The 56,800-nt window shown below is 70.4% G+C and carries 51 protein-coding genes, 1 tRNA gene and 1 riboswitch (2 of these 53 running past the window's edge); of the genes, 31 read left to right on the top strand and 21 right to left on the bottom strand.

Translation table 11 applies throughout. The annotated features are described in order from the left end of the window. From AC4D2E_RS11450 to AC4D2E_RS11440, 3 genes are all read right to left on the bottom strand, one after another. Nucleotides 1–431, bottom strand: partial view of a hypothetical protein gene (locus AC4D2E_RS11450; protein ID WP_104168849.1) — the 5' portion only. It extends 22 nt beyond the left edge of the window; the window shows 431 of its 453 coding nt (coding positions 1–431); its start codon is at nt 429–431; its stop codon lies beyond the left edge, outside the window. A gap of 117 nt (nt 432–548) precedes the next feature. Then, nucleotides 549–1,394: an NAD-dependent epimerase/dehydratase family protein gene (locus AC4D2E_RS11445; protein WP_104168848.1), complete on the bottom strand. Its 846-nt coding sequence runs from the start codon at nt 1,392–1,394 to the stop codon at nt 549–551. Nucleotides 1,395–1,414: 20 nt separating this feature from the next. Beyond that, on the bottom strand, nt 1,415–2,419 hold the full coding sequence (locus AC4D2E_RS11440) for an aldo/keto reductase family protein (protein WP_490911072.1): 1,005 nt from the start codon (nt 2,417–2,419) through the stop codon (nt 1,415–1,417). A 146-nt stretch (nt 2,420–2,565) separates the two neighbouring features. Here AC4D2E_RS11440 and AC4D2E_RS11435 point away from each other — a divergent pair, with 146 nt between their 5' ends. Together AC4D2E_RS11435 and AC4D2E_RS11430 are read left to right on the top strand one after the other, a co-directional pair. Continuing rightward, nucleotides 2,566–3,639, top strand: coding sequence for a lipid II:glycine glycyltransferase FemX (locus AC4D2E_RS11435; RefSeq protein ID WP_490952695.1), 1,074 nt, complete (start codon nt 2,566–2,568; stop codon nt 3,637–3,639). Between the two features lie 46 nt (nt 3,640–3,685). Next, the gene (locus tag AC4D2E_RS11430) at nt 3,686–5,374 is read left to right on the top strand and encodes a threonine/serine exporter family protein (protein ID WP_490911071.1); all 1,689 of its coding nucleotides are present in this window, start codon (nt 3,686–3,688) and stop codon (nt 5,372–5,374) included. A 51-nt stretch (nt 5,375–5,425) separates the two neighbouring features. Here the strand turns inward: AC4D2E_RS11430 and AC4D2E_RS11425 are convergent, their stop codons facing one another. Then, the gene (locus AC4D2E_RS11425) at nt 5,426–6,241 is read right to left on the bottom strand and encodes a uracil-DNA glycosylase (protein ID WP_490952694.1); all 816 of its coding nucleotides are present in this window, start codon (nt 6,239–6,241) and stop codon (nt 5,426–5,428) included. 109 nt (nt 6,242–6,350) lie between these two features. Here AC4D2E_RS11425 and AC4D2E_RS11420 point away from each other — a divergent pair, with 109 nt between their 5' ends. The 3 genes from AC4D2E_RS11420 to groL all read left to right on the top strand — a co-directional run bounded on the left by AC4D2E_RS11420 (nt 6,351) and on the right by groL (nt 9,463). Further along, nucleotides 6,351–6,656: a DUF3263 domain-containing protein gene (locus AC4D2E_RS11420; RefSeq protein WP_104168759.1), complete on the top strand. Its 306-nt coding sequence runs from the start codon at nt 6,351–6,353 to the stop codon at nt 6,654–6,656. Nucleotides 6,657–6,698: 42 nt separating this feature from the next. Beyond that, nucleotides 6,699–7,310, top strand: coding sequence for a LytR C-terminal domain-containing protein (locus AC4D2E_RS11415; protein WP_490952693.1), 612 nt, complete (start codon nt 6,699–6,701; stop codon nt 7,308–7,310). A gap of 518 nt (nt 7,311–7,828) precedes the next feature. Next, nucleotides 7,829–9,463 carry a chaperonin GroEL gene (gene groL / locus AC4D2E_RS11410; RefSeq protein ID WP_104168757.1) on the top strand — a complete coding sequence of 545 codons (1,635 nt, stop codon included), beginning with the start codon at nt 7,829–7,831 and terminating at the stop codon, nt 9,461–9,463. A 97-nt stretch (nt 9,464–9,560) separates the two neighbouring features. Here the strand turns inward: groL and AC4D2E_RS11405 are convergent, their stop codons facing one another. The 6 genes from AC4D2E_RS11405 to AC4D2E_RS11380 form a co-directional block, all read right to left on the bottom strand. Continuing rightward, nucleotides 9,561–9,851 carry a WXG100 family type VII secretion target gene (locus tag AC4D2E_RS11405; RefSeq protein WP_104168756.1) on the bottom strand — a complete coding sequence of 97 codons (291 nt, stop codon included), beginning with the start codon at nt 9,849–9,851 and terminating at the stop codon, nt 9,561–9,563. A gap of 61 nt (nt 9,852–9,912) precedes the next feature. After that, nucleotides 9,913–11,514, bottom strand: a complete 1,602-nt coding sequence (locus tag AC4D2E_RS11400; RefSeq protein WP_490952692.1) for a sensor histidine kinase — start codon at nt 11,512–11,514, stop codon at nt 9,913–9,915. Nucleotides 11,515–11,524: 10 nt separating this feature from the next. Further along, the gene (locus AC4D2E_RS11395) at nt 11,525–12,235 is read right to left on the bottom strand and encodes a response regulator transcription factor (RefSeq protein ID WP_104168755.1); all 711 of its coding nucleotides are present in this window, start codon (nt 12,233–12,235) and stop codon (nt 11,525–11,527) included. Between the two features lie 59 nt (nt 12,236–12,294). Continuing rightward, nucleotides 12,295–13,950 (bottom strand): DNA repair helicase XPB, encoded by a 1,656-nt coding sequence (locus AC4D2E_RS11390; RefSeq protein WP_490952691.1) that lies wholly within the window; start codon nt 13,948–13,950, stop codon nt 12,295–12,297. Beyond that, on the bottom strand, nt 13,943–16,360 hold the full coding sequence (locus tag AC4D2E_RS11385) for a helicase-associated domain-containing protein (protein ID WP_490952690.1): 2,418 nt from the start codon (nt 16,358–16,360) through the stop codon (nt 13,943–13,945). Before AC4D2E_RS11385 ends, AC4D2E_RS11390 begins: the two co-directional genes overlap by 8 nt. 99 nt (nt 16,361–16,459) lie before the next feature. Continuing rightward, a complete protein-coding gene (locus tag AC4D2E_RS11380; RefSeq protein WP_490911064.1) occupies nt 16,460–16,750 on the bottom strand; it encodes a hypothetical protein in 291 nt (96 codons plus the stop codon). A 166-nt stretch (nt 16,751–16,916) separates the two neighbouring features. Between AC4D2E_RS11380 and AC4D2E_RS11375 the strand changes: the two genes are divergently transcribed. From AC4D2E_RS11375 to AC4D2E_RS11365, 3 genes are read left to right on the top strand one after another with little or no spacing between them, the layout of a single operon-like run. Beyond that, nucleotides 16,917–17,300 (top strand): cold-shock protein, encoded by a 384-nt coding sequence (locus tag AC4D2E_RS11375; protein WP_104168751.1) that lies wholly within the window; start codon nt 16,917–16,919, stop codon nt 17,298–17,300. A 9-nt stretch (nt 17,301–17,309) separates the two neighbouring features. After that, nucleotides 17,310–17,927, top strand: a complete 618-nt coding sequence (locus AC4D2E_RS11370) for a DUF3027 domain-containing protein (protein ID WP_490952689.1) — start codon at nt 17,310–17,312, stop codon at nt 17,925–17,927. 34 nt (nt 17,928–17,961) lie between these two features. Then, the gene (locus AC4D2E_RS11365) at nt 17,962–19,239 is read left to right on the top strand and encodes an MFS transporter (protein WP_490911062.1); all 1,278 of its coding nucleotides are present in this window, start codon (nt 17,962–17,964) and stop codon (nt 19,237–19,239) included. Nucleotides 19,240–19,308: 69 nt separating this feature from the next. Here the strand turns inward: AC4D2E_RS11365 and serC are convergent, their stop codons facing one another. After that, a complete protein-coding gene (gene serC, locus AC4D2E_RS11360; RefSeq protein ID WP_490952688.1) occupies nt 19,309–20,433 on the bottom strand; it encodes a phosphoserine transaminase in 1,125 nt (374 codons plus the stop codon). Between the two features lie 250 nt (nt 20,434–20,683). Between serC and AC4D2E_RS11355 the strand changes: the two genes are divergently transcribed. The 8 genes from AC4D2E_RS11355 (at nt 20,684) to fdhD (ending at nt 27,365) form a co-directional block, all read left to right on the top strand. After that, nucleotides 20,684–21,382 (top strand): iron-dependent transcriptional repressor DtxR, encoded by a 699-nt coding sequence (locus AC4D2E_RS11355; RefSeq protein WP_490911060.1) that lies wholly within the window; start codon nt 20,684–20,686, stop codon nt 21,380–21,382. 132 nt (nt 21,383–21,514) lie between these two features. After that, a riboswitch (cyclic di-AMP (ydaO/yuaA leader) is annotated at nt 21,515–21,682 on the top strand. A 4-nt stretch (nt 21,683–21,686) separates the two neighbouring features. After that, the gene (locus tag AC4D2E_RS11350) at nt 21,687–22,580 is read left to right on the top strand and encodes an NlpC/P60 family protein (RefSeq protein ID WP_490952687.1); all 894 of its coding nucleotides are present in this window, start codon (nt 21,687–21,689) and stop codon (nt 22,578–22,580) included. 26 nt (nt 22,581–22,606) lie between these two features. Further along, nucleotides 22,607–23,533 (top strand): NlpC/P60 family protein, encoded by a 927-nt coding sequence (locus AC4D2E_RS11345; RefSeq protein WP_490952686.1) that lies wholly within the window; start codon nt 22,607–22,609, stop codon nt 23,531–23,533. A gap of 220 nt (nt 23,534–23,753) precedes the next feature. Further along, nucleotides 23,754–24,251 carry an HNH endonuclease gene (locus AC4D2E_RS11340; protein WP_490911057.1) on the top strand — a complete coding sequence of 166 codons (498 nt, stop codon included), beginning with the start codon at nt 23,754–23,756 and terminating at the stop codon, nt 24,249–24,251. Then, complete coding sequence (mobA, locus tag AC4D2E_RS11335) at nt 24,248–24,868, top strand: molybdenum cofactor guanylyltransferase (protein WP_104168743.1); 621 nt, start codon at nt 24,248–24,250, stop codon at nt 24,866–24,868. Before AC4D2E_RS11340 ends, mobA begins: the two co-directional genes overlap by 4 nt. 17 nt (nt 24,869–24,885) lie before the next feature. Next, complete coding sequence (locus tag AC4D2E_RS11330; protein WP_104168742.1) at nt 24,886–25,170, top strand: DUF6457 domain-containing protein; 285 nt, start codon at nt 24,886–24,888, stop codon at nt 25,168–25,170. Then, entirely contained in the window at nt 25,167–26,444 is a 1,278-nt protein-coding gene (locus AC4D2E_RS11325; RefSeq protein WP_104168741.1) for a molybdopterin molybdotransferase MoeA, read from the top strand. Before AC4D2E_RS11330 ends, AC4D2E_RS11325 begins: the two co-directional genes overlap by 4 nt. Nucleotides 26,445–26,537: 93 nt before the next feature. Further along, nucleotides 26,538–27,365: a formate dehydrogenase accessory sulfurtransferase FdhD gene (fdhD, locus tag AC4D2E_RS11320; RefSeq protein ID WP_104168740.1), complete on the top strand. Its 828-nt coding sequence runs from the start codon at nt 26,538–26,540 to the stop codon at nt 27,363–27,365. 77 nt (nt 27,366–27,442) lie between these two features. Here fdhD and AC4D2E_RS11315 read toward each other — a convergent pair whose 3' ends face one another. Genes AC4D2E_RS11315 through AC4D2E_RS11305 form a run of 3 tightly spaced genes read right to left on the bottom strand, consistent with a single transcriptional unit; the run spans nt 27,443 to nt 29,745 of the window. Continuing rightward, entirely contained in the window at nt 27,443–28,234 is a 792-nt protein-coding gene (locus AC4D2E_RS11315; protein ID WP_490952685.1) for an amino acid ABC transporter ATP-binding protein, read from the bottom strand. Beyond that, complete coding sequence (locus AC4D2E_RS11310) at nt 28,221–28,880, bottom strand: amino acid ABC transporter permease (RefSeq protein WP_104168738.1); 660 nt, start codon at nt 28,878–28,880, stop codon at nt 28,221–28,223. Before AC4D2E_RS11310 ends, AC4D2E_RS11315 begins: the two co-directional genes overlap by 14 nt. Nucleotides 28,881–28,932: 52 nt before the next feature. Continuing rightward, a complete protein-coding gene (locus AC4D2E_RS11305; RefSeq protein ID WP_104168737.1) occupies nt 28,933–29,745 on the bottom strand; it encodes an amino acid ABC transporter substrate-binding protein in 813 nt (270 codons plus the stop codon). 220 nt (nt 29,746–29,965) lie between these two features. Here AC4D2E_RS11305 and AC4D2E_RS11300 point away from each other — a divergent pair, with 220 nt between their 5' ends. Both AC4D2E_RS11300 and AC4D2E_RS11295 read left to right on the top strand, forming a co-directional pair. Further along, the gene (locus AC4D2E_RS11300; protein ID WP_104168736.1) at nt 29,966–31,873 is read left to right on the top strand and encodes an ABC transporter ATP-binding protein; all 1,908 of its coding nucleotides are present in this window, start codon (nt 29,966–29,968) and stop codon (nt 31,871–31,873) included. Between the two features lie 98 nt (nt 31,874–31,971). Next, the gene (locus AC4D2E_RS11295) at nt 31,972–32,553 is read left to right on the top strand and encodes a dTMP kinase (RefSeq protein ID WP_490952684.1); all 582 of its coding nucleotides are present in this window, start codon (nt 31,972–31,974) and stop codon (nt 32,551–32,553) included. Nucleotides 32,554–32,596: 43 nt separating this feature from the next. Here the strand turns inward: AC4D2E_RS11295 and AC4D2E_RS11290 are convergent, their stop codons facing one another. The 3 genes from AC4D2E_RS11290 to AC4D2E_RS11280 form a co-directional block, all read right to left on the bottom strand. Next, the gene (locus AC4D2E_RS11290) at nt 32,597–33,034 is read right to left on the bottom strand and encodes an NUDIX hydrolase (protein WP_490952683.1); all 438 of its coding nucleotides are present in this window, start codon (nt 33,032–33,034) and stop codon (nt 32,597–32,599) included. Nucleotides 33,035–33,115: 81 nt separating this feature from the next. Next, nucleotides 33,116–33,192, bottom strand: a tRNA-Arg gene (locus AC4D2E_RS11285). 37 nt (nt 33,193–33,229) lie between these two features. Next, nucleotides 33,230–33,853 (bottom strand): hypothetical protein, encoded by a 624-nt coding sequence (locus tag AC4D2E_RS11280; protein ID WP_104168734.1) that lies wholly within the window; start codon nt 33,851–33,853, stop codon nt 33,230–33,232. Nucleotides 33,854–34,015: 162 nt separating this feature from the next. On the opposite strand from AC4D2E_RS11280, the gene AC4D2E_RS11275 reads away from it, so the two are divergent. From AC4D2E_RS11275 to AC4D2E_RS11245, 7 genes are all read left to right on the top strand, one after another. Then, a complete protein-coding gene (locus tag AC4D2E_RS11275; RefSeq protein WP_258069999.1) occupies nt 34,016–35,557 on the top strand; it encodes an alanine/glycine:cation symporter family protein in 1,542 nt (513 codons plus the stop codon). A gap of 107 nt (nt 35,558–35,664) precedes the next feature. Further along, complete coding sequence (pcrA, locus tag AC4D2E_RS11270) at nt 35,665–38,133, top strand: DNA helicase PcrA (protein WP_490952682.1); 2,469 nt, start codon at nt 35,665–35,667, stop codon at nt 38,131–38,133. Between the two features lie 176 nt (nt 38,134–38,309). Further along, on the top strand, nt 38,310–39,476 hold the full coding sequence (sucC, locus tag AC4D2E_RS11265) for an ADP-forming succinate--CoA ligase subunit beta (protein WP_104168731.1): 1,167 nt from the start codon (nt 38,310–38,312) through the stop codon (nt 39,474–39,476). Between the two features lie 12 nt (nt 39,477–39,488). Continuing rightward, nucleotides 39,489–40,391 (top strand): succinate--CoA ligase subunit alpha, encoded by a 903-nt coding sequence (sucD, locus tag AC4D2E_RS11260; protein WP_104168730.1) that lies wholly within the window; start codon nt 39,489–39,491, stop codon nt 40,389–40,391. Nucleotides 40,392–40,505: 114 nt separating this feature from the next. Further along, nucleotides 40,506–41,930 (top strand): sugar porter family MFS transporter, encoded by a 1,425-nt coding sequence (locus AC4D2E_RS11255; RefSeq protein ID WP_490952681.1) that lies wholly within the window; start codon nt 40,506–40,508, stop codon nt 41,928–41,930. Between the two features lie 75 nt (nt 41,931–42,005). After that, complete coding sequence (locus tag AC4D2E_RS11250) at nt 42,006–43,061, top strand: zinc-dependent alcohol dehydrogenase family protein (protein WP_490952680.1); 1,056 nt, start codon at nt 42,006–42,008, stop codon at nt 43,059–43,061. Nucleotides 43,062–43,164: 103 nt separating this feature from the next. After that, entirely contained in the window at nt 43,165–43,635 is a 471-nt protein-coding gene (locus tag AC4D2E_RS11245; protein ID WP_490952679.1) for an SRPBCC family protein, read from the top strand. Nucleotides 43,636–43,668: 33 nt separating this feature from the next. Here AC4D2E_RS11245 and AC4D2E_RS11240 read toward each other — a convergent pair whose 3' ends face one another. Both AC4D2E_RS11240 and AC4D2E_RS11235 read right to left on the bottom strand, forming a co-directional pair. Beyond that, nucleotides 43,669–44,592: a S1C family serine protease gene (locus AC4D2E_RS11240; protein WP_490911048.1), complete on the bottom strand. Its 924-nt coding sequence runs from the start codon at nt 44,590–44,592 to the stop codon at nt 43,669–43,671. A 157-nt stretch (nt 44,593–44,749) separates the two neighbouring features. After that, nucleotides 44,750–45,871 (bottom strand): VIT1/CCC1 transporter family protein, encoded by a 1,122-nt coding sequence (locus AC4D2E_RS11235; RefSeq protein ID WP_490911047.1) that lies wholly within the window; start codon nt 45,869–45,871, stop codon nt 44,750–44,752. Between the two features lie 313 nt (nt 45,872–46,184). On the opposite strand from AC4D2E_RS11235, the gene AC4D2E_RS11230 reads away from it, so the two are divergent. Together AC4D2E_RS11230 and AC4D2E_RS11225 are read left to right on the top strand one after the other, a co-directional pair. Then, the gene (locus AC4D2E_RS11230; protein ID WP_490952678.1) at nt 46,185–47,915 is read left to right on the top strand and encodes a long-chain-fatty-acid--CoA ligase; all 1,731 of its coding nucleotides are present in this window, start codon (nt 46,185–46,187) and stop codon (nt 47,913–47,915) included. Then, a complete protein-coding gene (locus AC4D2E_RS11225; protein ID WP_490952677.1) occupies nt 47,912–49,279 on the top strand; it encodes an AI-2E family transporter in 1,368 nt (455 codons plus the stop codon). Before AC4D2E_RS11230 ends, AC4D2E_RS11225 begins: the two co-directional genes overlap by 4 nt. A 68-nt stretch (nt 49,280–49,347) precedes the next feature. Here the strand turns inward: AC4D2E_RS11225 and AC4D2E_RS11220 are convergent, their stop codons facing one another. Next, nucleotides 49,348–50,862 carry a sodium:solute symporter family protein gene (locus tag AC4D2E_RS11220; RefSeq protein ID WP_490952676.1) on the bottom strand — a complete coding sequence of 505 codons (1,515 nt, stop codon included), beginning with the start codon at nt 50,860–50,862 and terminating at the stop codon, nt 49,348–49,350. Between the two features lie 169 nt (nt 50,863–51,031). Between AC4D2E_RS11220 and AC4D2E_RS11215 the strand changes: the two genes are divergently transcribed. After that, nucleotides 51,032–51,610, top strand: coding sequence for a helix-turn-helix domain-containing protein (locus AC4D2E_RS11215; RefSeq protein ID WP_104168722.1), 579 nt, complete (start codon nt 51,032–51,034; stop codon nt 51,608–51,610). Between the two features lie 22 nt (nt 51,611–51,632). On the opposite strand, the gene AC4D2E_RS11210 is transcribed toward AC4D2E_RS11215, so the two are convergent. Then, nucleotides 51,633–53,585, bottom strand: a complete 1,953-nt coding sequence (locus AC4D2E_RS11210) for an amino acid permease (RefSeq protein WP_490952675.1) — start codon at nt 53,583–53,585, stop codon at nt 51,633–51,635. Nucleotides 53,586–53,804: 219 nt separating this feature from the next. On the opposite strand from AC4D2E_RS11210, the gene AC4D2E_RS11205 reads away from it, so the two are divergent. The 3 genes from AC4D2E_RS11205 to AC4D2E_RS11195 form a co-directional block, all read left to right on the top strand. After that, a complete protein-coding gene (locus tag AC4D2E_RS11205) occupies nt 53,805–54,605 on the top strand; it encodes a hypothetical protein (RefSeq protein ID WP_490952674.1) in 801 nt (266 codons plus the stop codon). Between the two features lie 84 nt (nt 54,606–54,689). Then, nucleotides 54,690–55,685 (top strand): agmatinase, encoded by a 996-nt coding sequence (speB, locus tag AC4D2E_RS11200; RefSeq protein WP_490952717.1) that lies wholly within the window; start codon nt 54,690–54,692, stop codon nt 55,683–55,685. Then, a protein-coding gene (locus AC4D2E_RS11195) for a thiamine pyrophosphate-binding protein (protein ID WP_490952673.1) crosses the window boundary here: on the top strand, nt 55,686–56,800 show its 5' portion. It continues 577 nt past the right edge of the window; only the first 1,115 of its 1,692 coding nucleotides appear in the window; it begins with the start codon at nt 55,686–55,688; its stop codon lies beyond the right edge, outside the window.

Genomic DNA, 56,800 nt, shown 5'->3' with positions numbered 1-56,800 from the left:
ATCGCGCTCAGCGGCGACCCGCCGCGGTTGGCGGGATCGTCGCTCGCGTCGACCTCGTCGTCCTCCATCATGCCGAAGTCGACGTCGGCCGCGGCCTCGCCCAGCATCGGCTCCTCCGGCGGGTACTGCTCGTCGCCGTGCTCGTACCGGGCCTCGGCCGTCTCCGTCCGGAGGGTCTGGTCGCTGAGGACGCCTTCCTCGCCGACCACGGCGACACCGTTCTCGTCGGCGACGGTCCCGGCCACCCCGGGCTCGTCCTGCAGGAGGGGATCCTCCTGCCAGCGGTCCGGGTTGTCTTCCGCTGCGCCGTCGTAGCTGTCCGGCCGGCCCTCGAGGACCGGGTCGAAGGCCTCCGGAGCGAGCGCGTCGTTCGGCACGTCGGGCTCTTCGCCCACGATGGTCAGTTCCTCATCGGGAAGGTTCTCGGTCATCTTGTCTGCCTTTCGTCGGTGCTGCGCGTCGTCGATCATCAGCCTACTGATGAACCGCTCCGGGCGACAGCTCGTGCCGCCGCCCGGACCGTCGCGGACCTGGCCGGATGGAGTGCGCTAGACGTGGTCACGCCAGCTGTGCCGGGGCTCGTACCCCAGCACCCTGCGGGCCCTGTCGATGGAGAGGAGTGTCTCGTGCTCGCCCACCTCGCGCGTCAGCGCGACGCCCGGGAACACCTCGGCCGCCAGGTCCGCGCTGGCGCGGCTCATGACGGTGTCGGCGGCCGCGATGATGAAGCGGTCGAAGCCCGGCGCCGCGTTCTCGAGGGCCTTCGCCACCGCCTGGGCGCCGTCGCGCCCGTCGATGTACCCCCACAGGTTCCACTTCCGGGCGGTCGCGTCCGCGTCGAAGGACGGGAACTCGGCGTAGTCCTCCGGGTCCATGACGTTCGAGAAGCGCAGCGCCGTGATGCTCAGCTGCGGATCCCAGCGCGTCAGCTCGATCGCCAGCTGCTCCTCGAGGTGCTTGACGAGGGAGTAGGTGCTCTCGGGCCGGGCCGGGTATTCCTCGTCCACCGGGATGTACGGGGGCGGGGTGTCGAACGGGAGTCCGAGGACGGTCTCGCTGGACGCGTACACGACCCGCTTGATGCCGGCCCGCCGGCAGGCCTGGAAGACGTTGTAGGTGGCGGCCATGTTGTTGTGGAACGTCGCGGCGTCCGCCTGGAGGCCCGGAGCCGGGATGGCTCCGAGATGCACGACGGCGTCGAGGCCGGAGTGGCGGTCGTCCACGCCGAGGAGCGCGTCGACGACCTGCCCGTAGTCCCTCAGGTCGATACGGAGGAACGTCGGGGTGCGCTCGCCGTACTGGTCGAGCTCGAGGACGGTGTGCCCGGCCTCGCGCAGGCCGCGGACGACGCTCCGCCCCAGCTTCCCGTTGGAGCCCGTGACCGCGACGTTCAGCGGGCTGGTCGCAGCCGCCATCAGACCGGTCGCGTCTCGGGGGAGACGGTCTTGGCGACGTCCGTCTCGGCCAGGTCGCCGATCGCATCGTCGATCGCCCTCAGGACGTCGTCTTCGAGCTTCACGCCGGCAGCGGCGGCGTTCGACTCCACCTGCTCGGGCCGGGAGGCGCCGATGATCGCCGAGGCGACGTTCCTGTTCTGCAGCACCCAGGCGATGGCCAGCTGGGCCATGGTCAGGCCCACGCCGTCGGCGATCGGTGCGAGCTTCTGCACGCCCGTGAGCACCTCGTCGCTCATCCAGCGCTTGATCATGTCGGCGCCGCCCTTGTCGTCCGAGGCCCGCGTACCCTGCTCGGGCTGAGCACCCGGCGTGTACTTGCCGGTCAGCACGCCCTGCGCGACGGGTGACCAGACGATCTGCGACAGCCCGAGCTCCTCGGAGGTGGGGACGACGTCGCCCTCGATGACACGCCACAGCATCGAGTACTGGGGCTGGTTGGAGATGAGCTGGAAGCCGAGGTCCTTCGCGAGGGCGTGGCCGTCACGGATCTGCTGGGCCGTCCACTCACTGACGCCGATGTACAGGGCCTTGCCCTGGCGCACGATGTCCGCGAACGCCTGCATCGTCTCCTCGAGGGGCGTCTCGTAGTCGTACCTGTGTGCCTGGTAGAGGTCCACGTAGTCGGTCTGCAGGCGCTGCAGCGATCCGTCGATCGATTCCATGATGTGCTTGCGGGACAGCCCGACGTCGTTGTGTCCCTTGGGGCCGGTGGGGCCCCAGACCTTCGTGAAGATCTCGAGCGACTGGCGCCGCTCGCCCTTGAGTGCTTCGCCGAGGACCGTCTCCGCCGCGGTGTTCGCGTACACGTCCGCGGTGTCGAAGGTGGTGATGCCGACGTCGAGCGCTGCGCGCACGCACCGGGTGGCGACGTCGTTCTCCACCTGCGATCCGTGGGTGAGCCAGTTGCCGTAGGTGATTTCCGAGATCTTGAAGCCGCTGTTGCCGAGGTATCTGAAGTCCATATCGCCGATGCTAACCACCCGGACCCTGCGAGTACAGGAAGTCCGGTTCCTCAGGCAACCAATGCGTCACACGACGCGGAGGGGTGATGCGCAGCCGCTAGACTTGAGCCCGTCCTTCGGTTGCCACCACCAGTGAATGAGGAATCTTGGCCGACTTCAGCGCTCGTTTCGCCACCGGAACGGAGCAGCGGGACTGGGACTCCCTCGTGATGACGAACCCGGGCGGGGGCAACATCCTCTCCTCCTTCGCGTTCGCGGAGGTGAAGTCCCACCACGGCTGGCGGCCGCGATTCGTGGTCCTCGAAGGCCCCGGATACACCACGCACAATCTCGTCCTGGAGAAGAAGGTCCCCGTCATCGGGGCGCTGTGGTACCTGATCAAGGGCCCCGCGGTCACCGACGCCGCCCACGTGCCCGCTGCGGCGCGCGCCGTCGCCGACCTCGCCCGCAGGGAGGGGCACAACGTCTTCGCGATCAAGGTGGAACCGGACCTCGTGGACGGTCCGGAGGTGCGGGAGGCCTTGCAGTCGACGGGGCTCGTCAAGACCTTCAACCTGCAGCCCAACGACAGCACGGCGCTGCTGGACACCACCCCGGACGCGAACCAGCTGCTGCGGAACCTCCACTCACGCGGTCGCAACGCGATCCGCAGGGCCATCCGGGAGGGCGTCGAGGTCCGGCGCATGGAGCCGACGCAGGAGACCTTCGAGGCCATGTACTCGCTCATGGCGCACATCGAGGATCGCTCGACCGCCCGGATGCGCTCGTTCGAGTACTACAGCCGCTTCTGGCAGAACTTCGTCGACGCAGGGCAGGGCCGCTTCTACTTCGTGTACGAGGACGGGCAGCCCTCGGTCGGTGCCTTCGTGGTCAACTACGGCACCAAGGGCACCTACAAGGACGGCGGGTCCCGACCGGGGAGGACCCAGTACGGGGACTCGCATCTCGTGCAGTGGCGGGCCATCACCGATCTCAAGGACGAGTTCGGGATCGTCGAGTACGACTTCTGCGGCACCCCGCCGGGCGACCGGTTGAAGGACAAGGACCACCCGTTCCACGGCCTCGGGCTGTTCAAGACGAGTTTCACCAAGACGGTGACGGATTTCGCCGGTTGTTACGACCTCGTGGTCAGCGGCTGGAAATATCGTGTGTGGAACACGATCGCGGAGCGTGTGGCGCGCCAGATCCACTGGCGACGCACGCATCAGCCGTTCTACTGAGCAAGGGCCCGCAGAGGGCGCTGTGATCGACGCATGAAAGGCCGCTGTGACAGACGGTTCGACCCCGGCGGACGGGCTCCTGCCCCCTGATCCGTCGCCCGTGGCGGAGGCACTCCCGGTGATCCAACGCCCGTTCGACCCGTCCGACGACGAGAAGCGTCAGCTGGCGGCGGGCAAGGGAGGTGCCGTCAGGAAGGGCGCCAGGGCCGGGGCTCCACCGAAGCGCCCGGCGTCGGAACCGAGGGTCCCCCGGTCGTCCCGCCAGCGGCAGCCCGCCGCGAGCCCCACGGACGCGCTTCCGACGACACCGCGGAGCGTGCCGTCGTCGAGCCGGTCCAACGCAGCGGCTCGGAACGTGCTCCGCCGCCTCGTGCAGGGCGAAGCTCCACCCACCCAGGCGATGAGCATCGTGGAGCGGCTCGCCGGCAGCCCCTACGCGAACCCGATGATCCAGGTCGGGGGCCCCGACGCCGGTGCCCGCAAGGCCCTCGATTTCGCCCTGAACCTCGCCGAGACCATGTTCCGGTACGGCGCGGGCGCCCTGGAGGTGGAGACGAGCATCATCGCCGTCACCGCTGCGTTCGGCCTCGACCACATCGAGGTGGACATCACCAACCAGTCCGTGATCATCAACTACTCCGCGAAGGACCAGACGCCGACGACGGTGCTGCGGGTGGTCCGTTCGTGGACGAACAACTACGCAGGCCTCACGGCCATCCATCGGCTCGTCTCGGACATCGCCGACGGCGGGGTCTCCCGGACCGAGGCCGCCCAGCGACTCGACGAGATCACCCACCGGCCCAAGCCCTTCCCCCGCTGGATGGTGACCGCCGCCTTCGGCATCTTCTCCGCCGCCATCGTGGCCTTCGTCGGCGGGACCCTGCTCGGCTCGCTGGTCGGCTTCATCAGTTGCATCCTCGTCGACCTCGTCAGCCGCAAGCTGGGGGAGTGGCGCGTCCCGGAGTTCTTCTCCGTCGCCACCTCTGCCGCGCTGATCACCCTGATCGCGATGCTGTTCTGGTGGCTCGAGGTGCCCATCACGCCGGCGCTGGTGGTGGTGGGCGGCATCCTGCTGCTCCTGCCGACGGGTCGGCTCGTCTCGGCCACACAGGACGCCATCAACGGGTTCCCGGTCACGGCCGCAGGCAGGTACCTCTCCGCGATCCTCGTCTTCGCGGCGCTCGTGGCCGGGATCGCCGTCGCGCTCGTGGCCGGATCAGCGATCGGGATCCCCGAACTCGAGGTGTTCGAATCGTCCGGCAGCCAGTACCCGTGGCCGCTGGTCGCGGTGCTCGTCCTCATCGCCGTGGCCATGATCTGCATCGCCGAGCAGACCGACGTGAAGCTCGTGCTCCCCACGTCGCTCGTCGCCGTCGCCGGGTATCTCCTGATGATCAGTGCCGTCGCGGCGGGCGTCGGGTACCGGTTGGCGCCGGCCCTCGCCGCCGTCCTGATCGGTGGACTCTCGCGCGTCGTCGCCCTCCGCCTGGGTGCCCCCCAGCTCGTGGTCGCGGTTCCCGCGGTGCTGTTCCTCTACCCCGGGCTGTCCATCTTCCGCTCGATGTACATGCTCACCATCGAGTCGGAGATCGTCTCCGACGGCGCGCTCGGCCTCTTCAACGCCCTGACGGTCGTACTGGCGATCGCGGCGGGCGTGGTCCTCGGCGACAACCTGGCGCGGCCGTTCACGCGGAAGCTCAGCTCCGACGAGCGGCAGCGGAACCGGCGGCGATAGCCGCACACCTCGGGATGCCGCGCGGCGACGCCGTCGCCCCGCGGGGCCGCGTCAGCCGGTCCGGCCCGCCGTGTGCGTCCAGTCGATGGGGTCGGCGCCCTGCCGGGTCAGGAGTTCGTTGGCGCGGGTGAAGGGCCGGGAGCCGAAGAACCCGCGGGAGGCAGAGAGCGGGCTGGGGTGCACCGACTCGACCGTCGGCGTCGGGCCGAGCAGCGGCTTGAGGCGGAGTGCGTCCTTGCCCCACAGGATGGCCACGAGCGGCCCGCCCCGCGCCACGAGGGCGCGGATGGCGGCGTCGGTCACCTCCTCCCACCCCAACCCCCGGTGCGACGCCGCCTCGCCGGCGCGGACCGTCAGCACACGGTTGAGCAGGAGGACACCCTGCTCGGCCCAGCTGGACAGATCGCCCGATGCGGGCGGCTGCGCGCCCACGTCGGAGGCGAGTTCACGGTAGATGTTCGCCAGGCTGCGGGGGATCGGCCGGGTCCGCGGATCGACGGCGAAGCTGAGCCCGACGGCGTGCCCGACCGTGGGGTACGGGTCCTGCCCCACGAGAACCACCCGGACGCCGTCCAGCGGTGTGGTGAAGGCCCGGAGGATCCGGGTGGCATCGGGCAGGACCCGGCGTCCGCTGTCGAGGTCCTCCGCCAGGGACACCGCGAGGCGGTGGAGGACGGGCTCCACCGGCTTGAGCGCGGCCGCCCAGTCGGCGGGAACGAGGTCCTCGATCCGGGCCGGGGCGGCGAAGGGGAAGACCGAGGGGTTCGGGGCCGGGTGCCCGTCGGTCCGGGGTTCCGCGGTGCCGGTCCCGCGGCCGCCCGCAGGCGTGTCCGGCAGGTCGAACAGGGTGGGTTCGGCGGAGGTCATGACCCCATTCTCGCCCGGGCAGCCGGATCATATCGTCCGAATGACAGTGTTGTCATTCCCGATTATCATGGGATGACAGTTATGACCGCTGACGGAAGGCACAGAAGAGATGGCCGAGCCACAGCGGCATTCGGATGACGCGACGTCCGGGACGGACGACCGGCTGGCCCTGGGCGACCGCGAGCAGCGGATGCTCGCCCTCGAACGCGAATGGTGGAAGTACTCCGGCGCCAAGGAGCAGGCCATCCGGGATCTCTTCGGCCTGTCCGCCACGCACTACTACCAGGCGCTCAACGCCCTCATCGACACCGAAGCGGCCCTCGCCCACGATCCGATGCTCGTCAAGAGGCTGAGGCGCCTCCGGTCCACCCGGCAGAAGGCACGCTCGGCCCGCCGGCTCGGCGCGGACATCTAGCACGTCCCGCCATTCTCGACGAGCGAAGGACCACCCCCATCCATGACTGATCACCCACGGGACGAGTTCGACCGCGTCCCGGCATCGTCCGCGCGCCAGGGAGTCCACCGCGAGCGGATCATCACGGCACGGTCCAACGGCCTCGCCCTCAAGATCGCCGCGGGGGTCCTGGCGCTCCTGGTCGGTCTGGGGTCGTTCTTCCTTCTGCCCCGCCTCGGCTTCACGGGAGCGGCCGACGCCGGCGTGACGCCGAGGTCGAGCCCCGGGGCCTCCGCGACGTCGGAACCCTCGGGCACCGCATCTGCCGGAGCCACGAGCGGGCCGGGCGGGACCGCGACCGACGGCGCGTCCGCGGACGCCTCCGAGGGCGCGGATGCCGCGGACCGGGCCCAGACCGTCAACGTCCTCAACGGCACGGGGACGCCGGGCCTGGCGGCCGTGGCGGCCGGTCGGCTTGCTTCGGCCGGATGGACGTCCGCCCTCCCCGGGAACTGGGCCGGTGTCCCCGTGGACGCTTCCGTGGTCTTCTACAACGGCGAGGAGCAGCGTACCGACGCGGAAGCCGTGGCCGCGGACCTCGACATCGCGAATCTCGTCGAGAGCGTCGGTATCTCGCCGGCCATCTCGGTGGTCCTCGGCCCCGAGTTCCAGTAGCCGGCGGACCCTGCAGGGCGTCTGGGGCAGCGTCCGCCGGGCAGCACCGGAGGCCGGCCCGCCGACGACACCGTCGGGTCGGGGCACAGCGGTCGGGGCCGTTCGGCGCCCGACCTGCCGGCGCGTCGGTCCCTCCTGCGCGGCGGACTCCTCAGGGTCCGGACCGCCTGCTGACGACGACACTGTGCCTCCCCGGACACGTGGTCCGCTCGACCTGTGCCCTTGCGGATGTCCGCACCACGGCATCAGGACATCACCGGCCGGACGGCGTGACGACCCCCACCGGGTGGCCCAGGCGGGTTGCACTCATAGGGTGGGAGTGCTAATTATTGAGTTAGCACTCGCGCGCGCAGACTGCTAAGACTGTGCGTGGCGCGTGAAGCAGGCAAACCTCTGTGGTGGGGGTGGAGCAGGAACGTGAAAGAGATCGTTCCGGCTCCATCCGGCCGTCGCGGGCACCACACGCAGGCAAGCATTCACATGCTGAAATGCAACCGTCCCGAAAGGACCTAAGCCGTATGGCCAAGATCATTTCTTTTGATGAAGAGGCCCGCCGCGGCCTCGAGCGGGGCCTCAACATCCTCGCTGACGCCGTCAAGGTGACCCTCGGCCCTCGTGGCCGCAACGTCGTGCTCGAGAAGAAGTGGGGTGCCCCCACCATCACGAACGACGGCGTGTCCATCGCCAAGGAGATCGAACTCGACGACCCGTTCGAGAAGATCGGTGCCGAGCTCGTCAAGGAGGTCGCCAAGAAGACGGACGACGTCGCAGGCGACGGAACCACCACCGCCACCGTGCTCGCCCAGGCCCTGGTCAAGGAAGGCCTGCGCAACGTCGCAGCCGGCGCCGACCCCCTGAGCCTCAAGCGCGGCATCGAGAAGGCCGTCCAGGCCGTCACCGAGGAACTGCTCGCCTCCGCCAAGGAGATCGAGACCAAGGAGGAGATCGCTGCCACGGCCTCCATCTCCGCCGGTGACGACGAGATCGGCGCCCTCATCGCCGAAGCCCTGGACAAGGTGGGCAAGGAAGGCGTCATCACGGTCGAGGAGTCCAACACCTTCGGGTTGGAGCTCGAACTCACCGAGGGCATGCGCTTCGACAAGGGCTACATCTCGGGCTACTTCGTCACCGACGCAGAGCGCCAGGAGACGGTCCTCGAGGACCCCTACGTCCTGATCGTGAACTCGAAGATCAGCAACGTGAAGGATCTCGTCGCAGTCCTCGAGAAGGTCATGCAGTCGGGCAAGCCCCTGCTCATCATCGCCGAGGACATCGAAGGCGAAGCCCTCGCGACCCTCGTGGTCAACAAGATCCGCGGCACCTTCAAGTCCGTCGCCGTCAAGGCTCCGGGCTTCGGTGACCGTCGCAAGGCGCAGCTCGCCGACATCGCCATCCTCACCGGTGGCCAGGTCATCGCCGAGGAGGTCGGCCTCAAGCTCGAGACCGCTACCCTCGACCTGCTCGGTACCGCCCGCAAGGTCGTCGTGACCAAGGACGAGACCACCATCGTCGAGGGTGCCGGCGACGCCGACGCCATCGCCGGACGCGTGGCGCAGATCCGCGCCGAGATCGACAACTCCGACTCCGACTACGACCGCGAGAAGCTGCAGGAACGCCTGGCCAAGCTGGCCGGCGGCGTTGCAGTCATCAAGGCCGGCGCCGCAACGGAGGTCGAGCTCAAGGAGCGCAAGCACCGCATCGAGGACGCCGTCCGCAACGCGAAGGCTGCCGTCGAGGAAGGCATCGTCGCCGGTGGTGGCGTGGCCCTCATCCAGGCCGGCGCCAAGGCGTTCGCCAACCTCAAGCTCACGGGCGACGAGGCGACGGGCGCGAACATCGTCCGCGTCGCCATCGACGCACCGCTCAAGCAGATCGCCTTCAACGCCGGCCTCGAGCCCGGCGTCGTGGTCGACAAGGTCCGTGGCCTGCCTGCAGGCCACGGCCTGAACGCTGCTACCGGCGTGTACGAGGACCTCCTCGCCGCCGGGGTGAACGATCCCGTGAAGGTCACCCGCTCGGCCCTGCAGAACGCAGCGTCGATCGCAGGCCTGTTCCTCACAACCGAGGCCGTCGTGGCCGACAAGCCGGAGAAGGCAGCTCCTGCCGGCGGCGGCGACGACATGGGCGGCATGGGCGGCATGGGCGGCTTCTAGCCCCACCGCCTGCGCGGCTCCCGCGCACAGCACGCACGGAGGGCGGCACTCCCGGACAGGGGTGCCGCCCTTCGCATGCGCCCCGGCAGTGCCCGGCTCAGCTCATGAACATCCGCGCGTTGCTCTGCTCGGCATCGGCGTACTGCTGGGTGGCGACGTTCAGGGCTGCATTGATGCCGGTCAGCGACTCCTCGACCTGCTGCTGCGTGGCCCGCCACTGCAGGATGAGTTGCTGGAAATTGGTGGCCGCCTGCCCCGTCCAGAGTCCCTCCAGTTCGCGGAGCCCGGCCTGCATGGAGTTCACCTCCGCCTGCAGCCTCCCGATGGTGCCCTGTACCTGGCTGCTCTTGGCCGCCAGGCTGTCGGTGTCCACGTTGAAGAATGCCATTCCGTCCTCCTGTGCTCGCGCTTCCTTGACGCGCTCGACGCTAGGGCACGCACCGGGACGATCAGCGGGCGTCCCGGCGTTTGTGGACAACGGGCTTCGTAGGCGGGGCCTGGGGCGGGGTGAGGCCGTCCGGGACGGCCGGGTGCTGGTCCGAGCCCGGGTCCCGGGGCGCGTCCGTCACCGCCTCACCGGTCGCGGCGTCCTGCTCCGGCGCTCCCTCATCGGTGAGGTCCCCGTCGAGGGGGACGTGCGGAAGCCGGATCGACAGGGTAGCGCCCCCGCCCGGGGTCTCCTCGAGCCTGACCGTGCCGTCGTGCTGGGCCACCAGCGCGGCGACGATCGCGAGGCCGAGGCCCGTGCCCCCGGTCTCGCGGTGCCGGGAGGTGTCCGCGCGGTAGAAGCGCTCGAAGACCTTGGCGGCGTCGTCCTCCGAGATGCCGGGACCGTGGTCGCGCACCTCGAGGACGGAATCGCTGTGGCCGTGCAGGACGGGAGCGACGCCGACCGCGATCTCGATCGGCGAACCGGCGGGCGTGTACCGCAGCGCATTGGTCATGAGGTTCGCGACCACCTGGCGGAGCCGGGCCTCGTCCCCGCGGGTGGGGGCGGACCGGGGGCTGCCGCCGTCGAGCCCGATGACGGTGATGGTGCGATCCGGGGCGGTAGCCCGCGCGTCGAAGGCGGCGTCATGTCCGAGCACCGTGAGGTCCACGGGCTTCACGTCGGGCCGGCGCTGCTCGTCGATCCGCGCGAGCGTCAGCAGGTCCTCGACCAGCTGGCCCATGCGGATCGCCTCGCTCTCGATCCGGCCCATCGCGGCCGCGACGTCCTCGTCCTTCTGCAGGGCGCCGTGCCGGTACAGCTCCGAGTAGCCGCGGATGGTGACGAGCGGTGTCCTCAACTCGTGGGACGCGTCGGCGACGAACCGCCGCATCTTGGTCTCCGACGCGGTGCGGGCGGCGAAGGCCCGCTCGATGTGCGCGAGCATCGCGTTGAGGGACCGGGAGAGCCGCCCGATCTCCGACGCGGGGCGTTCGACGGCGACGCGGCGGGAGAGGTCGCCGGTGGCGATCGCCGCCGCCGTCCGCTCCACCCGGGCGAGTGGTGCGAACTGCCGCGTCACCGTCACGAAGGCGATGAGCGAGGCGAGGGCCGTCGTGACGAGGCCGGAGGTGAAGATGATCTCCTTCGCCTCCTGCACCGATTCGTTCACCGTGTTCAGGCGGGAGGCGATCGCGAGGTACCCGTCGGTGTTCGCGAACCTGAAGATCCGCACGCGCCACCCCTGGCTGTCGGCGTCGGTGCTGGGCACGTCGAAGCCGGCGCCGTCGAGGTCGATGATGCGTTCCTGCGTCATGCCCCCAAGGTCCGGTACGTCGAGGGCGTCGTCGGACTGGTTGGCCACCACCACGCCGCCGTCGCTGTCCAGCAGCGCGGCGTAGTACCTCAGCACGGCGCCGTCCGCCTGGGGCTCGGTGGAGTAGATGTCGTTCGCGACGGTCCTGGCGTTGTTCCACAGGTCCTGGTCGACGCGGTCCACCAGGCCGTCCCGCAGGAGGGAGACGGTGGCGAGGCCCGTGATGCCCACCGTGACGATCATCAGGAGCATGATGATCGCCACGAGCTGCGAGCGGAGCGACGCCGCGTTCCAACGCTTGACCAAGTCGCCGGTGCTACCGCTTGTCAGCGGTGCGCAGCAGATAGCCCACGCCCCGCTTGGTCTGGATCAGGGCGACGGCGTCGGGGTTCCTGTCGATCTTGCGCCGCAGGTAGGAGATGTAGGACTCGACGATCGACGCGTCGCCGTTGAAGTCGTACTCCCAGACGTGGTCGAGGATCTGGGCCTTGGACAGGACGCGGTTCGGGTTCATCATGAGGTACCGCAGGAGCTTGAACTCGGTGGGGGAGAGCTCGATGGTCTCCCCGTTGCGCCGGACCTCGTGGGCGTCGTCGTCGAGTTCCAGGTCGGCGACGCGGATCACGGCGTCGTCGTCCTCGAGCGGGTGCGTGCGGCGCAGGACGGCGCGGATGCGCGCGACGACCTCGTCGAGGCTGAACGGCTTCGTCACGTAGTCGTCCCCGCCGACCGTGAGGCCCGTGACCTTGTCGTCGGTGTCGTCCCGGGCCGTCAGGAAGACCACGGGGAAGTGGCGTCCCGCGGCGCGGAGCCGCCGCGTGACGGTGAAGCCGTCCATGTCGGGGAGCATGACGTCGAGCACGGCGAGATCGGGATTGTGCGTCTCGGCGGCGGCAAGGGCTTCCCGGCCGTTCGCGGCGGCGACGACGTCGAAACCGGCGAAGCGCAACGACGTCGAGAGGAGTTCACGGATGTTCGGTTCGTCGTCGACGACCAGGAGTTTCGCTTCGGGGACCGTTTTTTTCACCCTCCCAGTATCCGCACTCCGCCTGTGAGTTGGCTGGACTGCTCCTGTACGCCTGCTGGTCAGTCCCTGGGCTCCTTGTCCCCGATGGCCGCCGCATCGAGGATACGGTACGCATAGCCCTGTTCGGCCAGGAAGCGCTGGCGCTTCGCCGCGAAGTCCTGATCGAGGGTGTCACGGGCCACGACGGTGTAGAACCGGGCCGCCCGCCCGTCCGCCTTCGGGCGCAGCAGCCGTCCGAGGCGCTGGGCCTCCTCCTGGCGGGACCCGAACGAGCCGGACACCTGGACCGCGACGGACGCCTCCGGGAGGTCGATGGAGAAGTTCGCCACCTTCGACACCACGAGCACGGTGATCTCCCCGGCCCGGAAGGCGTCGAAAAGCCGCTGCCGCTCCTTCACGGGGGTCTCGCCCTTGATCACGGGGGCGTCGAGGCGCGCCGCGAGGTCGTCGAGCTGGTCGATGTACTGGCCGATGACGAGCAGCTGCTCGCCCCGGTGCGCCGCGACGAGCTTCTCCACCACGTCGGACTTGGTGTCCGACGTCGCGCACAGGCGGTACTTGTCGCCGTCGTCGGCCATCGCGTAGGCGACCCGCTCGTCCCGCGGCAGGTCGACGCGCACCTCCACGCAGTCCGCGGGGGCGATGTACCCCTGCGCCTCGATGTCCTTCCAGGGCGCGTCGTAGCGCTTCGGCCCGATGAGTGAGAAGACCTCGCCCTCGCGGCCGTCCTCCCGGACGAGCGTCGCGGTGAGGCCGAGCCGCCGGCGGGCCTGCAGGTCCGCGGTCATCTTGAAGATCGGCGCCGGGAGGAGGTGCACCTCGTCGTACACGATCAGGCCCCAGTCGTTGGCGTCGAGCAACTCGAGGTGCGGGTACAGGCCGCCGCGCTTCATCGTGAGGACCTGGTACGTCGCGATCGTCACCGGGCGGACCTGCTTCACCGCCCCGGAGTACTCCCCGATCTCGTCCTCCGTCAGGGATGTCCGCTTGAGCAGCTCGTCCTTCCACTGCCGCGCGGACACCGTGTTGGTGACGAGGATCAGTGTGGTGGTCTGGCTCGTGGCCATGGCGGCGGCGCCCACGAGGGTCTTCCCCGCGCCGCACGGCAGGACGACGACACCCGAGCCGCCCGACCAGAAGTTCTCGACCGCGAGCTTCTGGTACGGGCGCAGCGTCCAGCCGTCCTCGTCGAGCACGATCGGGTGCGGTGTCCCGTCCACATAGCCCGCGAAGTCCTCCGCCGGCCACCCGAGCTTCAGCAGCAGCTGCTTCAGCTGCCCGCGCTGGGAGGAGTGCACGACGACGGTCTCGTCGTCGATCCTGGGCCCGAGGAGGGGCTGGATCTTCTTCGCGTGCAGGACCTCCTCGAGGACGGGATAGTCCGTGGTGCGCAGCACGAGGCCGTGCTGCGGGTCCTTCTCGAGTCGGAGGCGCCCGTAGCGGGACATCGTGTCCTCGATGTCGATCAGGAGGGCATGCGGCACCGGGAAGCGGGAGTACGTCAGGAGGGTGTCGAGGACGTGCTCGGCGTCGAGTCCGGCGGCGCGGGCGTTCCACAGCCCGAGGGGCGTGAGCCGGTAGCTGTGCACGTGCTCGGGCGCACGTTCGAGTTCGGCGAACGCGGCGATCGCGTGGCGCGCCTCGGTGGCCTGCTCGTGGTCCACCTCGAGCAGGATGGTCTTGTCGCTCTGGACGATCAGCGGCCCGTCAACCATCGGCGGCGCTCCCTTCGAGGATCTCCACGTCCATGACGCGGTGTACGGACACGACTTTCTCCACCTGGTTCTCGGGATCGAACACCCGCAGGCGGCCTCCCGACACCGAGAGGGGAACAAGGACCTGGCGCACGTGATTCCCCTCGCTGTCCGCGGTGCCGAGGCGGATCCTGCTGCGTGACCGGATGGCCGCGCGGAGCGTCTCCAGCCCGAGCAGCGTCTCGCTGTCGGCGGCCCCCGCCGGATCGGCGGTCGCGGGGCCCGGGGTGCGGAGGGCGGCCAGCTGCGCCGTGATCTCCTCCTCGGCGACGGACCACGGGTTGAGCCGCGACCGGAGCTGGTCCGGCGCCCTGCCGGGTGAGGACGGTTCGACCGGCCCGGCGGGCGTGGGTCCGACGGCGGTCACGGGGTCCGACGCCGGGGCGAAACCGAGGTCGCGCAGGAGACCGGTCAGCTCCTGGGCGGAGGCGGGGGACACCAGCACGGTCGGTGCGATCTGCACGATGCCGAGCACCGCGGCGCGCGGGTCCGCCAGGACTGCGGCGGCGACGGCGTCGTCCTCCGTGCGCAGGTAGCTGCCGGCCCGGCCCACCCGGAGACCGCCGTACCGGGACGCGGTGTCCTCGACGAGATACGTCAGGGCCTGCGGGATCTCCGTCGCGGAGTGCGTGCGGAGGAAGTCGAGGATGGAGGGGGCGTCCTCCCCGGCGTCGAGCGCGGTACGGAGGGAGTCGGCGGAGAAACGGTAGGTCGTGGCCGGTCCCTGACCCTCGGGGGTGGACATGCGCAGGAGGCCGCGCGCGACCGCGGGCTGCAGGTACCCGGGGGCGACGGCGGTGAGATCGGCCTGCAGCACCACATGGGAGACAGGGGCCGGCAGGGCGTCCCGCACACCGAGGGCGGCGTCCCCGAAGCGGCCCTGGGCGACGAGCCTGCCGGGCCCGGAGAGCGCGCCGCCGCCCGTCAGCCCGAGCGCGGCGGCCTCCGTCAGCATGCCGGGGACGAGCCGGGAGAAGCGCCGGTGCAGGCGCGGCTGGTGCCAGGTGGCGAGCCCGACGACGGCCTGCTCGGTCAGGACGCGGACGGTGCCGGCCGCTCCGGACCCGACCGTGCCGGGCGCGTCCGCGGGGGTGTCCGACAGTTCGAGGGCGACGGACAGGAGCCGCCGGCGCACCATCGGGGCGTCGGGCCGGGACGCCTCCGCGGCGAGGGCGTTGACGGAGGTGCCGTCCGGCAGCTTCGATCCGACGAGCGCCGGGGCGCGGTCCACGGCGAGCCATCCCTCGACGAGCAGCTGCCACTGGGCGTCCCGGTCCAGCGTCTCCCAGGCATCGGGCTGGGCGGTCTTCCAGCGGGAGTCGTCCGGATCGAGGACGAGGAGTCCGACGGCGGCCGCGAGTTCGAGCAGCCAGGCGGCCTCGCCGTCGCTGCAGTGCACTGCCTCGCGGACGCGCCGGAGCTCGCGCACGCCCACGCCGCCGGAGCGGAGGGTGGAGACGGGGGAGCCGGCGACGACCGCGAGCAGGGATCCCACCTGTCGCAGGGTTTCCGCGATCGCGCCGAATGCCGCGTTGTCACGCAGCGTCGCCCGGGTGGTCCGCGCATCGGTGGACGGCGGGTCCCGATCGAGGGACGCGAAGACGGCGTGGCCGCGGACGGCCCTGCCGACGCCGCGGGGGAGCTCGACGTGGAGGGCGTCCAGCGGTGCCAGCAGGCAGCGGTCCAGGAGCCACTGCACGGCAGGCGGGGCACCGCCGGCACCTCCGGTCGCCGTCGAACCGACCGGGGTGTCACGGAGGCGGGCGAGCAGGGCCTCCACGCCGTCGGGGGCACCGGCCATGAGCCGGTCCCAGGCCTCCGGGTCCGCAGTCACCCCATCCAGCACCCGCGCGGCGGCGGCCGACGTTCCCGCCTCGTGCCCGGAGTCCGGGGCGAGGACCGCGGCGGCGCGGACGAGCGCGGGACCGAACCGCGGGATGGAGCGGGCGAGGGTCCGGAAGGAGCGGCCGAGGCCCGCCGGGTAGGGCGCCACGGCGTCGGCCATCGCTCCGACGGGCAGGAAGCCCTCCGCCGCGGACCCGACGACGAGGGCGCGCCGGGCGAGGTCGTCGAGGAACGCCTCGACGGCGTCGGTGCTTCCCTGCGACAGGGCGGCGGCGAGACGGGCGGACGGCACCGCGGCGCCGTCGTCCTCGGTGAGGACCACGAGGGCCTCGAGGACCTGGAGCTGGGGCCGCGTGATGTTGTCCAGTGCCCGCTGCAGGCTCGTGCGCGAGGACGCCCGGGCGGCGAGCGCGGCGAAGTCCGGCACCGGGGGAAGGATGAGGTCGGGCCGGACGGTGAGGAGGCGGCGCAGGTCGTCATCGCTCCGGAGGGCCAGCTGATCGGCCAGTGCTCGGATTGCGGACATCACCCCAAGATTACCCGGCGCCGCTGACACGGCGCGTGGTCAGGTGCGCGCCTTGTGACGCCCGTCGTACGGCGTGCAGCGCTCGGATCGGTCGTGGTCTCAGGAGTTCCGGCGGGAGATGACGGACCGGACGAGCAGCGAGACCATCAGGAGGAACGCGATCGGGAGGCAGAAGTAGCTGGCCAGCACGAAGCCGGGCCATACGTTGCCCTGCAGGAAGGCCGTCATCAGGATGGCCGCCAGGGACACCAGGCCGACGCCGGCGAAGGCCACCGCGAGGACCATCACCAGGAACCGGCTCCGCGACGACCGTCCGGGTGCACCGCCCGGCACCGCTGCGTCGCCGGGATGGTCGGAGGTGGGGTTCGTGGCCGGTTCGTCAGGGGTCATAGCCGTCCCAGACTACAAGAACCGCGGCGGGCCGCTCACGACGCTATACCCTAGGAGACACAGACTTCCCGGCGGCAGCAGTCCGCCTGGGTGCCAGGCGGCCTGCGTGGACCGGGCCAGGGCCGCCGGTGACACCGCCCGGTACAGCCAAGAAGAGGTAGACGACGTGCCCATCGGCAAAGTGAAGTGGTTCGACGCGGACAAGGGATTCGGATTCCTGGCCACGGACGACGGCAAGGAAGTGTTCCTGCACGCCTCGGCCCTGCCGGCGGGCGTGACCGAGGTCAAAGTGGGCACGAAGCTGGAGTTCGGCGTCGCCGACGGGCGTCGCGGCCCCCAGGCCCTCTCCGCGCGTATCCTCGAGCAGCCTCCCTCCGTCGCCAGGGCAACCCGGAAGAGCGCCGACGACATGGCCGTCATCACGGAGGATCTCATCAAGCTGCTCGACGGCGTCTCCAACGGTCTCCGCAAGGGGCGCTACCCGGAGAAGGCGCACGCGGCGAAGGTCGCGGCGGTCCTGCGCGCGGTTGCCGACGACCTCGACGCGTAGGCTTCGATCATGACCCCGAGCAACCTGGACGCCGTCGACGGCGCGCCGTCGACCGACATCGAAGCGACCGCCGAGGGCACCGACGTACCCGCCGTCGCCGAGGCCGCGCGCAAGCCCCGGGTGACCCGCCGCATCCCGAAGACCGACTCCGTACTCGAAGCCGCCGTGGAGCGGGCGCGTCAGGGAGTGCTGGAGATCGCCCCCGAGGCGCAGGTGGGACGCCATGTGTCGGCCGTGATCGAGGGAGAGCGCCTGGTCACCCACCGGTTCGAGGCCTTCGTGCCCGGATACGGCGGATGGCAGTGGTACGCGAGCGTGGCCCGCGTGGCGCGGAGCAAGGACGTGACGGTCTGCGAGGTGGGGCTGCTGCCCTCCCCGGCCTCCCTGCTGGCACCCGAGTGGCTGCCCTGGTCCCAGCGTGTGCGTCCCGAGGACTCGCCGCAGGACGAGGCGTCGCCGTCGGATGCTGCTGCAGGCTCCGGGGCGACCGACGGAACAGGTGCTGCCGACGGGTCCGGCACCGCCGATGCGGCCGGCACTGCCGTCACCGCCGATACGGGCGGGACCCCGGTGGCCGGCGAGGACGATCCGGAGGCCTCCGCCGCGGGACGGCCCGACGCCGAGTGATCCACGTGTGGTGCCGGAGCGGAAGGGGAGGGGCGTGAGCACCTTCCGGTCCCTCGGTATCCACAACTACAGGCTCTGGTTCATCGGGGCGCTGGTCTCCAACATCGGCACGTGGATGCAGCGGACCGCGCAGGACTGGCTGGTCTACGACATCCTGACCGAGCAGAACGCGTCGGCGCTCGGCATCGTCATGGCCCTGCAGCTGGGGCCCCAACTCGTCATCGCCCCGTGGGCGGGCCTCATCGCGGACACCGTCGACCGGCGGAAGCTCCTCGTCACCACGCAGGTGGCCATGGCGCTGCTGGGCGTCGGCCTCGGACTGATGGTCCTCCTGGACGTCGCCGCCCTCTGGCACGTCTACGCCTTCGCCCTCGCGCTCGGCGTCGTCTCGGCCTTCGACGCCCCCGCCCGGCAGGCGTTCGTGTCCGACCTCGTGCGCGACGACTACCTCCCCAACGCCGTGGCGCTCAATAGCGCCTCCTTCAACGGGGCACGCCTCGTCGGTCCCGCCATCGCAGGACTGCTGACCGCGGGCGTAGGGCCCGGCTGGGTGTTCATGATCAACGCGCTGACGTTCGGTGCGATGGTCTACGTGCTGCTGGCGATGCGCAGCTCGGAACTGAACGCGCAACCGCGGCCGGTGCCGGGCAAGGGGCGCATCAGGGCGGGCTTCCGCTACGTGCGGCACCGGCCGGACCTCATGATCGTGATGCTCGCGATCTTCATCGTCGGCACTTTCGGACTGAACTTCGCGGTGTTCATCGCCGCGATGGCGCGCACCGAGTTCGGCCAGGGCGCAGGGGTCTTCGGCGTGCTGTCCTCGGTGATGGCGGTGGGCTCCGTCGCGGGCGCGCTGCTCTCCGCGCGGCGCGACAGGCCGCGCCTGCGATTCATCTTCGGCGCCTCGGCGGCCTTCGGGATCGCGTGCGCGCTGGCCGCCCTGGCCCCCACCCTGTGGCTCTTCGGGCTGGCGCTCGTGCCCGTGGGCCTGTTCGCACTCACGCTCATGACCAGCGCCAACGCCTACGTGCAGACCACCACGGAGCCGGCCATGCGCGGGCGCGTCATGGCCCTGTACTTCGCCATCTTCCTCGGGGGGACGCCGCTCGGAGCGCCGGTGGTGGGGTGGGTCTCGGACATGTTCGGCCCGCGGTGGAGCCTCGGGGTCGCGGCGGCGTCCGGGCTGATCGCCGCCGGGGTGGGAATCTTCTGGGCATGGCGTTACCACGACGTGCGGCTGCGCTACGACCGCTCGGCGCCGAGGCGCCTGCGCATCGACCACGAGGCCGGAGCGTCCGACCCCACGCCGTAGGGGGGGCACCGCGGAGCAGGCCCGCCTGCGGGGGTCGGCGCGGCGGACCGGATCCCCGGATGTACGGACCTACAGGAGGTTCTCGACCACGTGGTCGATGCAGCCGATGAGGGCCGAGATGTCGTCGGGCTCGATGGCCACGAAGGTGGCCACGCGGAGCTGGTTGCGCCCCAGCTTCCGGTACGGCTCGACGTCGACGACCCCGTTGGCGCGCAGGATGGCGGCGATCCGGGCCGCGTCCACCGCCTCGTCGAAGTCCACCGTGACGATCACGTTCGAGCGGTCCTCGGGACGGGTCACGTAGGGGCGCGCCACGGGGGAGGCCTCCGCCCAGCGGTACAGCCGCCCCGCCGAGTCCGCAGTCCGGGCCGCCGCGAAGGGCAGGCCACCCTGCGCATTGAGCCACTGCACCTGGGCCTCCAGCGTCACGAGCGTCGAGAGCGACGGCGTGTTGTAGGTCTGGTTGAGGCGCGAGTTGTCGATAGCCGTCTGCAGGTCGAGGAAATCCGGGATCCAGCGGTCACCGGCGGCGATGCGCGCCGCGCGCTCCAGCGCGGCGGGGGAGAACAGGCCGAGCCACAGGCCGCCGTCCGAGGCGAAGTTCTTCTGCGGCGCGAAGTAGTAGACGTCCGCCTGGGAGACGTCGACGTCGAGCCCGCCCGCTGCGGAGGTGGCATCGACGACGACGAGGGCTCCGTCGTCGGCGCCCTCGACCCGCCGGACGGGTGCTGCAACGCCGGTGGAGGTCTCGTTCTGCGGCCAGGCATAGAAATCGACGCCGGCCTCCGCCGTCGCCTCCGGCCGGGTGCCCGGCTCACTCGTGAGGACGCTGGAGGCGTCGAGGAACGGTGCCTTGTTCGTGGCGGACGCGAACTTGGAACCGAACTCCCCGAAGGAGAGGTGCTGGGCCCTCCGGTCGACGAGCCCGAACGTGGCGACGTCCCAGAAGGCCGTCGAGCCGCCCACACCGAGGACCACCTCGTACCCGTCGGGGGCGGCGAAGAAGGCGCGGAGCCCTTCGCGGACGCGCCCCACGAGGTCGCGGACCGGGGCCTGGCGGTGGGAGGTCCCCAGGAGGGAGGTGCCGGCCGCGACGAGGGCGTCGACCTGACCGCTCCGGACCTTCGACGGACCTGCACCGAAGCGGCCGTCCGAGGGGAGGAGGTGTGCGGGGATGCGGGATGATTCGCTCAAGGGGGCTCCAACTCTGGGACGGGGGTGCAGACCTCAATTCTGCCCCAGCGGCCGATGGCCCTCCATTTGTTAACGCCCCCGGGGAGGACGCTTCGGCAGCCCGGGCACGGCCGGCCCCAGGATTGCCGGGCCCGTGATGCCATGCGTTAACCTTGGGAGGCGTGGGGCGGAACCGGGCCGATGGCCGCACCCCTCACCGGCGTGAGGCAGTCCAGCCGCGCACCCGCACCGCACCAAGGAGCTGAACCGCATGACGGACCTCATCGACACCACCGAGATGTACCTGCGGACCATCCTTGAGCTCGAGGAAGAGAACATCGTCGCGCTCCGTGCGCGCATCGCCGAGCGGCTGCGCCACTCCGGCCCCACCGTGTCCCAGACCATCGGCCGGATGGAACGCGACGGCCTCGTGGTCGTCTCCGGTGACAGGCACCTCGAGCTCACCGAGACCGGCCGGCGCCGCGCCACCGGCGTGATGAGGAAGCACCGTCTCGCGGAGCGCCTCCTGAGCGACGTGATCGGACTCGACTGGGCATACGTGCACGACGAGGCATGCCGCTGGGAGCACGTCATGAGCGAGCGCGTGGAGCGCCGACTGTACGAGCTCCTCGGCAAGCCCTCGGACTCTCCCTACGGCAACCCGATCCCCGGCCTGGCGGCCATCGGCGGCGTGGAATCGGAGCTGTTCACGGACGGCGTGGTCACGCTGCTGTCCGCGATGGCCACTTACACGCCCGGCAGCCTGGTCACGCTCGCGCGCCTCGCCGAACCCATCCAGGTGGACCCCGAACTCCTCACCCAGCTCGACGAGGGCGGGCTGCGCCCGGGCGCACGGCTCAGTCTCGAATCGGTGGGAGGGTACGTCTCCGTGCGCGTCCCCGGTGTCGAAGGTGCCCTCGAACTGCCGCCCGAGGTCGCCTCGCACGTCTTCGTCTCCGTCGGGGACTGACCGCCTCCCGAGACCTTCGTCACCAGAAACACACCGTTCCGTGATCGGAATGTGACATATCTCGTGGTGTGTTGTAGCGTTCGAAATGTGCCGGGCTCGCTCTGGATCCAGCACCCTCCTGCAAATCGCCTAGCTCTGCCATTGCCGGAGGTTCGTCCGCACCATCGCATGGCAGAGGCGGGGGAACCAATTCTGGGTCTCTGAGAAGAGATCCTTGGGGTTAAGTCGCTGTTCACGCAGCGGCCGGGTGACTCCCATCCGAATCCGACAGCTCACCTCGCAGGCGTTGGGAGAGGTCTCCAACGTGTCCATCAGCTCTTCGCCGGGCCGCCACCGCGCGCCCCGGAACATCAGTCCGCTGACCGGTCTGTCCGCCGCCGTCGCATCCAATGCCGGATCCGTCGGTCGCCAGGCCGCCGTCATCGTCGCAGCGTCAGGCCTCGTCCTCACCGCCGGTCTGCCGGCCCACGGGACCGCAGGGGCAGAGCGCGAGGTGCAGTCCTCCGCGACCCTGAGCATCGATCGTGTGGTGACGGCCGCGGTCACCGTGCCGGCCACGGCGACGGTGTCCTTCGACCGCGTCGCCGTCGAGGTGGAGGCCGCCCCGAAGCCCGTCGAGGCCCCGGCCATCGAGGAGGCTCCCGTGGAGGTTCCGCCGGTCGCCGTCCCGGCCCCGCCCGCTGCCGCCGTCGCCCCGGTCGAGGCTGCTCCCGTGGTGGCACCGACCGCCGCCGTCGCCCCCGTTGCCGTGGTCGCACCGGCCCCCGCTGCCCCGGCTGCCGTCGCTCCCGTCGTCGCAGCCCCCGCTGCCGTCGCTCCCGCTGCCGTGGGCGCGCCGGCCCCCGTCGCTGCGGTGCCCGCCGCCCGGAGGCCGGCTCCCGCCCCGTCCTCCGGCGTCGCCGCCGGCCTGGTCGGTTCGGCGTACTCGCAGATCGGCGTCGCGCAGGACTGCACCGCCATGGTCGAGAAGGCCCTGCGCTCGGTCGGCAAGTCCGTGGGCGACCTCGCTCCCGGCCAGTTCTTCCAGTTCGGCGCCGTCGTCGGATCGCCCGCTCCCGGTGACCTCGTGATCACGGGCGGCCATGTCGCGATCTACGTCGGGAACGGCCAGGTCGTCAGTGGCGGCCTCAACGGCATGAACACCGGCCTGCACAACCTCTCAGACCTTCCCGGCGCCGGCTTCGTCCGCGTCCGCTAGCCCCCCCACACTCGGAGAACACCCTCATGTCATCACTCATGTCCTTCCGCCCTGCCCCCGCCCGCCACCGCGACGACGCCGGCAACGCTGCGGCCTTCGCCGTCCTCGCACGGACCGTGTCCACCCAGGCGGGCGGGATGGGCCGACAGGCGGCCGTCTTCGCGGCGGCCTCCGGGCTCGTCCTGACCAGCGGGGTCGCTGCCAACGCGGCGGACCTCCAGCCCCAGCGTGAGGTCCGGGCGTCCACCGTGGCCCTGACCTCCTCCCGCGCGCCCGTCGTCGCCTCGGACAAGACCGTCGTGTCCTTCGCCATGACCCCGGTCAAGGTGAAGGCCAAGCCGGTCGTCGTCGAGAAGGCCCCCGTCGTCGAGAAGGCTCCTGTCGAGGCTCCCGTCGTCGAGGCTCCCGTCGTCGAGGCACCCGTCGCTGAGGCGCCGGTTGTCGAAGCCCCCGTGGCCGTGGCGCCTGCTGTCGCAGCACCTGCTGCAATCATGGCTCCCGCTGTGGCAGCCCCGATCGAAGCGCCGGCCGCGCCCGTCGCGGAGACACGCGCGGCGGCGGGTGCTCCGGCGCCCGCACCCGCACCGGCACCGGCACCGGCTCCGGCGCCCGCACCCTCCTCCGGTGTGGCAGCGACCATCGCCGCCGCGGCCAAGGGCCAGCTCGGCGTCATGCAGGACTGCACGCGCCTCGCAAGCAACTCCCTCGCCGCGGCCGGGATCAACTTCCACGGCTGGCCGGCCGGGTACCTGTCCCTCGGCCGCACGGTGAGTGCCGGCGAGGCCATCCCCGGTGACCTGATCTACTACGCCGACGGCGGCATGGGCAAGGCCCACATCGCGGTGTACATCGGCGGCGGCCAGGCCGTCCACGGCGGATTCAACGGCAACACCACGGTCATCGCTCCGGCCGAGCTCGGCTCCGGCGGCGTGTACATCCGCGTGGGCGGCTGACCCGAACGGCTGTGGATGCAGGAGGACCGGCACACGTGCCGGTCCTCCTGCCGTTCGGCTCCCACCGGAGGTAGCAGAAGCAGGAGCCCGCACATCGCCGGCCCGGCGTTCCGCGGACGGCCGGGTGCGGCTTACCCTTGCAGTGTCCATCCGAAGCACTTCTCCCGATGCCCGGGACAGCAACCGGTTGCGGGACCAGGTCAGCAATGGGGCAAGGCGCATGCGCACTCTCGTTCTGAATGCAGGATATGAACCGCTGGCGGTCGTCACCTTCCGCCGGGCGCTGGTCCTTGTCCTGACGGGGAAGGCGAGCGTCGTGGCAGAGGACGACGACCCGGTGGTCGGTCCTGCGGACGTCTTCGGAAGGCCCTCGGTGATCCTGCTCAACAGATACGTGAAGGTCCCCTATCGCCAGGACTTCGCGGCGACGAGGCGAGGAGTACTGCGCCGTGACAACCACCTGTGCGCCTACTGCGGGAAGGCGGCGTCCACCATCGACCACGTGATGCCGAGGTCGAGGGGCGGCGGCGACACCTGGGAGAACCTCGTGGCCTGCTGCCTGAGATGCAACAACGCCAAGGGGAACAAGACCCTCGCCAGCCTCGGCTGGACCCTGAGGGTCGTCCCGCGCCCGCCCCGCGGACCCCAGTGGCAGATCCGCGAACTGGAGAGGCCCGCGCCGCAGTGGAGCGAGTTCCTCACGGAGACCGCCGCGTGAGGACCGGAGGGGACCGCCCTCGGTTCGACGCCGTGATCCTCGCCGGGGGGCGGTCCTCCCGCCTCGGCGGTGTCCCGAAAGCCGGGCTGGTCGTGGAGGGAGTGACCCTGCTGGAGCGGACGTGCGCCGCGCTCGCCGACGCCGGGCAGATGGTGGTCGTGGGGCCCGACCCCCGGGCCGACGGCGGGCGCGCGATGCCGGGTGCGCCGTCGTTCGTGCGTGAGGAGCCGGCCTTCACCGGACCCGCAGCCGCCCTCGTGGCCGGGTTCCGGACGGGGGCGGGCCGCCGACGGGCGCCCTGGTGCGCCGTCGTCGCCTGTGACATGCCGCGCGTCGCCGAGCTCGTCGACGTGCTGCTCGCCGAGGCCGCCGCCGACGAGGACGCATCGCTCGTGGCCGTGGACGGGGGCCGCGCCCAGCCGCTCGCGGCGCTCTACCGGAGCGACGATCTGGCGGCCGCCGTGGACGCGATCCTCGCTACCGGGACAGCCGACAACCTGTCGATGCGCAGCCTCCTTGCTAGTGTGAGGACCAGACCTGTCCCGGTTCCGCCGGGCACAACGCACGACGTCGACACCTGGGCTGATGCGAGGGTACTGGGAGTCGACGTCCCCTAGAACCTCCCGGAGGGCTCATGGACGATCGCCAGAAGCTGCTGCACGAATGGACCGAACGGCTGCTCGCCGCCTTCGAGATCGACGGGACGGATGTGGACATCGACGCCGTCCTCGGCCTGGCCGGCAAGGCGGCCCACGGCGTGGTGCGCCCTGCCGCGCCCCTGACGACGTTCGTGGTGGGCTACGCCGCCGGTCTCGCCGTCGGCAGCGGGCAGGCCGACGAGGACGTGGCCATGCGCTCGGCCCTGGGGGTCGCCGACGCCCTGTGCGCGGAGGCCGCGGCGGAAGGCGGCACCGCATGATCGAGGGCGGCGCAGCAACGAATGTCGACTGGGCGACGGCCCGTACCCTGGCCTACGGTGCCGGGCGCCCCCTGCCGTTCCAGACCGTGCCCCTCGCCGACGCGCTCGGGCAGACCCTCGCGGAGCCGGTACACGCCCTGCAGTCCATCCCCCACTATGCGTCGTCCGCGATGGACGGCTGGGCGGTCAACGGCGAACCGCCGTGGACGCTCGTGAGCCGCCCCGAACCGGAGGACCACCCGCGGGGCAGGGCGACCCCGCACAGCGATTCCGGGGAGGTCTCGCTCGCGCCTGGCGAGGCGACCTTCATCCTCACGGGCGGTGTGGTGCCCCAAAACGCCGTCGGCATCCTCCGCACCGAGCACGGCGCGGTCCGCGGGGGCACGCTGAACCGCAACGGGTCCGCGCGCCCCGACGAGCCGTCGCCCGGCGAGCATGTCAGGCCCGCCGGTGAGGAGGCGGAGGAGGGCTCCCTGGCAATCCCCGCCGGCGTCGTCCTCAACCCCGCCCAGATCGCCCTCGCGGCGGTCTGTGGCCATGACACGCTCGCCGTCCTGCGGGCACCGCGCGTGTCGCTGCTGATGACCGGTGACGAGGTGATCGAGCACGGGCTGCCGCACGCGGGCCAGGTGCGTGACACCTTCGGTCCCCAGCTGCCCGGCTTCGTCGCGATGCTGGGCGGGCACGTCGACGTGTCGGGCCGTGCGAAGGACGACCTCGACGACGTCGTGGCGGCCATCAGCGCCGAACCCACCGACGAGTTCTCCCTCGCCCGGGCGTCCGGCGACGTACTCATCACGACGGGCGGGACCGGCAGCTCCATGGCCGACCACATCCGCCGGGCACTCATGGAGGTCGGGGCGGAGATGATCATCGACGGCATCGCCATGCGGCCCGGGCACCCGACGCTGCTCGCACGGCTACCCGACGGGCGCTTCCTCGTGGGGCTCCCCGGCAACCCGCTGGCCGCGATGATGGCGATGATCACGGTTGCCGGGCCCCTGCTCGCGGGCCTGCGCGGTTCGTCCCTGGACGAGCCGTCACCGGTGGTGACGGCCGACGCCTTCGAACCCCTGCCGGGGAGGAGCCGCCTGGTGCCCTACCGGATGGAGTCCGGGCAGGCCGTGCCGAGTACGCACCAGCGTTCCGGGATGCTCCGTGGGCTCGCCGCAGCCGACGGCGTGATGGTGGTCCCCGCGGAGGGCTGCGGGGCCGGCGATGCGGTGCAGGCCCTGTCGCTGCCGTGGTCACCACCCGCGGGTCCACGGACGTAGCCCAACGGCGTCCACGTTTCTGTGTCGAAGCCGACACACCAGATAGTGCCCGGGGTCGACTGACCTCGTCCGGGGCCGAGGTAAGGAGTCCGAATGAACCGGGTCACGCAGCGCCGCCGCATCACCAAGTTCCGGGTGGGAGCGCAGACGGGCCGTCGCGAGGACGTGCTCGCGGGGGAGGAGCCGCTGGAGATCCGCCTCGACGGGAGGGCCTTCACCGTGACGATGCGCACGCCGGGCGACGACTTCGACCTCGTGGCGGGCTTCCTCGTCTCGGAGGGTGTGGTCTGGGAGCCGGGCCAGCTGCCGAGCCTGCGGTACTGCGCGGGCGTGGACGACAACGGGCAGCAGACCTTCAACGTGGTGGAGGCCCAGCTCCGGCCCGGTGTCGAACTGCCGGACACGGCCATGGAGCGCCACGTCTACACCTCGAGCTCGTGCGGGATCTGCGGCACGGCGTCCATCGACGCGGTCCGGAAGTCCTCGCGGTTCGACCTGCACACCGACGCGTCGCCCGTGGACCTCGGGATCCTGGCCTCCCTGCCGGACCGCCTGCGCGAGAGCCAGAAGCTGTTCGACCGCACGGGCGGTGTGCACGCTGCGGGGCTCTTCTCCGCCGAAGGGGAGCTGCTGTGCCTCCGGGAGGACGTGGGACGGCACAACGCCGTCGACAAGGTGGTGGGCTGGGCCCTGCGCGAGGGCATGCTGCCGCTGCGCGGGATGATCCTGCAGGTCTCCGGACGGGCGTCCTTCGAACTCGTGCAGAAGGCGCAGCTCGCGGGCATCCCGGTCCTCGCGGCCGTGAGCGCGCCGTCGTCGCTGGCGGCGGACCTCGCGGACGACGCCGGGCTGACGCTCGTGGGCTTCAGCCGCGGCACCACGCTGAACTGCTACTCGCACCCGGAGCGCATCGCGGCCTGACCGGCCTGCTCGGGCAGCCGGCCGGGCGGCCTGACCGGGCAACCGGCGCTCGGGCAGCCGGCTGCCCTGCAAGTCGCCTAGAAGGGGTTGAGCAGGCGCTGCACGAAGCGGCGCGTGCGCTCCTCGCGGGGACGGCGCAGCACCTGGTCGGGATGCCCGTGCTCGACGACGACCCCGCCGTCCATGAAGACGACCTCGTCCGCGACCTCGCGGGCGAAGGCCAGCTCATGGGTCACGATCACCATGGTCCACTTCTCCTCGGCGAGTTCCTTGATGACGGCGAGCACCTCGCCGACCAGTTCGGGGTCCAGGGCCGACGTCGGCTCGTCGAACAGGAGCAGGTCCGGCTGCAGCGCCAGCGCCCGCACGATCCCGACACGCTGCTGCTGCCCGCCGGACAGGTTGAAGGGGTGGTCGTCCCGCTTCTCCGCGAGGCCCACGCGCGCGAGCAGCCGCTCCGCGTCCGCGACCGCCTCCTTCCGAGGCCGTTTCTGCACCTGCACGGGGCCCTCGATGATGTTCTCCAGCACGGTCATGTGCGGGAACAGGTTGTAGTTCTGGAAGACCATGGCGCTGCGGTCGCGCAGCGACAGGGCCTCCTTCTTCGGGACCTTCGCCCCGAAATCAACCGACGGACCTCCGCGGAAGGCGACCACGCCGGCGTCGGGCGTCTCCAGCCCGTTCAGGCAGCGCAGCACGGTGGTCTTGCCCGATCCGGACGGGCCCACGAGGGCCACGACCTGCCCGCTGTCGATCTGCAGGTCGATCGAGGAGAGCACCCGGTTGGTCCCGAAGGACTTCTGCAGGTCCGTGACCTGCAGCAGGGGGCCCTCCGCGGCGGGCGGACGCAGGGGATCAGCGGGCAACATAACGATCCAATCGCTTCTCGAGCACGGACTGGCCGCTGGACAGGACGAGGCAGAACACCCAGTAGATCGCGGCGGCCTCGAGGTAGACCAGCATGAACTGCTGGGAGAAGGCGGCGATCTGCTCCGCCTCGCGGAAGAGCTCCGTCACGAGGATCAGCGACGCCAGGGAGGTGTCCTTGACGAGGCTGATGAACGTGTTGGACAGCGGCGGAACGGAGACGCGCGCCGCCTGCGGCAGGATGACCCGCCGCAGGGTGAGCGTGCGGGACATCCCGATGGTGTGGCCCGCCTCCCACTGGCCCTTGGGTACGGACAGGATGGCGGCGCGCAGGATCTCGGCGGCATACCCCGCGACGTTGAGGGAGAACGCGATGACCGCGCTCGGCCACGGATCGATGGTCAGGCCGATGGACGGCAGCCCGTAGAAGATCACGAACAGCTGCACCAGCAGCGGGGTGCCCCGGATGACCGACACGTAGAAGCGGGCGATCCCGGACAGGACGGGCTGGCCGCTGATGCGCATGAGCGCGACGACGAGGGCGAGGGCGAGTCCGATCGCGAAGGACGCCAGCGAGAGCGGGATGGTCCCCGTCAGGCCCCCGGAGAGCAAGGGCCAGAAGGACGTGCGTAGCAGCTCCCAGTCCATCAGTCAGCGCCCCGGGCCGGTGCGGCCCGCCGCGGAGACCGTGGTGCCGGAATCACTGGCTGACGTCGGAGCCGAAGTACTTCCCGGAGATCTCCGCGAGGGTCCCGTCGGCGCGCAGCTCCTCGAGCGCGGTGTCGATGGCATCCACCAGCTCGGGGCTGCCCTTGCGGACGGCGACGGCGCTCTGGGAGGACTCGTCGGTGGTGGCCGCGATCTTGATGCCCTCGTTCCCGGTGGTGTTCTGGTAGTCCAGGTAGGTCAGCTCGTCGTTGATCGTGGCGTCCACGCGGCCCTGCTCGAGGAGGGTCACGGACTGCGCCCAGCCCTCGACGGGCTCGACGTTCGCGCCGCTCTCGGTCGCGAGCTCGTTCCAGTTGCTCGTCAGGGACTGCGCCGTCGTCTTGCCCTGGAGGTCCTCGAAGGAGGAGATCTCGTCGTTGTCGGCGCGCGTGACGATCACGCCGGAACTGACCGTGTACGGCACGGAGAAATCGTAGGTCTCCTTGCGCTCGTCCGTGATGGAGACCTGGTTCGCGATGACGTCGAACCGGCCCGCCTCGAGACCCGCGAAGATCGCGTCCCACTGCGTCTCCTCGAACTCCGCCTCCACGCCCATCTTCTCGGCGACGGCCGTGATGACCTCGACGTCGTAGCCGGTGAGTTCCCCGCTGCCGTCCTCGTGGTAGCTGAAGGGCTTGTACGTGCCCTCGGTGCCCACGGTCAGGACCCCCGCGTCCTGGATCTCCTGCAGGGAGGTCGCCCCGGCGGACTCCGAGGATTCGCCGGCGGGGGTCGACGACGAGCAGCCGGCAAGCGCCAGCGTGAGGGCAGCAGCGGTACCGAGCAGGGACAGGCGGTGATTCATGGGATGCTTCCTTGAGGTGGGGGGCGGCGGGCGCCGGAAATAGAAGGGCTCCCGAACGGCTTGAACCCTAGGTGCATCCGCTTCGCCCGATGGCGGCCGGAGTCGAAACACTACTGGTATCAACACCGGGACATCCACTAATTGTTCCGCAGCATGACGGCGGGATCCGGAGAACACCTGCGAACCCGAGCCGGAACCGGCATCCACGGAAGGAACGGCCATGAGCATGGAGGGCGCGGCGTGGAGCTCGCTGTACAAGATCTCGACGGCGAGGGACAACAGGCACGGCTTCTCCCGGGAGACGGTGCGCCGGATCCTGACCTTCGCGGTGCCGTACCGCCGGAAGCTGGTGCTCTTCATCCTGCTGTCCGTGGCCGGGGCGTTCCTGGCCGTCGCGACGCCGGTCCTGGCCGGTCAGGTGGTCGACGTCATCGTCGCCGGCGGCGAGGTCCGGACGATCGTATGGCTCGCGTCCATCATCGCGCTGGTCGCCGTCGTGGACGCCGGGGTGTCCCTGCTCACCCGCTGGTACTCGTCGCGCATCGGCGAGGGAGTCATCCTGGACCTGCGCACCGCCGTGTTCAACCACGTGCAGAAGATGCCCATCGCCTTCTTCACCCGGACGCGGACCGGGGCCCTGGTCAGCCGCCTCAACAATGACGTGATCGGCGCGCAGCAGGCGTTCAGCGGCACGCTGTCCGGTGTGGTCACGAACCTCGTGGCGCTGGTCCTCACCCTCGCCGTCATGCTCAGCACCTCCTGGCTCGTGACCGTGCTCGCCGTCGTCATGCTGCCCGTCTTCCTGGTGCCGGCCCGTCGCATGGGCAGCCGCCTCGCCGCGCTCCGCCGCGAGGCCGCGGACCACAACTCGGCCATGAGCACCCAGATGACCGAGCGCTTCTCGGCGCCCGGGGCCACCCTGGTCAAGCTCTTCGGCCGGCCCGACGAGGAGGCCGAGGAGTTCCGCGTCCGCGCCGCCCGCGTCCGGGACATCGGGGTGCGCACGGCGATGCTGCAGTTCGTCTTCTTCACCGCCCTGATGCTCGTCTCCGCGCTGGCGCTCGCCCTGGTGTACGGACTCGGCGGAACCCTCGCGCTCGCGGGCCAGCTCGACACGGGCGAGGTCGTCACCCTCGCACTCCTCCTCACCCGCCTGTACGCGCCGCTGACGAGCCTCGCGAACGCGCGCGTCGAGATCATGAGCGCGATCGTCAGCTTCGAGCGGGTCTTCGAGGTGCTGGACCTCGAACCGCTGATCCAGGAGGTGCCCGACGCCGCCGCCGTCCCCGCCGGCCCCGTGTCCGTCGAGTTCGACGACGTCCGCTTCGCCTACCCCTCGGCCGACAAGGTCTCCCTCGCCTCCCTCGAGGAGGTCTCGACACTCGACACCCGGGGCGGCGAGGAGGTGCTGCACGGGGTGTCCTTCCGCATCGAACCCGGCCAGACCGTCGCGCTCGTCGGGACCTCCGGCGCCGGCAAGTCGACCATCGCGCAGCTCCTGGCGCGGCTGTACGACGTCGACAGCGGCGCGGTGCGCCTGGCCGGTGCCGACGTCCGGAACGTCACCTTCGCCTCGATGCGCCACACGCTCGGCATGGTGACCCAGGACGGCCACCTGTTCCACGAGACCATCCTCTCGAACCTCCGCCTCGCGCGCCCGGAGGCCACGGAACACGAGGTGTGGGACGCCGTGCGCCGGGCCCGGCTGGAGCCGCTGATCCGCTCCCTGCCCGACCAGCTCGACACCATGGTGGGCGAGCGCGGATACCGGCTGTCCGGCGGTGAGCGCCAGCGCATGACCATCGCGCGCCTCCTGCTCGCACAGCCCCGCGTCGTGATCCTCGACGAGGCGACGGCCGCGCTGGACTCGACGTCGGAGGCCGCCGTCCAGGCGGCCCTGAGCGAGGCGCTCGAGGGGCGGACCGCCATGGTCATCGCGCACCGGCTCTCGACGATCCGCAGTGCGGACCTGATCCTCGTGGTGGAGGACGGGGCGATCGTGGAGCGCGGGACGCACGACGAGCTGCTGGCGGTCGGCGGTCGGTACGAGGAACTGCACCGGACGCAGTTCGCCGTCCAGAAGAACGTGGCCGTGGACGAGGAACCCGAGGCCCTGAGCGGCGTCTAGGCGTCGGGTGGGGGCCGCGAGGAGCCTGCCTCAGCCGTTGGGGGTGATCCCCCTGGCTCCGATGCATCTGCCCGCCCCGGGGGTGCCTAGACTGAGCGATGATCATCGTTCTCGCCGGCATCGACGGGGCAGGCAAGAGCACCGCGGGCCTGCTGCTCGCGGAGCGGCTGAGGGCATCCGACCGCCCTGCGATCTTCACCATGAACCGGTCCGGCCGACGCAGCATCACCGGCTGGTGCAGCCGCCGGAACATCAGCCCGCCGGTGGCCGTGCTGGATGCCGTGGAGACGTCGATCCGCTGCGTCAACGTCCTGCTCGCCCACGCTCGGGCCGGTTCCCGTTCCGGGGTCGTCGTCATGGACCGGTACCTGTACTGCCAGCTCGCGCTCCGGCGCCTCCGGGGACTGCCGGCTGGCAGGCTGCTCCCCTTCCTCCTCGCGGTCCTGCCCACCCCGGGGCTGGTCGTCTATCTCGACGTCCCCGCGGACCTCGCGCATGCCCGGATCGCCCGCCGTGCCCTGGACATCGAGACCCTCGAGCATCTGACCGGTCTCGATGCCGCGTACCGGCAGTTGAGCGTCTTCCCGACCTTCCTCGTCCTCGACGCGAGCCGCACGCCCGAGCAGCTCGTCGAGGACATCCTGCAGGAGCTCGGGGTGTGCGGGGCAGGACTCCGTTGACGCTCCTCCGACAGCAGGTGCCGTCCCGGGGAGGGGCGCCGGGTCAGCACACGCCCTGACGCCGACGCGGCCCGCGATCCCCGAGGAGTCGGGGGACGACGTAGTCGGTCAGCAGGGGAGCGAGGTCGGGGCGTCCGGCCGCGTCGCGGAGGTCGAGCCAGGAGATCTCCTCGATCTCGGCCGCCGGGAGCGGTTCGGCCGTCAGGGGGCAGAGGAAGACGGTGGCGACCAGCCGGGTGTCCGCCTCGTTCGCGGCCGGCCCTTGCCAGGTGCCGAACAGGCGGAGGTCCCGGGGCCCGACGCTCAGGCCCAGTTCCTCGGACAGTTCGCGTGCGCCGGTCTCCTCCGGCGTCTCGCCCGGTTCCGGTTTGCCGCCGGGCTGCATGAACAGGGTGGTCCCGCGCTTCCGGACGAGCAGCAGGCGGCCGTCGTCGTCGAGCAGGCACAGGGCGGTGACGGTGATCGTGGGGGCCTCAGCCACGAAGCATGACGTCCACCTTCCCTGCTCGGAGCGCGGCGGGCGGACGGACTCCACGGCCCTTCCCCGTCGTGCGTCCCGCTGTGGTGCCCCTGGCCGGAATCGAACCGACGACCTTCCCTTTAGGAGAGGGACGCTCTATCCTACTGAGCTACAGAGGCGCGGATCGGCTGGTGTACCCGATCCGGCGGTCCCAGCTTACCTGCTCTTCGTTCCGGGTTCTGCGCCCCTGCCGCCCGCCGCGCGGAGTGTCCGCGGCAGGAACACGGAGGCGGCACCCGCCACGAGGCTCAGCCCCAGCAGCACCCATCGCATCACCGTCAGCGTCGAGGCCAGCGCCACGGCGCCGGGACTCGCCTCCGCGAGCACCGCGTCGATCGCGATGTTCTCCCACAGGTCGACGACGACGAACAGGATCACGGGGGACCACAGCAGCCAGCGTAGCCAGCGGCGTCCGACGTTGAGCTGGACCAGCAGGAGCCAGGCGAACGCGAAGATCAGCGGGAACAGGGTGCCGGCCGTCCGGTGGAGGTAGCTCAGCTGGCCGCGGGCGTCGTCGTCCATGGACCCCCGCAGCCGTTCCACGTACCCGGCGTCGTAGCCGCCGATCATCATGTCGGGCATCGCCAGCCCTCCCGAGAGCTGCGTCATCTGCCCGAGCGTGAGCAGGTGGAAGTACCAGAAGAGGAAGAGGGAGGCCACGGCGGCGGCGATGAGGACCAGGCTGCCGTTGGAGCGTTGCCGGTCCGCCCGTGGCACCTCGGGCGCGGCAGAGGCGCCGGTGGAATGCTTGCGTGCGATCTGAGCCCTGGTTCTTGCCATGACTGAAGTATGGGCGACGATCCGCCTCCGCAGATCATCCCCGGAACACCACGTGAAGGGCGTTGCCAACCCGTGGCTTTTTCCCGCCGGACCGAGCCTGTGATTGCGCTCACGCGCGAAGAACGCTTTCCTATAAGGATGTCCTTCACAACAGCGCTACCCATGACCACTGTGACCGAGGAGGTGGGCTGGCTCGCGAGCATCGACGCCGCCATCAACGCGGTGTTCGAACCCGTCACCGAGGTTTTCTCGACGATCGTGTTCTTCCCCATCACCATCGGTGACGTGAGCTTCCCGTTCGTCGTGCTGTGGCTCATCGCGGCGGGCGTGATCTTCACGGTGTACTTCGGCTTCATCCAGTTCCGGGGGCTGAAGGTCGGGTACGAAGTGGTCCGCGGCCGATACTCGTCGAAGGACGACCCCGGGGAGGTGCCGCACTTCCAGGCGCTGACGTCGGCGTTGTCGGGGACGGTCGGGCTGGGAAACATTGCCGGCGTCGGCGCGGCCATGGCACTCGGTGGCCCCGGTGCGACCTTCTGGATGGTTCTTGCCGGACTCCTGGGCATGGCGACGAAATTCGCCGAGTGCACGCTCGGCGTCAAGTACCGCGAAGTCCACGAGGACGGGAGCGTCAGTGGTGGGCCCTTCCGGTATCTGCCCATCGCGTTCAGCAAGTTCGGGAGCATCCCGGCGAAGATCCTGACCGGTATCTTCGCGGTGGCCATCCTGATCTTCGGCGTGGCCGGCGGCAACATGTTCCAGGCGAACCAGACCTTCGCCCAGGTCCAGAACGTCACGGGCGGCGCCGACGGACTCCTCGGCAGCCCCGGAGCCGCGCTCATCTTCGGCCTCGTGCTCGCAGGCCTCGTCGCCGTGGTGATCCTCGGCGGCATCAAGTCCATCGGAGCCACCACCAGCCGGCTCGTGCCGGCGATGGGGCTCGTCTACGTGGTGTCCTGCCTCCTCGTCATCCTCGTCAACCTCGGACAGGTTCCCGCTGCCATCGCGTCGATCTTCGCGGGCGCGTTCAATCCCCAGGGAATCGCCGGCGGTATCCTCGGCGTCATGATCGTCGGGTTCACCCGTGCAGCGTTCTCCAACGAGGCAGGGCTCGGCTCCGCCGCGATCGCGCACTCGGCAGTGAAGACCCGCCGCCCGGTCAGCGAGGGCTTCGTCGCACTCTTCGAACCGCTCGTCGACACGGTGCTCATCTGCACGATGACGGCGCTGGCGATCATCATCGCGGGCGCACCGAGCCTCCAGGCCGGAATCGATCAGGTGCAGGCGGGCGAAGGAACGCCGGACGGAGTCATCCTCACGTCGGACGCCTTCGCCACCGTGTTCCCCTGGTTCCCCGTGGTCCTCGCCATCGCGGTGTCGCTCTTCGCCTACTCCACGCTCATCACGTGGTCCTACTACGGGCTCAAGTCATGGCAGTACCTGTTCGGGCGCGGCAAGACCACGGAGATCATCTACAAGGTCATCTTCCTGTTCTTCACCGTCGCCGGGACCGTGCTGACCTTCAGCCAGGTCATCGGCTTCGCCGACGCGGCGCTGTTCGTCTGCGGTTTCGTCAACCTGCTCGGCGTGTACTTCCTGCTCCCCGTCATCAAGCGGGAGATGCGTGCGTACCTCGCGGATCGCAAGAGCGGCAAGCTGGCGATCCTCGGGATCGAGACGGACGAGCTGCAGGCCGAGAAGTAGTACCCCACCCCTACGACCCTGCCCCCGCCGGTCCTCCGGCGGGGGCAGTCCTGTGCCCGGGACGGTACTCCGTGGGTGTCGGGGGCACGGCCTAGACTTGAGGCACCATGGACATGCTCTTCGATCCCTACGTCTCCCCGCCCACGCCCGCCGAGAAGAAGCGTGCCCGGGACGCGGCGACAGCAGCGTCCCCCGAGGCGGCCGACCCGGCCACGGAGCACGTCCCCTCCCGCGCCGGCGTGGACGAGCACCGTGCCCGGGAACTCCTGCTCGGGCTGAACCCCCAGCAGGAGGAAGCCGTGAAGCACGGGGGAGCGCCGCTGCTGATCGTCGCCGGCGCCGGTTCGGGCAAGACCCGCGTGCTCAGCCACCGGATCGCCTACCTGCTGGCCACCGGCCGCTCGCACCCGGGGCAGGTCCTCGCCATCACCTTCACGAACAAGGCGGCCGCCGAGATGCGGGAACGCATCGAGGGCCTGATCGGCGACGTCGCGAAGCGGATGTGGATCTCCACGTTCCACTCCTCCTGCGTGCGGATCCTCCGCCGCGAGGCCGCCTCCGTCGGCCTCAACTCGAACTTCTCCATCTACGACTCCGCGGACACGCTGCGCCTCATCACGCTCGTGGCCAAGGGGCTGGACCTCGACCCCAAGAAGTTCGCGCCCAAGGCCATCCAGCACAAGATCAGCGCACTCAAGAACGAGCTCATCGACGAGGAGACGTTCGCCTCGACCGCCGGCCTGTCGGATCCCTTCGAGCAGGCCGTCGCCGAGGTCTACACGGGCTACGCCCAGCGCATGCGCCGGGCCAACGCCATGGACTTCGACGACCTGATCGCCCAGACCGTCTACATGTTCCGGGCCTTCCCCGGCGTGGCCGACTACTACCGGCGGCGCTTCCGCCACGTCCTCGTCGACGAGTACCAGGACACCAACCACGCCCAGTACGCCCTGGTCCGGGAGATCGTCGGCGTGCCGGGCGAATCCACCGAGGACCCGGCGGAGCTGACCGTCGTGGGGGATTCCGACCAGTCCATCTACGCGTTCCGCGGCGCCGACGTGCGGAACATCGTCGAGTTCGAGAACGACTACCCGAGCGCCCGCACCATCCTGCTCGAGCAGAACTACCGCTCCACCCAGAACATCCTCACCGCCGCGAACGCGGTCATCTCCCGGAACCCCGACCGGCCGGAGAAGCGGCTGTGGACGGCCGAGGGCAGCGGCGAGAAGATCGTCGGCTACGTGGGCGAGAACGAGCACGAGGAGGCCCGCTTCATCGCCGAGGAGATCGACCGCCTCCAGGACGAGGACGGCATCCGGCCCGGTGACGTCGCGATCTTCTACCGCACCAACGCCCAGTCACGGTCCGTCGAGGAGATCCTGCTGCGCGTCGGCCTGCCCTACAAGGTGGTCGGCGGGACCCGCTTCTACGAGCGCAAGGAGATCAAGGACGCACTAGCGTACCTGCGTGTCCTCGTGAACCAGGACGACGTCGTCAACCTGCGCCGCATCCTCAACGAACCCAAGCGCGGCATCGGCGACCGCGCCGAATACGCCGTCGCGTCCCTGGGCGAACGCGAGCGGATCAGCTTCATGGAGGCCCTGCGGCGGGCCGACCACGCGCCGGGCATGGCGACGCGCTCCGTCAACGCGGTGACCGGTTTCGTGAAGCTCATCGACGACCTCGCCGAGGTCGCGAGCGGTTCGGGCGCCTCGGCGGCCCTCGAGGCCGTCCTGGAGCAGACCGGCTACCTGGAGCAGCTGCGCACCAGCAACGACCCCCAGGACGAGTCCCGGGTGGAGAACCTGGCCGAGCTCGTCGCCGTCGTCCGCGAGTTCGAACGGGACAACCCCGAGGGCACGCTGGGCGATTTCCTCGAGCAGGTGGCCCTCGTGGCCGACGCCGACCAGATCCCCGATGCCCCGGAGGGCTCGGCCGCGGACGTGCAGCGCGCCGTGGAGGAGGCCCGACGCCAGGGCGTGGTCACCCTCATGACACTGCACACCGCCAAGGGTCTCGAGTTCCCCGTGGTGTTCCTCACCGGCATGGAGCAGGGCATCTTCCCGCACCAGCGCTCCGCGACCGATCCGAAGGAACTCGCCGAGGAGCGGCGCCTCGCCTACGTGGGCCTGACCCGCGCCCGGCAGCGGCTGTACATCACGCGCTCCGAGGTGCGCAGCATGTGGGGCCAGAGCCAGTACAACCCGGCGAGCCAGTTCGTCAGCGAGATCCCCGAGGAGCTCATCCACTGGAAGCGCGAGGGCGCGGCGAAGCCGGCCTGGACCTCCGGCGGCGGCAGTGCAGGCGGCCCGCGGTTCAGCGGGTCCTACTGGGGCGCGAGCGGCGGCGGGTTCTCCGGCGGCACCCCGGCGCCGTCCAGGAGCGTCGGGCGCGTGCAGCCCCAGAAGGAGGTCGTGTCCGTCGCGGTCGGCGACCACGTCAACCACACGAGTTTCGGCAACGGCACGGTGCTGTCCGTCGAGGGAGCGGGCGACAAGACCGTGGCCAAGGTCCGGTTCGACGTCGGCGAGAAGCGGCTGCTCCTGCGCTACGCGCCGCTCACCAAGGTGGCCTGACCCGCTCCGACCGCCGTCGGGACCCGTTAGCAGTTCCCGAGGCGCCGGCGCAAATTTCTACAGGAGATAGAAGTGTGCCCTTCCTCACTAAACCGATAGTCTGGGGAAGGCCTCGGGCCCGAGGGGCTAAAGTTCCCTCTTGTAAACCTACTTCGACGTAGAAGGACACTAGCTAAGTGGACCTGTTTGAATATCAGGCGCGCGATCTCTTCGAGGCACACGGGGTTCCCGTGCTTGCCGGCATCGTGGCGCAGACCCCGGAAGAAGCAAAGGCAGCAGCCGAGAAGATCGGCGGTGTCGTGGTCGTCAAGGCCCAGGTCAAGGTGGGCGGTCGCGGCAAAGCCGGCGGCGTCAAGGTCGCCAAGACCCCCGATGAAGCCTTCACCTACGCTTCGGACATCCTCGGGATGGACATCAAGGGACACACGGTCCACAAGGTGATGATCGCCCAGGGCGCGGACATCGCCGAGGAGTACTACTTCTCCGTGCTGCTCGACCGCTCCAACCGGAACTACCTGGCCATGTGCTCGGTGGAGGGCGGCGTGGAGATCGAGCAGCTCGCCGTCGAGCGCCCCGATGCCCTCGCGCGCATCGCCGTCGACGCCGGGACCGGCATCGACCAGGCCAAGGCCGAGGAGATCGTGGACGCCGCGGGCTTCGCCCCCGAGCTGCGCGACGGCGTCGTCCACACCATCCTCAAGCTGTGGGACGTCTTCGTGAAGGAGGACGCCACGCTCGTCGAGGTCAACCCGCTCGTGAAGACCGGCAACGGTGACATCCTCGCGCTCGACGGCAAGGTCACGATCGACGAGAACGCAGGGTTCCGCCACGCGGACCACGCCGCGCTCGAGGACACGGACTCCACCGATCCGCTCGAGGCGAAGGCCAAGGAACACGACCTCAACTACGTCAAGCTCGACGGCGAGGTCGGCATCATCGGCAACGGCGCCGGGCTCGTCATGTCGACCCTCGACGTCGTCGCCTACGCCGGCGAGGCCCACGGCGGCGTGCAGCCCGCCAACTTCCTCGACATCGGCGGCGGAGCCTCGGCCGAGGTCATGGCCGCCGGTCTCGACGTCATCCTCAACGATGCCCAGGTCAAGAGCGTCTTCGTGAACGTCTTCGGCGGCATCACCTCGTGCGACGCCGTCGCGAACGGCATCGTCAAGGCCCTCGAGATGCTCGGCGACGAGGCCAACAAGCCCCTCGTGGTGCGCCTGGACGGCAACAACGTCGAGGAGGGCCGACGCATCCTCGCCGATGCCAACCACCCGCTGGTCACGCTCGCCGACACCATGGACGAAGGCGCCGACAAGGCTGCCGCGCTGGCCAACGGAAAGTAAGGGAACACCCGTATGTCTATCTACCTCAACAAGGACTCCAAGGTCATCGTCCAGGGCATCACCGGCGGCGAGGGCACCAAGCACACCGCCCTCATGCTGAAGGCCGGGACGCAGGTCGTCGGTGGCGTCAACGCCCGCAAGGCCGGCACCACGGTGACCCACGGCGACGTCACCCTCCCGGTGTACGGCACGGTCGAGGAGGCGAAGAAGGAGACCGGCGCCGACGTGTCGATCGTCTTCGTCCCGCCGGCCTTCACGAAGGATGCCGTCGTCGAGGCCATCGAGGCCGGCATCGGGCTCGTCGTGGTCATCACCGAGGGTGTCCCGGTGCAGGACTCCGCCGAGTTCTGGGCGCTCGCCCAGTCGAAGGTCGACGCGGACGGTCAGCAGATCACCCGCATCATCGGCCCCAACTGCCCGGGCATCATCACGCCCGGAGAGTCCCTCGTGGGCATCACGCCCGCGAACATCACGGGCAAGGGTGGCGTGGGCCTCGTCTCGAAGTCCGGCACGCTGACCTACCAGATGATGTTCGAACTCCGCGACCTCGGCTTCTCGACGGCCATCGGCATCGGTGGCGACCCCGTCATCGGGACCACGCACATCGACGCCCTCGCGGCCTTCGAAGCGGATCCCGAGACCAAGGCCATCGTGATGATCGGTGAGATCGGCGGAGACGCCGAAGAGCGTGCCGCCGACTTCATCAAGGCGAACGTCACCAAGCCCGTCGTCGGCTACGTCGCGGGCTTCACCGCCCCCGAAGGCAAGACCATGGGCCACGCCGGCGCGATCGTCTCCGGGTCGGCCGGGACCGCGCAGGCCAAGAAGGAAGCCCTCGAGGCCGCCGGCGTCAAGGTCGGCAAGACGCCGTCCGAGACCGCCAAGCTCCTCCGCGAGGTCTACGCGACACTCTGATCCCCGTGATCCCAGAAGCCTCCCCCGCACCCGAGCGGGGGAGGCTTTTGCGTCGGAGGGACCGGAGACCCCGGAGCGGGAACCGGAGGACGATCACCAGCAGGAGGTGACGGCATGAGCAACGTGACCAGCAACGGCACGGCCGCCACTGCGGCCGACGGGCGTCGGCAGCGCGCACACCTCCGGCGCGCCACGTGGGTGGCGACCCTCGGCGGACTGCTGTTCGGGTTCGACACCGGCGTCATCAACGGTGCGCTGCCGTTCATGGTGGACGATCTCCGTCTCGGCGCCTTCGCCGAAGGCCTCGTCGCGAGCTCGCTCGTCTTCGGGGCCGCGTTCGGCGCCCTCCTCGGAGGCCGGCTCGCCGACGCCTACGGACGCCGCCGGATGCTCATGGTGCTCGCGGCCGTCTTCCTCGGGGGGACGCTGGGCTCCGCCCTCGCCCCCGATGTCACGGTCATGGTCACCTCACGGCTCATCCTCGGGCTGGCGGTCGGCGGGGCCTCGGTACTCGTCCCGATCTTCCTCGCCGAACTCTCCCCGGCCGCCCGGCGCGGGCAGGTGGTGACCCGCAACGAACTCATGATCGTGACGGGCCAGCTCCTCGCGTTCAGCAGCAGCGCGTACCTGGGCGGCGTCTTCGGCGACAGCCACGGCATCTGGCGGTGGATGCTCGTCCTGGGGACGCTCCCCGCCATCGGCCTCTGGATCGGCCTGCACTTCGTCCCGGAGAGCCCCCGCTGGCTAGCGGCCCGGGGCGCGTTCGGGTCCGCCCTGCGGGTCCTCGAGACCCTTCGCCCGCCGGCCGCCGCGCAGGGCGAGTTCGCCGCACTGAAGGCGCTGGCCATCGAGGACCGTGGGCAGGACCGCGCGAGCGTCGGCGACCTGCGCGAGCCCTGGCTCCGCCGCATCGTCGTCGTCGGCCTCGGTCTCGCCGTCATCCAGCAGATCACCGGCGTGAACTCGATCATGTACTACGGGACGCGGATCCTCGACGTCGCCGGGTTCGGCACGCAGGCGGCGCTCACCGCGAACATCGCGAACGGGGTCATCTCGGTCGCCGCGACCTTCGTCGGCATCTGGCTGCTCGGCCGGGTGGGGCGCCGCCCCATGCTGCTCGTCGGGCAGATCGGGACGACGTCGGCCCTCCTCGCCATCGGCCTCGTCTCCCTCCTCGTGCCCGAGGGTACGGCCCGGGGCTTCCTGGTCCTGGCCCTCACCGTCACCTTCCTGGCCTTCCAGCAGGGCGCGATCTCCCCGGTGACCTGGCTGATGCTGGCCGAGATCTTCCCGATGCGGCTACGGGGCCTCGGCATGGGTGCGGCGGTCTTCGTCCTGTGGATGGTCAACTTCGCGGTCAGCCTCAGCTTCCCGATCCTCATGGACGCCGTCGGGATCTCGAACACCTTCTTCGTGTTCGTGGTCCTCGGCGTCGCCGCGATCGTCTTCGCCCGCCGCCACGTCCCCGAGACCCGCGGGAAGACCCTGGAGGAACTGGAGCACCAGTTCAAGGAGACGGTGGACGGCCGGCGGCGGTAGAGCCTCCGGCACGCGGCTTGTAAGGTGACGGAAGGGGACAATCGATTGCGTCAAGCAAGCTTCTAGGAGATCACCATGCGTGCGACCATCATCCACGGGCCCGGCGACATCAGGGTCGAGGACCGGGACTACCCGAGCATCATCCGTCCGACGGACGCCGTCGTGCGGGTCACGGCGGCCTGCGTCTGCGGCTCCGACCTCTGGCCGTACCGGGGCGTCCGGCCCACCAAGGAACCCAAGGCGATCGGTCACGAGTTCGTCGGCGTCGTGGAGTCCGTGGGCGACGACGTCCGCGACATCGCGGTGGGTGACTTCGTGATCGCGCCGTTCGTGGACAGCTGCGGCGCGTGCCCGCAGTGCCTCAACGGCGTGACCGTGGCATGCGACCACCTCGTGGGCTGGGGCAGTACGGACGAGCACGGAGACTTCGTGCAGGGCGCGCAGGGCGAAGCCGTGCGTGTCCCGCAGGCCGACGGCACCCTGCGGAAGGTGGACGGCGTGACCGAACCCGACGCCGCCCTGACGGCGAGCCTGCTGACCCTCTCCGATGTGATGTCCACCGGCCACCACGCCGCCGTGTCCGCGAACGTCGGCCCGGGCAGCACCGTCGTCGTCGTGGGTGACGGCGCCGTGGGACTGTGCGGGGTGCTCGCCGCGAAGCGGCTGGGGGCCGAGCGCATCATCGCCATGTCCCGCCACACCGACCGGCAGGAGCTCGCCCGCGAGTTCGGCGCCACGGACATCGTCGCCGAGCGCGGCGACGAGGGTGTCGAGAAGGTGCGCGAGCTCCTCGGGGGTGTCCTCGCCGACTCCGTCCTCGAGTGCGTGGGTACGAAGGAGTCCATGGACCAGGCGCTGCGCAGCACGCGCCCCGGCGGTCACCTGGGCTTCGTCGGCGTCCCCGCCGGCGGACCGGAACTGCCCATCGGCGTGCTCTTCGCGAAGAACATCACCGTGGGCGGCGGGATGGCACCGGCCCACACCTACATCCCGGAGCTGCTGAAGGACGTCCTCGACGGGACCATCAACCCGGGCCGTGTCTTCGACGTCGAGATGCCCCTGGAGGACGCCGCGGAAGCGTACAGGGCCATGGACGAGCGCCGCGCCATCAAGGTGCTCCTGAAGCCCTGACCGCAGGACGTTCCGAGACCGAAGGGCCCTCCGCGTGGGGGCCCTTCGCCGCCGCCGCCCGGTCCTGGCTGCCGGCGGACGGCGGAGCGGGCAGAATGAGGGGATGACGACGACGCCCGGCACGGACTCCGCCTACCTCATCTCCAGGGAACGCCTCATCGCGGCGCCCGCCACCCGCATCTTCGAGGTCCTCGCGACACCCGCCCTGCACAGCGTCATCGACGGGTCCGGGACGGTCCGCGGCGAGCAGCCCAACGGGCCGGCCCGGCTGTCCCTGGGGGCGAAGTTCGGGATGGACATGACGATGGGGACGTCCTACAGGATCCTGAACCGCGTGGTCGAGTTCGAGGAGGGCCGCCGGATCGCCTGGCGCCACTTCTCCGCCCACGTCTGGCGGTACACGCTCGAACCGCGGGACGGCGGGACGCTCGTGCGCGAGGAATGGGACGGGCGCGCCGTGCGGTGGCGCTTCGTGTTCAGGCTCACCGGCTTCACCCGCCGGCATCCGGCGAGCATCGAAGCGACGCTCGGGAAGCTCGAGGACTACGTCCTGCAGCAGCACGACCCCGCGTAGGCGACCCGGACCCGGGTGCACACCCCGATCCCGTCACGGTGTGCGCAGTTCCTCGGGCTCCACGACGATGTCCACCAGGGCGCCGTTGCGCCACACCGTCATCTCCATCCGGCGTCCGATCGCCGTCTCGACCATCAGCCGCTGAATGCCCGTCGCGCTGCGGACGGGGAAGCGGTCGAGTGAGACGACGACGTCACCCGCACGTGCCCCGGCACCTGCTGCAGGGCTGCCCGCGACGACGGATGCCACCTGCATCCCGGTGGGCGCCCCGACACGAGCCGCGAGCTCCGGGGTGAGGGTGATCTGGGCTCCGACCACCCCCAGCCACGCGCGTCGGACGCGTCCCCTGGTGATCAGCGCGTCGATGATCTCCCGGGTGGTCGGGTTGATCGGCACGGCAAGGCCGAGTCCGATGCCGGCGACGGCGGTGTTCACTCCGACCATGCGGCCCGCGCTGTCGGCCAGCACACCTCCGCTGTTGCCCGGATTCAGGGTCGCGTCCGTCTGGATGACCTCGTCCACGACGCGCCCTGACAGGGTGGGCAGTGACCGGCCGAGCGCGGAGACGATGCCCGCGGTGACGCTGCCGGCCAGGCCGAGCGGGTTGCCGAGCGCCACCACGAGCTGCCCGACCCGGAGGCGGGTCGCATCCCCCCACGGGACCGGTGGCGGCGTGCTCCCCTCCGCCTGGAGTACCGCGAGGTCCGACAGCGGATCCCTGCCCACGACGCGCGCGGGCAGGACGGATCCGTCGCCGAACGCGACCTCGGTGCGCTGTGCGCCGGCCACCACATGAGCGCTCGTCAGCAGGTGCCCCTCCGTGGAGATGACGGACGCGCTGCCCGCACCCGCGCCGCGGGCGGTACGCACGGAGACCGCCGCCACCGACGGCAGTGTGGACTCGGCGATCCGCACGACCGCTGCCGAATATGCGTCGAGAGCCTCCTGCTCGTCCATAGGGACCATTGCAGCACCGCCGCGGCGGTGGAGGAACGGCGTTCGCGCAGGGCGCATGCACCCGCGGGTCCGGCGCGCGTAGCCACGGCCCGGCATCGTCGAGGGGGTAAGGACCACGGCCGGCTTCGGGGGCCCGCGCGCCGGGAGGACGCCCGGATCAGGCCACCGACGTGCCGAACAGCAGGCCGAGCCCGTAGGTCACGGCGGCCGCACCGAGTCCGATACCCAGTTGCCGCAGGGCCAGCCGCAGGGGCGAGGCGCCGGACAGGAGGGCGACGACGGCCCCGGTCGCCATCAGCGCCAGACCCACCAGGATGCAGGCGACGACGACGGCGAGGACACCGCTCAGACCCAGCAGGTACGGCAGGACGGGGATGATCGCGCCGGACGCGAAGAAACAGAAGCTCGAGGCGGCGGCCCCGAGGCCGGTGCCGACCGCCTCGTGCTCGTCGACGGCGTCATCCTCCTCGGGCTGGAGCGAGAAGCTCGGATCGCAGTCGCAGCCGAACAGGCCCAGGCGTTCCGCCGCGCGGTGCTCCGCGGCGGCGGGCGTCATGCCCCTCGCGCGGTACACCAGCACCAGCTCGTTCGCGGCGATGTCGAGTTCCTTGGCCGCGGTCAACGTGATCTGCGTGGGGCGCGTCGCGGACAGGAGTTCGCGCTGGGACCGGACGGACACGTACTCGCCGGCACCCATCGACAGGGCGCCGGCCAGCAAACCGGCCAGCCCGCTGAACAGGATGAACGACGTCGAGACGCCGGTCGCCCCGATGCCCATGACCAGCGCGAGGTTGCTGACGAGGCCGTCGTTCACCCCGAACACGGCGGCACGGAAGTTGCCCGAGAGCCGGTTGCGGCCGCGGGTCGCGAGCCCGCGCACCACCTCCTCGTGGATCTGCTCGTCGGCGGCCATCGCGCTCGTGGCCGAGGGGTCCGACGCGTAGGGGGAGCGGCTTTCGGCCCTCTGCGCGAGGGCGAGGACGAAGACGGAGCCGAAGCGCCGGGCGAGTACCCCCAGGAGCCTGTTGCGGACGGAGGGCCGCAGGGGCCGTCCGGCGTCCTCGCCGAGGAGCGCGAGCCAGTGTGCCTCGTGGCGGCCCTCGGCCTCCGCGAGTCCGAGCAGGATCTCGCGTTCCTCACCGGTCCTGCGCCGGGCGAGATCGCGGTAGGTGGCCGCCTCGGCGCGTTCGTCCGCGAGGTACTGGCGCCAGCGCTTCACGTCGTCGCGGGACGGGGGCTGTCCGAGTGTGTTCTCGGGGGTGTTCTCGGGGGTGTTCAAGGAGGTGCTCCGGGTGTTCGGGGCATGTGCACACCCGATCCGAAGCGGGAAACTTCGGCCGGGGTCACAGATGCGTCATATCGGCCGAAGGTCTCGCTCGCCGGTTCCACCGGTGGACTGCCGGGTACCGATGGCACCAGTATGTCGACAGGCCGCGCACCCCATGGGTGCGGAGCTACTCCCCTTCGACCGACAATGCTACCGGATGGGGTGGTGTCCGTCGTGGTCTGCTCCCCGGGTGCCGACGGTAGGTTCGAGTACCGGAAGGCCCCGGCCGCACGCTACAGTCGAACCGATAACAGAAAGCAGGCTTATGGATTTGGCAGCCCGCCCCTGGGTCGAAAGCTACGCACCCGGTGTGCCCCGATCCTTCGGCGTGCCCGAGGGCACCCTGTCCGACCTCCTCGACGCGTCGGTAGCGGCCCACGGCCCGAGCGCGGCCCTCGAGTTCTTCGGCGCCACGACGACCTACGGGGAGCTGGGCGCGGCGGTGGCCCGGGCGGCGGCCGGCCTCCGGTCCCTCGGCGTCGGGGCGGGGGACCGCGTGGCCCTCGTGCTGCCGAACTGCCCCCAGCACATCGTGGCGTTCTACGCCGTGCTCCGCCTCGGCGCGATCGTCGTCGAGCACAACCCGCTGTACACGGACCGCGAGCTGCGGCACCAGTTCGAGGACCACGGCGCCAAGGTCGCGATCGTGTGGGACAGGGTGGTGCCGAGCGTGCAGCGGCTGCCGGCCGACATCCCGGTCGCCTCCGTGGTGTCGGTGGACCTCATCGGCGCCATGCCCGCCTCGCGCCGACTCGCGCTCAAGCTCCCCGTGCGACGCGCGCGCGAAGCGAGGGCTGCACTCACCACGCGGGAGGGACTCACCGGCCCCCGCAACGTGGTCGCGTGGCGGGACCTGCTGCACCGCCGGCCCCTGCCGGGCCGGCACCCGCGGCCCTCGGCGGAGGACACGGCGGTCCTGCAGTACACGAGCGGGACCACGGGTGTCCCCAAGGGCGCCATCCTCACGCACCGGAACCTGCTGGCGAACGCGGCCCAGGGGCGGGCCTGGGTGCCGGGCCTCGACGTCGGCCGCGAGACCGTCTATGCCGTCCTGCCCATGTTCCACGCCTACGGGCTGACGCTGTGCCTGACCTTCTCCATGAGCATCGGTGCGAAGCTCGTCCTGTTCCCGCGCTTCGACGTGCCACTGGTCCTCGACGCCGTCCGGAAGAGCCCACCCACCTTCCTGCCGGCGGTGCCCCCCATCTACGACCGGCTCGCGGCCGGCGCTGCCGAGCGCGGCGTGGACCTCCGCAGCATCCGGTTCGCGATCTCCGGGGCCATGAACCTCCCGCAGGCCACGGTGGAGACCTGGGAGGCAGCCACGGGCGGCTACCTGATCGAGGGCTACGGGCTCACCGAGACGTCCCCCGTCGCGGCCGGCAATCCGATCGGCCCCACGCGCCGGCCCGGCACGATCGGGGTACCGTTCCCGGGCACCGACGTCCGCATCGTCGACCCGGAGGATCCCCGCAAGGACCGCGCCCCCGGCGAGGCGGGGGAGCTGCTCCTGAAGGGGCCCCAGGTGTTCCAGGGCTACTGGCGGCGACCCGACGAGACCGAGGACGCCCTGCTCGACGGCGGCTGGTTCCGGACGGGGGACATCGTCCGGATGGACGACGACGGCTTCCTGACGGTCGTGGACCGCATCAAGGAACTCATCATCACGGGCGGTTTCAACGTCTCGCCCAGCGAGGTGGAGGGCGTCCTCCGGGCGCACTCCAGCGTGGCCGACACCGCCGTGGTGGGCCTCCCGCGGGACGGCGGCGGCGAGGACGTGGCCGCCGTCGTCATGCTCGCGCCGGGCGCCGCCCTCGACGTCGAGGCACTGAGGGCGTCATGTCGCGGCGCGCTCGCCGCCTACAAGGTTCCACGCACTATCGTGCAGGTGGAGGACCTGCCCCGATCGCTGATCGGCAAGGTCCTCCGCCGCGAGGTGCGTTCCCAACTGATCAATGATGGCCATCGGGCCGAAGGAAAAGGTGACGGTCGATGACCCAGTCCACCGATGCGCGGCCGGAGACGGCCGCCGCGAAGGGCCCCTGGCATGACAGCCTCGGCAACGCCAGCATCCGGGCGGCGCAGGTGCTCCTGCTGCTGGTCCTGGGTGTAGTGGCCGTGTACGCACTGATCCAGGTGCGGCTCGTGGTGATCCCGATGCTGCTCGCGATCATCCTCGCGGCCGCGATCGGGCCCTTCGTCCTCTGGCTGCGGCGGAAGGGCTGGGGCGCATCCGCGGCCACCGGTGTGTCGTTCCTGCTGCTCCTGCTCCTTTTCGGCGGGCTCATCACGGGCATCGTGTTCGCCGTCGTGGGACAGGCGGGAGAGCTTGCCACCAGCGCGTCGGAGGGCTTCGACCAGCTCTACGCCTTCGCGCAGAACGGCCCCATCCCCATCGACGACGCACAGATCCAGCAGGCGCGTGATTCGGTGGTCGACTTCGCGACCAGCAGCACCGCGGGCGCCGGGGCCATCTCGGGCCTCAGCGCGGCGGGGAACTTCTTCGCCGGCGGCCTGCTCATGGTGGTCATCCTGTTCTTCTTCCTCAAGGACGGCGAGAAGATCTGGGCATTCATGCTGCGGGCCTTCAAGGGCAAGCGGCTCGTCAAGGCCCGGCGGGTCGGCTACAGCAGCATGGCCGTCCTCGGTGGCTACGTGCGCGGCACGGCGATCGTGGCCCTGGTCGATTCGGTGTTCATCGGTGGTGCGCTGCTGGTCCTCGGGGTCCCGCTCGCCCTCCCGTTGGCGGCCATCGTCTTCATCGGCGCCTTCATCCCCCTGGTCGGTGCCACCCTGGCCGGCGTCCTCGCGGCCCTGATCGCCCTCGTGGCCAACGGACCGTTCGTCGCGCTCATCGTCATCATCGTGGTCATCGTGGTCAACCAGCTGGAGGGCAACTTCCTGCAGCCGGTGGTCATGGGCCGCACGCTGCAGGTGCACGCCCTCGTCATCCTGTTCGCCCTGACCGCCGGCACCATCCTGGCGGGCATCATCGGTGCCATCCTCTCCGTCCCGGTCGCCGCGGTCATCTGGGCGGCCATCAAGGCCTGGAACGGGGAGAAGGACGAGGAGATCACGCAGGACGAGGTCGAGGAGGCCGAGGTGCAGACGGCCCTCGACGAGACGGGCCACGGGCTGAGCTCGACCCCGAAGGAGGAGCAGGAGGCCAAGAAGGCGGCCGCCCTGGTCGCCATCGACGATGCGGACACGCGCCCGACCACCCAGGAGCGCAGGACCGAAGGGCTCGACGATGGCGATGACGACGACCTCCCGACCGGCCCGGCAGGCAGCACCGGCACCACCGACGGCACCGACGGCCGCTCCGGCCGTCACGGGGGATCGTCGCCCGTGACGCGCTGAGGCCTGCGGGCCTACAGATACGAGAAGGGCTCCCGGCTGCGGCCGGGAGCCCTTCTCGCGTTCGACCCTCAGCGGGGTGCGTCCACCGGTACATCCTCCGGGACGTCGCCGGCGACCCGGCGGTCCCAGGCGTCCATGACGCCCGGATCCGTGGCCCGGGTGGCGAGCGAGACGACGACATAGACGAGCGCGGACACGGCGAGGCCGTAGTAGATCGGCTCGTTGGCGTAGATGCCGTCGTACTGGTTCTCGGCGGTGACCTCAAGGTAGGCCATCACACCGAGGGTGACGAGCGTGCCCGCCGCCATCGAGGCGCCGGCGCCGATCCCATTGCCACGCCGCCAGACGAGGCCCCCGAGGATCGAGACGAGGAGACCTCCGACGAGGATGTCGTACGCGATGGTCAGGGCGGCCACGACGTCCTGGACGATCACGGCGAGGGCGATGGTGACGAGGCCGAGGCCGAGGACCCACCAGCGGCTCGACGCGACGTCGTGGTCCGACGACGAGCGCTCGCCGCCGTCCGTGCCGGCCTTGTCGCTCTTGCCGATCCAGCCGGCCACGAACGGCACGACGTCGGTCCGCGCCACGGTGGCTGCGGCGATCAGCGCGCCGGACGCCGTCGACATCATCGCGGCGACGGCCGCGGCGAGGACGAGCCCGCCGATACCGATCGGCAGGACGTTCAGGGCGATGTCCGCATAGACGTCGTCCTTCGACTCGATCGCGGGCAGGACGACGCTGGCGCTCATGCCGATCACGGCGCCGGCGACGCCGTAGAGGATGCAGTAGATGCCAGCGGCCGATCCGCCCCAGCGGGCGATCTCCGGTGTCCGGGAGGTGAAGACGCGCTGCCAGATGTCCTGCCCGATCAGCAGGCCGAGCGTGTAGACCACGAAGTAGGTGATGATGCTCTGCGCGCCGATGCCGGTGATGCTGAAGAACTCGTCTCCGGCGCGTTCGGCGATGCCGTCGAAGCCGCCCGCCGCCGCGAGGGAGAAGGGCAGCATGAGGGCGAAGACGCCGATGGTCTTGATCACGAACTGGGCCATGTCGGCCAGGGTGATGGACCACATGCCACCGATCGTCGAGTAGATCAGGACGATCGCCCCGCCGACGGCGATGGACAGCGCGCGGTCCCAGCCGAAGAGCACCACGAAGATCGTGGCGTAGGCGCCCGTCGACGTGGCGCAGAGCATGAGGGTGTAGGCGAGCATGACGATCCCGGACACCCGCGTGGCGCGGTGGCCGTACCGCAGGGTGAGCATCTGGGAGACGGTGTAGATCTTCAGCTTCTGGATGGTGGGGGCGAACAGGAGGCTGAGCAGCAGGACGCCGGTGCCGATGGCGACCACGAGCCACATGCCGGAGATGCCGTACTGGTAGCCGAGCCCCACGCCACCCACGGTGGAGGCGCCGCCCAGGACGACGGCCGCCATGGTGCCGGTATAGAGGAGCGGTCCGAGGCGCCGCCCGGCCACGAGGTAGTCGCTGGCGTTGCGGGTGCGGGACTTGCCCCACCACCCGAAGCCCAGCATGGCCGCGAGATACGCCACCACGATGGCTATATTGAGTGCTTGCATGGACGAGCCCTTCGGTCGAGATTCCCGCGTCGATGCCCTATGGGCAACTAATGTTGCCTAGTAAGCTACTCGTGACGCGGCTCACGCGTCAACCATGGCAAGCTCGTGGAAGGCGCTCGTTCACCCGCGAACCGATCGCCTTCCCCGAGCGCAGGAGGAGAGGACACGCATGAAGGCCCTGCCCGTCGAGCCCACGAATGCTCCGGTGGCCATCGGATCCCGGATCCGTGCCGCACGGCAGGCCCAGCGGATGACCATCGAGCAGGTCGCCGACTCCACGGGGCTGACGAAGGGGTTCCTGAGCAGGGTGGAGCGGGACCTCACGTCGCCATCCGTCGCCTCGCTCGTGACGCTGTGCCAAGTGCTGTCGATCTCCGTGGGGGACCTGTTCCTGGTGCCGGAGACCCACCTGACGCGGCTCGTGGACGCGCCCCGGATCAGCCTGGGCGGGCAGGGCATCAACGAGCGGCTCCTGACGGCGCGCTCCGAGCGTCGGCTCCAGGTGATCCGCGCCGTCGTCGAACCCCATGGACGGGGCGAGGACGAGCTCTACGCGGTGGACTGCGAGGTGGAGACCCTGCACGTGGTCGAGGGACGCTTCGTGCTGGTCTTCCCGAACGCCCGCTACGAACTCGGCGCCGGCGACACCCTCACCTTCCCGGGGCGGGAACCCCACACGTGGCTCAATCCGGACGGCCGGGAGGCCGTGGTGCTGTGGACGCTCGTCCCGGCGGCCTCGGGCAAGTAGCGTCTTCGGGAAGTAGCGCCGTTCAGCCCACGTGCACCCAGGGGCGCCTCGTCACGTCCGGCTCCGCGGCGCGCAGCACCTCGCGGGTGACCGGGGCGATCTCGCCCTCCCCGGTGAACAGGAACTTGAAGAGGTTGGCCACCGGGCCACCCTCCGTCCACCGGAAGTAGACGTGCGGCATGAGCCCGGTGACGTCCCGGATATGCAGCATCACGGCTGCGATGGTGTTCGGGACGTTGGAGCTGTGGACCTCGAGGATGCGGTACCCGTGCCGCACCACGCCGCGCACGCGCAGTTCCGTCTCGAAGTCGGAGGAATCGTCCACGGTCACCTCGATGAACAGGGGCCGCGAGGTGGTCGGGACGTGCGAGACCCTGCACGCGTGCTGGAGCTTGTGGCGGTAGGCCGCACTGCTGAGCCGTTTCGGTTCGTGGGCGATCAGCAGGATGTCGCCGTCGTCCTGCGCGCTGACGAAGGAGAGCGCTGCCTCGTCCATCCGGATGCTCGTGGCGCGCAGCTCGAACGCCCGCCGCGAGCGGGAGACGAACGAGACGACGATGATGCCCAGGATGAAGCAGGCGGCGATCTTCAGCCCCTCGGGGCGCTCCACGATGTTGACCGCCGTCGTCAGCACGAAGACTCCCGCGGCGATGCCGAACCCGATGGTCCTGCCACGCTGCTGCTTCCGTCGCGCGGACAGCATCACAGCCACGGACGCGGACGTGATGAGGGCGAGGACTCCGGTGGCGTAGGCACCGCCCTGCGCCTCGACGTCGGCCCTGAAGAAGAAGGTGACCAGGATGGCGATGAGGGTGATGACGAGGACGAGCGGACGCACGGCCTTGGCCCACTCCGGGGCCATCCCGTAGCGCGGCAGGTAGCGGGGCACGAGGTTGAGCAGGCCGGTCATGGCGGACGCCCCGGCGAACCACAGGATGCCGATCGTGGAGATGTCGTACGCCGTGCCGAAGCCGTCGCCGAGGTACTCGTGGGCGAGGTAGGCGAGCGCCCGCCCGTTGGCGGGGCCGCCCTCCTCGAAGGCCGCGGCGGGGATGAGCAGGGTGGTCACGAAGCTCGAGGCGATCAGGAAGCCGCTCATGATGAGTGCGGCCGAGGTGAGGAGCTTGTGCGCGCCGGCGATCCGGCCCGCGGGGTCCTGCTCGGTGTCGGCGGGCCCGCCCTGGATCTGCGGCATCACGACGACGCCGGTCTCGAAGCCCGACAGCCCCAAAGCCAGGCGGGGGAAGATCAGCACGGCCAGCCCGAGCATCACGAGGGGATTGCCGTGCTGCGTGGTCAGCGCCGACCACCAGGAGTCCACGAGCCCGCCCTGCGCCACGATCTGGGCCAGGGCGACGACGATCACGCACAGGTTGAGCAGGAGGAAGACGGCGACGAGGCCGACGGCGATGCCGATGGCCTCGGTGAACCCACGCAGGAAGACGCCCGACAGCGCGCCGAGGAACACCACCGTGATGAGGATCTGCTGCCCCTGCAGCCATGCGGGCGCGAACGGGTTCTCGATGAGGTGCGCGCTCGCATCGGCGGCCGAGAGCGTCATGGTGATGAGGAAGCTCGTCGCGGCGAATCCGAGCAGGACCAGCACGAAGACCTTGCCGCGCCACTTCGGCAGCAGCTTCTCGAGCATCGCGATGGATCCCTCGCCGCGCGGACTCTCCGACGCCACCCGCTTGTACACCGGCAGCGCGGCGAAGAGGGTCACGGCCACCAGGACGAGGGTGGCCAGGGGGGACAGGACGCCGGCGGCGGCCGCGGCGATCGCGGGCTGGTAGCCGAGGGTGGAGAAGTAGTCGACGCCGGTCAGGCAGATCACCTTCCACCACGACTGGGCGTGTTCCTGCTCGGGCTGGTGGGAGGCGGGCTGGTTCGACTCGTTGAGCAGCCAGCGCTCGAGGCGCCGCCTGATCCGGACCTGGGCCGGGGGCTGCGGAAGGGTGCGTACGGAAGAGCTCACGTGATCACCGTAGGACTCCGCTACCGGCCGGTAGCCGGTCTTTATGCATCCTTAACAGGGCCGACGCCGGGCCACCCTCACGGGGCGACTTCTCGCCAGTGAACCGAGGCCGAAGCGTGACCGCGGCGCGCACGGCAGGAACGGCGCCGGACCTAGGCTGGGACCAGCGGAGCGGGGCCACTGCGCCCACGCCATCACACACTCACCGGGGGACCATCCATGAAGAACACCAGCCTGAGCTGCATCGCGCTCGCTGCAGCCCTGAGCCTTGCCGGTTGCGGCTCGCTCCCGACAGGGGGCAGCGTCGGCGCCGATGGAACGGCGTCGCCGTCCGCCTCCGCTCCATCTGCTACTCCATCCGCGACCCCGTCCGCGATCCCATCAGCACCCCCGGCCCCCACCCCGTCCGCACCGCCCGCGGCGACCCCCGCCGCGACGGCCGCCCCGACGCCGTCGTCAGCGCCCGATCCCGAACCTTCCCCCTCCCTCTTCACGACGTCGGACGGCCTGTACTCCTTCGTCTTGCCGGCCACGTGGACGGCCACGCCCGTCCCCCCGAACACCGCACCCGACTACGGGGCGAACCTCAGCCGGACGGCGTACTCGATCCGGGACGCGGCCGGCACGGAGATGGCGCTCTTCATGGGCGGTATCCCGGGCGACGGAGCCGCAATTCCCCATCCGGGACACGTGCTCCTCGACAGCGAGGAGTTGCCTGCCCTGTCGGGCCAGGTGGACCGGGGTCCGGGTCCCATCAGCTACGTGTTCGACTACTTCCCCGATCCCGTCTCGGGGGACCTGGTGTACGTCGCGCGATTGCACCAGGGCCCGCTGCCCGCTGATGGCATCTACGCAATGCAGTTCACCCTCGCCTCCATCGGGACGAACGGGCAAGTGGCCTTCACCGCCACGTTCGACCAGACCCGGTTCCCCGAGCCCGCAGACGCGACGGCCTGGCTGGGGACCGAGGAGTACGCGGGGCTTCGCTCCATGCTGTCCTCCCTCACGTTCAACGGTTGACCCCTCTTCCCCCGCGGAATAGCCTTGTGCAAAACCTTTGATGCATATTGGGCAACTCCGTGGGGCCCGGACAGGATGGACACTGTGGAAGAACTGCGCGTCACGGGAGGCGGGCACGTAGGGCCCATCGACTCCTCCCGCATCCCCCGCTACGCGGGAGCAGCCACCTTCGCGCGCCTGCCGCGCCTGGACCAGGTGGACCGCGCGGACATCGCCGTCGTCGGCGTCCCCTTCGACTCCGGCGTGTCCTACCGCCCCGGCGCCCGGTTCGGCGGTAACCACATCCGCGAGGCCTCGCGCCTGCTCCGGCCCTACAACCCCGCCCTCGACGTCTCGCCGTTCGAGCGCGTGCAGGTGGTCGATGCCGGGGACATGGCCGTGAACCCGTTCAACATCAACGAGGCCATCGAGACGGTGCAGCAGAACGCGCTGGACCTTACTGCCGATGGCGCACGCCTCGTCACCCTCGGCGGCGACCACACCATCGCGCTGCCCCTCCTGCGCGCCGCGGCCGAGCGCGCGGGATCGCCTGTGGCGATGCTGCACTTCGACGCCCACCTGGACACGTGGGACACCTACTTCGGCGCCGAGTACACGCACGGCACCCCGTTCCGGCGTGCCGTCGAGGAGGGCATCCTCGACACCGAGGCCATCTCCCATGTCGGCACGCGCGGGCCCCTCTACGGCGTCCGCGACCTCGAGGACGACCGCCGCTTCGGATTCGGGATCGTGACCTCCTCGGACGTCTACCGGCAGGGCGTGGACGAGGTGGTGGACAAGCTGCGGCAGCGTATCGGCGACCGCCCGCTCTACGTCTCCGTGGACATCGACGTCCTCGACCCGGCCCACGCTCCCGGTACCGGGACGCCTGAGGCCGGCGGCATCACGAGCCGCGAACTGCTGGAGATCCTCCGCGGCCTGCGCGGGCTGAACCTGGTCGGCGCGGACGTCGTCGAGGTGGCTCCCGCCTACGACCACGCCGAGCTCACCGGGGTCGCGGCGTCGCACGTCGCCTACGACCTCGTGACCCTGATGGCCGACACCCTCACTCCCGCCGCCACGACCCCTGAGGACCAGTAGATGGACATCACCGCCGGCGCCGCGTCCGCGCCCCCCGCCCCCGTCTCCAGCCAGCGCAACGGCGGTGACCTGGTGGTCGAGACGCTCTCGGCCCTCGGGGCGACGACGGTGTTCGGCATCCCCGGCCAGCACGCGCTCGGCCTGTTCGACGCGCTGTCCCGCTCCGACCTCCGCTTCGTCTCCTCCCGCGTGGAGAACAACTCCGCCTTCGCCGCCGACGGCTTCTCCCGGGCGACCGGCGACGTCGGCGTCCTGTTCCTGTCAACCGGCCCCGGAGCGCTGACGTCCCTCGCCGGGCTGCAGGAGGCGTACGCCACCGGCGTGCCCATGGTGGTCGTCGCGAGCCAGATCCCCCTCGAGGGCCTGGGCGCGCGGCGCAAGGGCATGCTGCACCAGCTCGACGACCAGAAGGCCTCGGCGGCGAACGTCACGAAGAGCCAGCGGCTGATCCAGCACGCCTCCGGCATCCCTTCCGCCATCCAGGACGCCTGGACCGAGGCCGTGTCCTCGCCGCAGGGCCCCGTGTGGGTCGAGGTGCCGCAGAACGTGCTGCTGGATCCCGTGATGGTCCCGCAGGTGGAGGACGCACTCGCCGAGCCCGTCGACAACCCGCCGCGCATCGAGCTGGTGCGCGAGGCCGTCGCCTGGCTGAAGGACTCGAAGCGGCCCGCGATCGTCGCCGGCGGCGGCGCGCGGCGTGGCAGGGCGGAGAAGTGGCTGCTCTCGATCGCCGAGAAGCTCGGTGCGCCGGTGGTCTGCTCTCCCGGCGGCAACGGTGCCTTCCCCTGGGACCACGAACTCTCCCTCCAGTCCTGGGTGGAGGACCGCTACGTGACGGAGGTCCTCGAGGACGCCGACGTGCTGCTGGTGATCGGCTCGTCCCTCGGCGAGGTCACGTCCAACTACTTCACGATGGAGCCGCGGGGGCGCATCATCCAGATCGACGCCGAACCCCGCGTCCTCGAGTCCAACCGGCCGGCGCTCGGCATCCGCGCCGACGCCGGGCAGGCACTCAGCGCACTCGACGAGGCGCTCGAACCGCTGGACCGCGACCGCCTGCCCGGGTACGACGCCGCCGCGCTCGTCGCGGAGACCCTCGGGCGGGTCGGCGCACG

It is taken from the genome of Arthrobacter sp. TJ-265 (assembly GCF_058269135.1).
The sequence above is the reverse complement of the archived record's forward strand: the minus strand, read 5'-3'. Positions and strand labels throughout refer to the sequence as shown.

Coding starts and splice junctions, on each gene's coding strand:
- AC4D2E_RS11440 (WP_490911072.1), bottom strand. CDS start 2,419: ATGGACTTCAGATACCTCGGCAACAGCGGCTTCAAGATCTCGGAAATC.
- AC4D2E_RS11425 (WP_490952694.1), bottom strand. CDS start 6,241: ATGACCTCCGCCGAACCCACCCTGTTCGACCTGCCGGACACGCCTGCG.
- AC4D2E_RS11420 (WP_104168759.1), top strand. CDS start 6,351: ATGGCCGAGCCACAGCGGCATTCGGATGACGCGACGTCCGGGACGGAC.
- AC4D2E_RS11415 (WP_490952693.1), top strand. CDS start 6,699: ATGACTGATCACCCACGGGACGAGTTCGACCGCGTCCCGGCATCGTCC.
- groL (WP_104168757.1), top strand. CDS start 7,829: ATGGCCAAGATCATTTCTTTTGATGAAGAGGCCCGCCGCGGCCTCGAG.
- AC4D2E_RS11405 (WP_104168756.1), bottom strand. CDS start 9,851: ATGGCATTCTTCAACGTGGACACCGACAGCCTGGCGGCCAAGAGCAGC.
- AC4D2E_RS11390 (WP_490952691.1), bottom strand. CDS start 13,950: ATGGTTGACGGGCCGCTGATCGTCCAGAGCGACAAGACCATCCTGCTC.
- AC4D2E_RS11385 (WP_490952690.1), bottom strand. CDS start 16,360: ATGTCCGCAATCCGAGCACTGGCCGATCAGCTGGCCCTCCGGAGCGAT.
- AC4D2E_RS11380 (WP_490911064.1), bottom strand. CDS start 16,750: ATGACCCCTGACGAACCGGCCACGAACCCCACCTCCGACCATCCCGGC.
- AC4D2E_RS11370 (WP_490952689.1), top strand. CDS start 17,310: ATGACCCCGAGCAACCTGGACGCCGTCGACGGCGCGCCGTCGACCGAC.
- AC4D2E_RS11355 (WP_490911060.1), top strand. CDS start 20,684: ATGACGGACCTCATCGACACCACCGAGATGTACCTGCGGACCATCCTT.
- AC4D2E_RS11345 (WP_490952686.1), top strand. CDS start 22,607: ATGTCATCACTCATGTCCTTCCGCCCTGCCCCCGCCCGCCACCGCGAC.
- AC4D2E_RS11340 (WP_490911057.1), top strand. CDS start 23,754: ATGCGCACTCTCGTTCTGAATGCAGGATATGAACCGCTGGCGGTCGTC.
- AC4D2E_RS11330 (WP_104168742.1), top strand. CDS start 24,886: ATGGACGATCGCCAGAAGCTGCTGCACGAATGGACCGAACGGCTGCTC.
- AC4D2E_RS11325 (WP_104168741.1), top strand. CDS start 25,167: ATGATCGAGGGCGGCGCAGCAACGAATGTCGACTGGGCGACGGCCCGT.
- fdhD (WP_104168740.1), top strand. CDS start 26,538: ATGAACCGGGTCACGCAGCGCCGCCGCATCACCAAGTTCCGGGTGGGA.
- AC4D2E_RS11315 (WP_490952685.1), bottom strand. CDS start 28,234: ATGTTGCCCGCTGATCCCCTGCGTCCGCCCGCCGCGGAGGGCCCCCTG.
- AC4D2E_RS11310 (WP_104168738.1), bottom strand. CDS start 28,880: ATGGACTGGGAGCTGCTACGCACGTCCTTCTGGCCCTTGCTCTCCGGG.
- AC4D2E_RS11305 (WP_104168737.1), bottom strand. CDS start 29,745: ATGAATCACCGCCTGTCCCTGCTCGGTACCGCTGCTGCCCTCACGCTG.
- AC4D2E_RS11300 (WP_104168736.1), top strand. CDS start 29,966: ATGAGCATGGAGGGCGCGGCGTGGAGCTCGCTGTACAAGATCTCGACG.
- AC4D2E_RS11295 (WP_490952684.1), top strand. CDS start 31,972: ATGATCATCGTTCTCGCCGGCATCGACGGGGCAGGCAAGAGCACCGCG.
- AC4D2E_RS11280 (WP_104168734.1), bottom strand. CDS start 33,853: ATGGCAAGAACCAGGGCTCAGATCGCACGCAAGCATTCCACCGGCGCC.
- AC4D2E_RS11275 (WP_258069999.1), top strand. CDS start 34,016: ATGACCACTGTGACCGAGGAGGTGGGCTGGCTCGCGAGCATCGACGCC.
- pcrA (WP_490952682.1), top strand. CDS start 35,665: ATGGACATGCTCTTCGATCCCTACGTCTCCCCGCCCACGCCCGCCGAG.
- sucD (WP_104168730.1), top strand. CDS start 39,489: ATGTCTATCTACCTCAACAAGGACTCCAAGGTCATCGTCCAGGGCATC.
- AC4D2E_RS11255 (WP_490952681.1), top strand. CDS start 40,506: ATGAGCAACGTGACCAGCAACGGCACGGCCGCCACTGCGGCCGACGGG.
- AC4D2E_RS11250 (WP_490952680.1), top strand. CDS start 42,006: ATGCGTGCGACCATCATCCACGGGCCCGGCGACATCAGGGTCGAGGAC.
- AC4D2E_RS11245 (WP_490952679.1), top strand. CDS start 43,165: ATGACGACGACGCCCGGCACGGACTCCGCCTACCTCATCTCCAGGGAA.
- AC4D2E_RS11240 (WP_490911048.1), bottom strand. CDS start 44,592: ATGGACGAGCAGGAGGCTCTCGACGCATATTCGGCAGCGGTCGTGCGG.
- AC4D2E_RS11230 (WP_490952678.1), top strand. CDS start 46,185: ATGGATTTGGCAGCCCGCCCCTGGGTCGAAAGCTACGCACCCGGTGTG.
- AC4D2E_RS11225 (WP_490952677.1), top strand. CDS start 47,912: ATGACCCAGTCCACCGATGCGCGGCCGGAGACGGCCGCCGCGAAGGGC.
- AC4D2E_RS11220 (WP_490952676.1), bottom strand. CDS start 50,862: ATGCAAGCACTCAATATAGCCATCGTGGTGGCGTATCTCGCGGCCATG.
- AC4D2E_RS11215 (WP_104168722.1), top strand. CDS start 51,032: ATGAAGGCCCTGCCCGTCGAGCCCACGAATGCTCCGGTGGCCATCGGA.
- AC4D2E_RS11205 (WP_490952674.1), top strand. CDS start 53,805: ATGAAGAACACCAGCCTGAGCTGCATCGCGCTCGCTGCAGCCCTGAGC.